Here is a 57671-nt window from a genome sequence, read left to right as displayed (position 1 = left end):
CTCGCTCGACCTGTTGCTGCCGATCATCGACTTCGGCCACGACGGGAAGTGGCAGTTCACGGGCGCGTCGCAGTGGATCTCCGGGCTGCTCGTCGCCGTGGGATGGGTGCTCGCGTCGACCGCGGCGGCGGGTGCTGCTCGGGTGCTGAAGAGAGTCTGATCCCGGGCGGTGTTCACACGATGTAGTTAACCGAGCGCTCAGAGCGTGCATTCAGGGCAGTGGGACTGGCAGAGTCGCCGACGTCGACTTGATCACGTTGATCGTCGGCGAATCCCTTGAGTGCCACCGAGTAGCGAGGTTTCCTGCGTTGTTCTCCGCCGATCTGCGAGCGAAGACGGGAGCGAACGGCATCCGCCGGTTCGCCACCCGAGCGCTGCTCGCTGTCGGCGGTGCGATCGCGGGAACGGCCGTTGCCTGGGCGCTCACCACGTCTGCCGCGAACGCCGCGGAGACGGTGCCTTCCGCGGACGCACAGCAGTTCGACGTCGTCAGCAAGATCGTCGCCAAGTCGGACGAGAAGCTGCCGGTCGTCGTCCCCGCTGCCACCGCGGTGCACAAGATCGACGAAACGTTGCGCGCCGAGCAGGAAAAGGCTCGCGCCGCTCTGCCGGACGTGCAGGTCTCCAAGGCGGTCGAACAGATCGCCGAGCGGATCCTGCCGCAGGTCACCAGGATCGGTCAGTCCCACGCCCCCGCCTCGGCGCGGTCGATGGACGTGACCTTCCCGGAGATCCCGGCCACTCCCGCCGATGCCGGACAGTCGCCGGCACCGGTGGTCTCGCAGTTCGCCGGCCCGTCCGGTGCCACGTGGACGGACCTGTTGGAGCACAACGACTTCGTTGTGCCCTCCGAGCAGCGTCCGTCCCTGCCCAGCAACCCGTTCCCGAAGCTGCCCGTCCCGGCCCCCGCGCCGGTGCAGTGCTCTTCGTGCAACGACGGTTCTGGTTCTGCAAAGGGCAGCACGTTCGCTGCCTTCGCTGCGTCCGGCAACGCTCACGGCATCTCGTCGACGCGCGCTCTCGCGCCGTCCACTGACGAGGTCACCGTGACGCCGGGCAAGCAGCCCGGTATCAACCCCGACTGATTCCAGCGCGCGGTCCGCGGCAGCCACCTCCCCAGGCTGTCCGGAAGTCGACCGTCGCGCTTTTTTCTTGCGCTCATTCAGGTCGATCACCGCGTGCGATTCCCCCGGTGATGACGCGCCTTCCCCTGCGCGTTTCGGCCCCACCCCCTTGAGCCCCCGTCGCTTGGACGGGAAATCGATGAAGGAGATCTAATGCAGACCTGGGCAAAGCGCGGACTTCAGACCGCGTTTGTCACTGGTGGTTTGCTGATGCTCGGTACGGGCATCGCTTCTGCCCAGGAGAACGTGGACCCCGACGCCGCGCCTCCGGCCGTCGACGTCGCCGCGTCCGTTCCGGTGAAGGCCGACCAGAACAAGCTGGCCACCCCGGTCAAGGAACTGACCGTTCCCAAGATCGACCGCACGATCAGCACGGACCGCGTCACCAGCGCGGTGCCCACCCGCACGGCCGCTCCGGTCGCGAACCCGCTGATCCGCCAGGCAGGCGAGCGCCTGCAGGGCACCGCGTTGCAGAACGTGGTGCGCGGCAACACGATCCAGGCGCACGTCGATGTGCCGATCAACATCTGCGGCAACGCGATCGCGGTGCTCGCCAACGGCGAGGCGACCGCCGACTGCACGCAGGAGACGCACCGCGACGGCACCATCGTCACGGACGGCGCGGGCCAGGCCCTCGCCGGCAACGTCGTGGCCGTCAACCACATCCTCCCGGTCCAGATCACCGGCAACGCGATCGCAGCGGGTGGCAACGCCGCCACGCAGACCGACGCGGCGCAGGTGTCCACGACCGGCGGCGACATCACCACCAACGGTGACAAGGGCGCTGTCTCCGGCAACGTCGTCGCCGAGCAGGGTGCGACCCCGGTCCAGATCACCGGCAACGGTGTGGGTGCGGCGGGCATCGCCGAGGCCAACTCGACCGCCGACACGTTCGCCTCCTCCGAGGGCGACGTCCTCACCAGCGGCAAGAGCAGCTCGATCTCGGGCAACGCCGTGCCGGTTCCGCTGGCCCCGCTGTTCGAGGTGAACGGCAACTCGGTCGCCGGTGCGGCCAACACCACCACCGACTCGGTGCAGACCGGTGCCGCCTACGCCGGTGGCAAGACCGACACCAACGGCGACCCGGCCACGCTGGCCGGCAACGTCGTCGCGCCCGCGCTCTCGGGCCCGATCACGGTTGACGACAACGCCGCGGCCGGTGCGGGCAACGCCACCGCCGTCAGCGACACGACCAACGACTCGACCGCCGGTGGGATCATCCACTCCGACGGCCGCGGTTCCACGGCGTCGGGCAACATCGCCGGCGTCCCCGTCGCGCTCCCCGTTTCCGCGGGTGGCAACGGCGCGTCCATCATCGGCAACGCGCTGACCGACCACTCGAACGACTCGACGTCGAAGTCCGGCGGCGAGGTCTACACGCTGGGCGACAAGTCGGTTCTGTCCGGCAACATCGCCGACGTCCCGCCGGCCACGGCCGTGGACGCGTGCGGCAACGGTGCCACCCTCGCGGGCCAGGCAGCCGGCACGTGCGAGAACGACGTCGACTCGGTGACCGGCGGCTACCAGGGCACGACCGGAAACGACTCGGTCCTCTCCGGCAACCTGGCGCAGACGCCGGTCGCCGCTCCGGCTGAGGTCTACGGCCTCGCTGGCGCGCTCGGTGGCCAGGCCTCCGGTTCGGCGCACGAGACCAAGGACGTTCGCTCCAGCGGCCAGCCGAACACGCAGGACGACAACGGCACGGTCGCGAGCAACGTCGTGACCGCTCCCACCGCCGTCGCGCCCCAGGTCTTCGCCGTCACGGCCGGCCTGGTGGGCAACACCACGTCGGACACCTCGAACGACACCTCGGTCATCGCGGGCGACGCCCCGAAGGCGTACGGCAAGAAGAGCTCGGCGTCCGGCAACATCGTCCAGGTCCCGACCTCGACGCCGGCCCAGGTCTTCGCCGACGGTGCGACCCTGGTCGGCAACAACGCCACCACGGCCGACAACGCCACCGACATGAAGGCGGGCGGCGACGCTCTCACCACCGGTGAGAAGGGCTCCATCGCCGGCAACGTCATCTCGGCTCCGGTCGCCACCGGCACCCAGGTGCTCGGCTGGTCGGTCGGCGGCGGCAGCAACGTCGACTCGGCTGCCACGAACGACCTCGACTCGGTCGCCGGCGGCGACGTCAACAGCAACGGCGACAACGGCTCGGTCTCGGGCAACCTGATCGGCGTGCAGCCGGCCGTGCTCCCGGCCGTTCCGGGCAACACCGTCTCTGCGGCGGGCATCACCACCTCCGACGTCGTGACCGACACCAACGTGGTGTCCGGTGGCGACAGCTACTCCAAGGCCGACGACGCCTCGGTGTCCGGCAACCTGATCCACGTCCCCGCCACCGCCGTCGCCGGCGTGTACGCGGACGCGGTCGCGGCTGCGGGCAACGCCACCACCTCCACCGACAAGGTCTCGAACACCGAGGCCGGCGGCGAGATGCTGACCGAGGGCAGCGGCCCGCTGTCCGCTCGCGAGATGACCGTTCCGGTCGAGGCTGTGGCCAACCTCCGCCGCATCCCCGTCGAGGTCGTCGGCCAGGCGACCACGCTGGGCACGAGCGACGACACCCAGCTGACCGGCGAGGACGCTGGCACGCTGCGCGCCGCGCAGCTCAAGGGCCTGGAGCTCCCCAAGGGCGTCGACAGCCTGCTGAAGGCCAACGAGGTCCCGGCGTTCCACGGTCTCGACAGCAAGCTGCCCGTCAACCAGCTGCCGAACCCGGCTGACCTGGCCGCGCTGACCGGCCAGCTGCCCACCCCGGCGCTGCCCGGTGTGGCGCAGGAGCGCTCGGCTCTGCCGCTGAACGGTGGCACGGCCGGCCTCACGCCGAACGTCCAGGGCCTGCCCCTGGGCCAGGTGCTGGAGGCCGCTCAGGGCCTGCTCCCCGCGGGTGCCACCGCGCGGTCGCTGCCTGCCGTCCCGTCCCTCCCGGTCACCGCCCCGGCCCTGCCGGTGCCGGTGCAGCTGCCGGCCCTGCCGACCGAGCGCTCGCTGCCCGCGCTGCCGCTCGACGGCCCGGCCTCCCTCTCGGGTCTGAACCTGAACCCGACCCAGGGCCTGGCCCCCGCTGCCGGCGAGCGTTCGCTGCCGCAGCTCCCGGTCGCCGCTCCGGCGATGACCCTGATCGACCCGGCGCACCTGTTCGAGACGGTGTCCGGCTCGCTGTAACACCCGCTAACTGCAACACCCTCCTCCGGTAAGAAGCTGAGCCCCGAAGACGCGACGGTGTCTTCGGGGCTCAGTGCCGTTTGCCGTGCTGTTTCCCGTGCCGCTGACCTGCTGCTGGTCAGCGGTTTTCTGCTGTCGCGAGCACGTCGTCCGGCGCGGTGTCGCCGTCGCTCGTCACCCAGTGGATCTGCGGACTCTCCCCGACCAGCTGCCTGATCAGCTCCGCGATGGGCGACCCGTCCCCGAAGTCGTGTTCGGCGAGAACGGCCAGAGCGCTGTCGCTGTGGCGGGCGACGGTGAAGTCCGGGCGCAGTCCCGCGCGCAGGACTTTGGCCGCGTCCAGCACCGAGTCGGGTGCCGTGATCAGGACCAGCGTCACGAGGGTGCCGCGCGTGCGGGCGCGAATCAGCGACTGTTCCAGGCGATCGAGCAGCAGTGCGTGTCCGGGCAGGCCTGTGAGCGGGTCGTGCAGCACAGTCCGTGTCTAGCCGAGGCGTGGCCCGTTGACCAGCACCGCCGCGTCGAACAGCCCCGCACGGGTGAGCCGCACGTCAGTCGAGAGGTTTGCTCAGCAGGATTCCGCGCGGTCCGAAGCCCGCCGCGGAGTAGAACGCGACGGCGTCCTCGTTGGTCGCGAAGATGGTGGCGTGCAGGGCGGAGACGCCATAACGCGCGGCCACCTGCTCCGCCGCTTTCGCCAGCGCGCCTCCGACACCGCGGCCGCGATGTCCGTCCAGGACCACGGTGTGGATGTCGGCACTTCGGCGCGGCACCAGGATCTGGTGCGCGGGCGGCTCGGCCAGCAGGACCACCTCCGCCATGCCCACCACCTCGCCGTCCAGCTCGGCGACCGCGATCAGCGCGTGCCCGACGATCTCCTCGAAGTGCCGCCGCACCACCTCGGCATCGGGAATGCGGAACAACTCCGGCGCCAGCTGGACGTGCCGTTCGGCGTTGGCCAGGCGCAGGCGGACGAGAGCGGGAACGTCCCGGCGCTCGGCCGGCCTGATCACCGGCTGGGTCTTGTCGTGCCTCACACGTAGATCTTGCACGCTAGGCCGGCGGCGCGAAGAAGTTGATCAGGTTGCCGTCGGGGTCGCGGAACAGCAGCGAGCGGTTTCCCCACGGCATCGTGGCCGGCTTCTGCACGATCTCGGGAACCACGTCCAGGCCGGTCAGCCGTTCGTACTCCCCGTCGACGTCCTCGACGCGGAACTCGATGATCGCGGTTCGGTTCGCCTCGGGCACCGCGGCCCCGGCCCCGAACCGCGTCATCGTCTCGGCACTGCCGATCGCCAGCGTGCACGACGGCCCCACCAGCTCGGCGAACTGGTCGGCGAGCCGCCACCGCGCTTCAAGGCGGGTCGCCCGTTCGTAGAACTCGACGAGGCGGGCGACGTCGTGGGTGATGACACGGACTGAAACGAGCTGCATGGCGGTCCCTTTCTGCACCAGTTGGTTCAAGGGACACGCTAAAAGCAATAGTGGACAGGATCCGCCCGGTATCGGCACGATCTTTCCGTGACTCGACCGATCGCTCGCGTCCTGGCCCTGCTGGAGATCCTGCAGAGCGGCGGCACCCGAACCGTGGCCGAGCTGGCCGAGCGACTCGACGTGGACGAACGCACGGTCCGCCGCTACGTGGACCGCCTGCTGGACCTCGACATCCCGGTCCGCTCGGTCCGCGGCCGCTACGGCGGCTACCGCCTGGCGCCGGGCTACCGGATGCCACCGCTGATGCTCAGCAACGAGGAAGCCCTGGCTGTCCTGCTCGGCCTGGTCGCGGGCCGGCGCTCCGGACTGATCACCACCTCGGTCGCGGCGGTGGAGAGCGCAATCGCAAAAGTCCGGCGCGTGCTCCCAGAAGCACTGGGATCCCGCCTGGACGCGGTGCTGGAGATCGCCGACTTCACCGCTCCCGCCCGGCCGGCCCTCACCGCGGACGCCGAGGTGCTGCTCACCGTCGCGGAAGCAGCACGCGAACGCCGGCCGATCGACCTCGCCTACCTGGCCGGCCACGGCGGCGCCAGCCAGCGCGTCGTCCACCCCTACGGAGTCGTGTCGCATTCCGGTCGGTGGTACCTGACCGGCCAGGACTCGGCCAGCGGGCAGGTGCGCACCTTCCGAGTCGATCGGATCACCACCGTCGAGCCGCGTGACGGAACGTTCGACGTGCCGGCCAGCTTCAACGCCGGCGAGCACGTGCTGACCTCGCTCGCCGAGGCGCCGCACCAGCACGAGGTGATCGTGCGGCTGCGATCAACGCCCGACGAGATCCGTTCCGTCTTCCCACCGGCCGTCGCGCTGCTGGAGGAGATCGACGCCGACCCGCCGTGGACTCGGATCCGGATCCGGGCAGAGCGCCTGGACTGGATACCGCCACTGCTCGCCGCGCTCGACCGGCCGTTCGTCGTCGAGCAGCCCGACGCGCTGCGCGACCTGATCAAGGCGCTGGCCGGCCTGCTCGCCGCGCACGCCGACGCTGAGGATCTCGACGCGACGTAGGGGGTGTGACGAGACGTCCGCACGGCGGTGCATGGCTTGACCGTCGACGAGGCACTGGAGCGCTTCGACGGTTTTCCCGACTGGGCGGTCGCTGACGTGGCCGAGTTGGGGCAGCGAGCTGTCGCCGTCTAGCCGGACGAACTGGACGGCTGGGTGCTGCTGGCCGAGAGCAACGGCTGGCACGGTCGTCGCGTCAGCGGATTGACCTTCGCGGACCCGTACCGCATGACCGCGGAGGCACTCGCGTTCGTGGAACGGGTTTCCGGCGTGCGGTTCACCGCAGAGTGGATGGCCGCCAGGCACCCCGTGTCGGTCATCGGCGACCTCTGGCGATTCCAGCCGTCCGATCCCGTGAGCTGGCTCGGCGTCAACGCGCCGGAGGTGCTGGCGGCGCTGCTTGGAGTGCACGCGGGCGACGTTCGATCAGCCGCGGAGCTGGTGGTTTCCCGCGCGTGCGAGGGTGTGGAGACGGTTGGCGTCGCGTTGCCGCAGGCGTATCGGCGGGTGCTGGAGCTGCGGTGGGAACGAAGCCGGCCGCTCGACGCCGCGATGGATCCCGTCGCACAGCTCCACGCGTCCGTCGCTCGCCGCGACGCCGTGCCGGTGGAGGAACGCGTGGCCGATCGGGAGCGATGGCCCGTGGTTCTGGCGGGGGTGCGGGCGTGCCTGTCCTAGTGCGATGCCTGCTAGTTCTGGGCCAGGTCGGTGAAGCGGCTGTAGTGCAGCTGGTGGGCCACGACGATGGTCGCGGTCGGGCCGGCGCGGTGCTTGGCGATGATCAGGTCGGCCTCGCCGGCGCGCGGGTCGTCGCGTTCCCAGGCGTCCGGGCGGTTGACCAGGATGACCATGTCGGCGTCCTGCTCGAGGGAGCCCGACTCACGGAGGTCGGAGAGCATCGGGCGCTTGTCGGTTCGCTGTTCCGGACCGCGGTTCAGCTGGGAGATCGCGATGACCGGGACGTGGAGTTCCTTGGCGATCAGCTTCAGGTTTCGGGAGAACTCCGAGACTTCCTGCTGCCGCGACTCGGTCTTCTTGCCCGACGACATCAGCTGGAGGTAGTCGACGACCACCAGCTTGAGGTCGTGGCGCTGTTTGAGGCGACGGGCCTTGGCGCGGATCTCCATCATCGTGAGGTTCGGGCTGTCGTCGACGAAGAGCGGCGCCTCGCTGATCTCGCTCATCCGGCGGGCCAGGCGGGTCCAGTCGTCGTCGCTCATCGTGCCGCCTCGCATGTCGCTGAGGCGGATGCGCGCCTCGGCGGAGAGCATGCGCATGACGATCTCGGTGCGGCTCATTTCCAGACTGAAGATGGCGCTGGTCATGCCGTGCTTCACGGAGCACGACCTGGCGAAGTCGAGGCCCAGCGTCGAGTTGTGGGTCGGGATCATCGTCTCGCCCGCGAGGTACAGGTGGTCGTGGTTGTCGACCTCCACGCAGCGCACCGGCACGGACGCGACCGGGCGGACCGCGACGACCTCCACCTGGTCGAGCTTGCCGAGGCCGGCGATCAGTTCGTCGATGTCGCGGCGCAGGCGGGCGAAGCGGCCGTCCACCTGGAGGGCGGCGAGCAGCTCCTCGCGTTGCTTGCGGGACGCGCGCAGGTACGCGGCGGGGATGTGCGGGTCGTCGGCCAGGTCGAGGTCCTTGGCGACGCGCAGTTCGTCGTCCGTCAGCTCCATGTCACCGAGGCCCGACAGGAACAGGCCCAGTGCGCGGGGCGTGAGCGGGAGCGCCGCGGTCGGCAGGTCCCAGGCGGCGGACATGCGCACGAACATGCGGCACACGCCGACGCGCTCGAACAGCTGCGCGGTGGTGCGGATCGCCCAGAAGCCGCCGGTTTCGCTGCACGACTCCGTGAGCCACTGGTGCTCGGCGTCGGCCACGATCACCGTGCCGTCGGAGAACTGGACCTCGAAGCACGGGCGGCCCGTCATCACCTCGGTCGCGGCGACCACACGGGTCGGGCGGCCGTCGGCACCGATCAGGAACTCCCCGACGGAGACCGCGCCCATCGTGGTCCAGCCGGACGGGGTGGGCAGCGGGGTGTTCAGGGCCAGCGCCTTGCCGACACCGGGACGGGCGGCGACGATGATCATCTGGCCGCCGTGCAGGCCGTTCGTCAGCGCGTCGAGGTCGGCGAAGCCGGTGGGGATGCCCTGCGACATGCCGCCTCGGGACGCGATCGCGTCGATCTCGTCCATGGTCGGCTGGAGCAGGTCCTCGAGGGCGACGTAGTCCTCGGTGGTGCGGCGGTCGGTGACCTCGTAGATCGCGGCCTGCGCGCGGTCGACCACCTCGTCGACGTCCGCGCCCTCGGCACCGTTGTAGCCGAGCTGCACGATCCGCGTGCCCGCCTCCACCAGACGGCGCAGCACCGCCTTCTCGGCCACGATCTCGGCGTAGTAGCCGGCGTTCGCGGCCGTGGGCACCGTCGCGATGAGCGTGTGCAGGTACGGAGCGCCGCCCACGCGCAGCAGTTCGCCGCGCCGTTCGAGCTCGGCCGAGATGGTGATCGGGTCGGCCGGCTCGCCGCGGCCGTACAGGTCGAGGATGCAGTCGTAGATCGCCTGGTGCGCCGGGCGGTAGAAGTCGTTCGGCGCGAGGGCCTCGATGACGTCCGCGATGGCGTCCTTGGACAGCAGCATGCCGCCGAGAACCGACTGTTCCGCGGCGAGGTCCTGGGGCGGCTGACGCTCGAATGCGGGCTCCGCCATGCCCCGGTCGTCCACGAGCGCCACTGCCTGATCACCCCTGCGAAGAGTCGAGAGCCGGTGCCTGAGTCCCCTAGTTGTACCGCGCGGCACCGACAATTTCGGGCGGCCACGCTGTGCGATGGCGGCGCCCTGGTGGCGACGCTAGAGGGACCCGTCCGGAGCAAGCAAACCAGCGTGTGGATCGCCCTGTGGACAACTGGGGGACAACCTGTGGATGGCTGCTCACAGGGATCGAAGCGCTGGGGACAACCTGTTGACAACCAGTGGAGTGACGGAAGTAACCGCAGCTCAGAGGCTGTGCACAAGTTGTGGAAAAAGTTGTGCGCCACACCCTCGGCGTGTCGCGAAAAACACCCTCTTCGGCGTGTCGCGACACTGCTGGTTGCAGGGTTTATCCACAGGACGTGGACAGGGTCGCACTGGTCCATACGAGCGAAAGCGCCACCCACCTGGAGCATTCCGGGTGGGCAGCGCTTCAGCAATCGCAACCCTCGTGAAGTGCCCCCGAGGAGGTCACATCACGAGGTTCGCGTTGCGGGACTTACTCGCCGGCGGTAACCACGAGCGGCAGTGCCACGGTGACCTCGGGGTGGAGGCGAACCGTGATCGAGTGCTTGCCGGTCGTCTTGATGTGACCCGGCAGCTCGATGGCGCGCTTGTCCAGGACCGGACCACCGGCGGACTTGACGGCAGCCGCCACGTCCGACGCGGTGACCGAGCCGAACAGCTTGGTGCTGCCGGCGGCGGCCTTGGCCTTGAGCGTCACGGAGAGACCCTCGAGCGCGGTCTTGATCTCCTTGGCGTGGTCCAGGTCGCGCACGCGCCGGGTGTCCTGCGCGCGGGTGATGACCTGGATCTGCTTCTGCGCGCCGCGGGTCGCCACGATCGCGAGACCGCGCGGGAGCAGGTAGTTGCGGCCGTAGCCGTCCTTGACCTCGACGATGTCGCCGGGCGCGCCAAGGCCGGAAACGTCAGCGGTGAGGATGAGCTTCATCGCAAAAGTTCCCTTCTCTTAGCGAGCGGTCGAGGTGTAGGGCAGCAGCGCCATTTCACGGGCGTTCTTCACGGCAACAGCGACGTCGCGCTGGTGCTGCGAGCAGTTGCCGGTGACGCGGCGGGCACGGATCTTGCCGCGGTCGGAGATGAACTTCCGAAGCAGCGTCGTGTCCTTGTAGTCGATCAGGCTCGCGCTCTTGTCCTTGCAGAAGGCGCAGACCTTCTTCTTGGGCTTGCGCACAGGCGGCTTGGCCATGTGTCTCTAACTCCTGGATACGCAGTGAATGAAGTACTGGATGACCGGTGCAGCGGTCTAGAAGGGGGGCTCGTCGGCGAAGCCACCCGAGCCGGCCGGCGGGGCAGAACCCCACGGGTCGTCGGCAGGTGCGCCACCGCCGCCACGAGACTGCTGACCGCCGCCGCCGCCGAAGCCGCCGCCACCGCCGCCGTCTCCACGGCTGACCTTGTTGACCTTCGCGGTCGCGTAGCGCAGCGAGGGGCCGATCTCGTCGACCTCAAGCTCCACGACAGTGCGCTTCTCGCCTTCCTTCGTTTCGAAGGAACGCTGGCGCAACCGTCCGGAGACGAGCACTCGCGAACCACGCGTGAGCGACTCGGCCACGTTCTCCGCGACCTGACGCCACACGTTGCACCGCAGGAACAGCGCTTCGCCGTCCTTCCACTCGCCCGACTGCTTGTCGAACGTGCGGGGGGTCGAGGCGACCGTGAAACTGGCCACCGCCGCCCCGGACTGGGTGAAGCGGAGTTCGGGGTCGGCGGTCAGGTTTCCGACCACCGTGATCGTCGTCTCGCCAGCCATGTCTTGGGAGCTCCCCTAGATCGAGGTTCGTCAGGCCCTGGCGGCGGCCCTGGCCGCCGACTTGACCGACTTGGCGTCCGCCTTGGCCGCGGCCTTGGCGGCCAACTTGGCAGCCTTGGCGGGCTCCCGGCGCAGGACCTTCGTCCGGAGCACCGTCTCCTGCAGACCGAGCTGGCGGTCCAGTTCCTTCACTGCTTCAGGCGTCGAGGTCAGGTCGAGCACCGCGTAGATACCTTCGGCGTTCTTGTTGATCTCGAAGCTGAGGCGGCGCTTGCCCCAAACTTCAACCTTCTCGACGTTGCCGCCCGACGTCTTGATGACGTTGAGGAACGTGTCGAGAGACGGCGCGATCGTGCGCTCGTCGAGACTGGGGTCGAGGATGACCATCACTTCGTAATGACGCATGAGGACCACTCACCTCCTGTGGACTCGCGGCCACGGGCTTTCCGTGGCAGGAGGGTCGTCGCGTCAGCAACTGACAAAGGTTAACAGAGCGCGTTCGGCGACTACGCAGGGGTGCGGCGGAGCACCCAGGTCCGCACCAGCGCGCCCGTCACCAGGGCCAGCATCAGCACCGCGACCAGCACCGGAGCGCCGACGCCACCTGGGCCGCCGAGCCTGGGCAGTGCCGTCGCGCGACCGGCTGCCTGCACCTGGTCGGTCTCGACGCCGTTGCCGTTGGACGCGCGCGGGACCTGCGAGCCGTAGCGCACGCCGGGTGACGGCGAGTAGAGGCCGGGCATCGCGAACGGCAGTGAGCCGTAGCTGAACAGCGGCACCCGGCCGAAGTTCGTGCCGAGCGGGTAGAGCGAGAAGTCGCGGTTGCTCGGCGAGCCCGCCGGCAGACCTGGCGTGGCGCCGGGGTTCGCTCCGGGCTGCTGACCGGGCGGCGTGCCCGGCTGCGGCTGCTGGCCGGGCGGCTTCGGCGCGCCGGGAAGCGCCCCGACGGCCTGCTGCGACGCGTCCGCGATGGCCTTGGAGCCGTCCTGGACGGGTGCGACGGCCTGGTTCACGCCGGTCACGGTGACCTGGCAGCCGCTGGTCAGCGTCGCGCGGACGGTCTTGTCGAGGGTGCCGAGGATCGGCCCGAGCAGCGGGATCTTCTGCACTTCCGCCATCACGGCGTTCGCGATCGTGGCGCCACTGATGGTCGTCGTGCCGACCTGGACCACGCCGATCGGCATGGGCTTGGCCTGCGCGAACGCCTGCTTGAACGGTTCCGCGAGGGGCGGTCCGAGGATGGGGACCGCGCGCACCAGGTCCGTGATGGGCTGGGTGACGGCGGCGGGGCTCAGTGAGACTGGAGTGCCTGGCGCGCCCTGTACCGATGTCGCGCAACTCCCCACGACGATCGGTTCCGCGGCCGTGGCGGAAGTGACGCCCACAGCGGCGGAGGCCAGCGTCAGAAGCGTCGCGGCGGTGACGCTCAGCAGTCGCATGTGAACCCCTTTCCTACTCTCAAGTAACGACCGTAGGTCCTGGTCGTGACGCGAACCACCCCCAGTTTTCGCAATTACTCCTATCGGCGGCGGCTGCGATGGCGTTATGGACGCCGTCTACCCTCCTTGTTCATGCGCATCGGGGCCCATGTACGCGACGACGACCCGGTCGGCGCCGCGGCCGAACGCGGCGCGGAGGTCGTCCAGTTCTTCCTGTCCGATCCACAGGGCTGGAAGAAGCCGAAGCCGCACCCGCAGACGGAGGCGCTGCTCGCCTCCGACCTCGAGGTGTTCGTCCACGCCCCGTACCTGATCAACATCGCGTCGCTGAACAACAAGATCCGGATTCCGTCCAGGAAGAACGTGATCCAGCACGCGGAGGCCGCCGCCACGGTGGGCGCGAAGGGCCTGATCGTGCACGGCGGGCACGTCACGAAGGGCGAAGACCCCGCCGAGGGCTTTGCGAACTGGCGCAAGTTCTTCGAACGGCAGGTCGCCGAGGGCGGCTTCGCGGTCCCGGTCCTGATCGAGAACACCGCGGGTGGCGACAACGCCATGGCGCGCTCGTTCGACAACCTCAAGCGCCTCTGGGACGCGGTCGGCGAGTTCGGTTCCGGCTTCTGCCTCGACACCTGCCACGCGTTCGCCGCCGGTGAGGACCTCGTCGGCATCGTCGACCGGGTGAAGGCCATCACCGGCCGGATCGACCTCGTGCACCTCAACAGCTCGCGCGACGAGTTCAACTCCGCGCGCGATCGGCACGACAACATCAAGACTGGCACCATCGACGCCGACCAGCTGGTGGCCGTGGTCGCCAGCGCCGGATGCCCCGTCGTGGTGGAGACACCGGACGAGGGCCAGGCCGACGACATCGCCTTCCTGCGCGACCACGCCGGCCGGTGAACACCGTGCACGAGGTGGTGAGCGTGACGCCCGAGCGAGGCGACGGCGGGCGTTTCGTCAACCGCTTCGGAAGCGCTGCCCTCGTCGTGCTCGTGCTGCTGTGCGGGCTCACGTTGCTGCTGGGCTTCATCAACAAGGACCGCTGCACCGGTCCCTCGTTCGACCAGTGGGGCCGCACGCAGCCCGACTACGACGAGCGCAACAAAGAAGACGTCTGCTACTCCGACATCCAGCACCTCTGGATCGGACGCGACATCGACCGGCACGTCTTCCCGTACGTCGACGGCGGCATCAACGACAAGGGCGTCCTCGTCGGCGGTTCCGTCGAGTACCCGGTGCTCTCCGGCCTGATCATCTGGGCGGGCGCGATCTTCGCGCACAACGACGCCGAGTACCTGCTCTACTCCTCGCTGCTGATGGCGCCGTTCGGCCTGCTCACGGGCTGGATGCTGGGCAAGCTCGCCCGGTGGCGCGCGTTGCTGTGGGCGATCGGCCCACCGCTGATCCTGTACGCGTTCCACAACTGGGACCTGCCGGTCGTGCTGTGCTCGGTGGCCGCGGTCTTCGTCGTGCACCGCTGGAACAGACCACTCGTCGAACGGGCGACGGTCGCGTCCGTGCTGCTCGGGCTCGGGTTCGCGTTCAAGGTGTACCCGGCGGCCTTCGTGCTGCCGCTGATGCTCTTCGTCGCCACCGGTGGCTGGCGCGGCCAGGAGATGCCGGGGGGCAAGAAGGCCGACATCGCCGGCGCGGTGAAGGTCGGGCTCGCCTCGATCATCACGGTCGTGCTGGTCAACCTGCCGTTCGCGATCGCGGGCAGCAAGGGCTGGCTCGCGTCGTTCGAGTTCCAGCAGCTGCGCAGGGTCGACATCACCACGAACTCGATCTGGTACTGGGGCCTGCGGCCGTTCATCGGTGACGACGAGATGCAGTCGCTGGTCGGGGTCATCTCGCCGATCACGATCCTGCTCTCGTTCGCGATCGCCGCCGGCTACGGCTGGTGGCGCTACACGCGCGAGGGCAGCTACCCGTGGATCGCGGTGTCCGGGGCGATGCTGTGCGGCTTCATGCTGCTGCACAAGGTCCACTCGCCGCAGTACACGCTGTGGCTGGTGCCGTTCCTGGTGCTCCTGCGCGTGCGGCTGATGTGGGCGTTCGCCTACTTCGTGGTCGACCTGGCGATGGGGATCGGCATCTTCCGCTGGTTCTGGGCGATCGAGTTCGGTCAGCCCGCCGGGATCTACGACAGCTTCTCCGCACAGGCCGTGATGATCGGCGTGTGGGGTCGTGCGGCGTTGCTCGTCGCGCTGTTCGTGGCGTTCCTGAAGGCCAGGGACGTGACCGAGGACGACCACGAAGATCTGAAATTCATCCGCGGGGCTGTAGCAGCGAAGGGCTGATCCACCGCACACTCCACCTGTGAGGGTGATCATCGCGCTGGCGTTGCTGCTGGTCTGCGGTGCCTCCGGCGTGCCAGAGCGGTCGGAGGCGATCCGCTGGCTGCCCGTGTGGCAGGCCGTGCCGACCCTGTCGGCCGGGGTGCCGGACCACGTCGTGCGCACGACGGTCGACCTCACCGCGGGCGGCACGTCGGTCCGGGTGCGCCTGTCGAACCTGATGGGCATCAAGCCGGTCCGCGTCGAGCAGGTCACCGTCAAGGCGAACGGCGAGTCGCGCGAGCTGACGTTCAACAGGTCCCGCTCCGTGACGATCCGGGCCCGCGACGAGGTCTACAGCGATGCCGTGCAGCTACCGGTGACCAAGACGCTGGAAATCAGCACGCACACCCCGAACGGCACACCGTGTCAGGCACGCGCGTGGCACACCATCACGTCGGCGCGCGCGTACACCTGTCTCGTCTCAGCGGTCGAGGTCGCGGGCTTCACCGCACCGGGCGCCGTGGTGATGCTCGGCGACTCGATCACCGAGGGGTACGCGGAGGGCAGCTGGCCGGCGCTGGTCGAGACCGACCACGCGGTGCTGAACGCGGGCATCGGCGGCAACGGCGTGGTGTTCGGCGACGCGCCGATGATCACCCGCCTCTACCGGGACGTCCTCTACAGCGGCGAAGTGCGCAAGGTCGTGATGCTCGGCGGCATCAACGACATCCAGAACGGGGTCAGCGCGGAGAACGTCATCGCCGGCATCCGCACGGTCCAGCTGCGGTGCCAGAACGAAGGCGTGCAGTTCACCGTCGGCACCATCACGCCGTGGCGCGGCTGGGTGAACTGGACGGACCTCAGGGAACAGCAGCGCCAGAAGGTGAACGCGTGGATCCGCGCCACCTTCCCCGGCCACCTCGACTTCGACGCGGCCGTGCAGGACCCCGCCGATCCGCTCAGACTGCGTCCGGAGTTCGACTCCGGTGATCACCTGCATCCGAACGCGTCCGCATTCGGTGCGATGGCTCGCCTCGTGCGGGTGTGATGATCCGCCGGTCCGGTGCGTCGGCCAGGACGCCGGCCAACGGGTCGTCGCCGGCCATCCGCACCAGGTCGCGCTCCGGGTGGTAGATCTCCTTGAGGATCACCACGCACAACATGACGACGGCCGCGTCCCGCAGCAACACGGCGCCGAGGAACCAGTCGATCGGCAGGCCCTTGTTGTCCGTGCCGAGGTAGAAGTACATCCGCGGCACCCACACGAGCGCGTCGACCGCCATCCACGCCAGCAGCAACTTCCAGCGTGGCAACGCGAGCACCGCCAGCGGCACCAGCCACAGCGAGTACTGCGGGCTCCACACCTTGTTCGTCAGCAGGAACGCCGCCACGACCAGGAACCCGAGCTGCGCGAGCCGCGGCCTGGTCGGCGCGCTCAGCGTCACGTAGGCGATGCCGGCGCAACAGACCAGGAACAGCACCATGCTGACCGTGTTGAGCACCGTCGGCGGCTGCCCCTGCGTCAGCCCGGGATCGAAGCCCTGCCACCCGGTCCACTGCACGAGCACGTTGTAGATCGTGTCCGGGTCCGCGTTGCGTTCGGTGTTGAGGCGGAAGAACTCCCGCCACCCCGTGTGCGAGGCGGGGTTCAACGCGAGCGGCGCGTTGACCAGCGCCCACGCCCCGATGGTCGCCGCGGTGGTGGTGAGACCCGCCTTGATCCTGTTGGACCGCCAGCACAACAACAGCAACGGCCCGAGCAGGAACAACGGGTAGAGCTTCGCCGCGCCACCGAGTCCCAGCAACACACCGGCGAGCACAGGTTTCTTCCGCGCCCAGGCCAGCAGGCCGGCCGTCGCGAACGCCGTCGCGATCGTGTCGAAGTTCGTGAACGCGTGGACGATGACCAACGGCGACACAGCGACGATCGCCGCGTCCCACGTCCTGCGGCGCGCGATCCTGGCGACCGAGAACACCGTCACCAGCCATGCCACCGCCAGCCAGAACGCCGTGACGTTGAAGAACACGATCACCGTCATCGGCAGCCCTGGCACGAGCGCCACGAGCCCCTGCGCCACCCGCGCGTTGAGCCACATGAACACCCCGGTGACCACCGGGTACTCCATGTACCGGATGTGCTCGGTCGGCTTGCCCTCGTCGTCCTTCCACGAGGTGATGTACGGGAAGGACCCGCGCTGGTCGAGCCGCTCCGCCGTGTACAGCGGCACGGTGTCCGAGTAGCAGAGCGCGGTGAACTGCTTGCTCCCCCGCCAGTCCAGCTGCACGACACCCTTGTCGTCCGTGTACTGCTGGATGCACGGCGACTTCTGCACCCACCCGGCGAGCAACGTCAGCACGGCGAGCAACAGGATCACCCGCAGCGCCGTCCAGAAGTAGTTCCGTCCGATCAGTGCGTGCTCGCCCAGCGGACCGCCGAACGGTCTGCTCAGGGCGCGGGCGAGCGACTCGGTCCACGTGGGCGTGACGCGCTCTTCGTGAGTGAGCGAGTCCGTGTCCTCGGCGAGGTCCGAGGCGGGGGCCTCGGCGGGAAGCTCGGCAGGGCTGCTGGGCACGTCGCGGATGTTACGGCCAAGACCGTTTCGCCGTGGTCAACATCCCTCGACCGAGCTCCTCGCCGTCGAGAGTCAGTTGCAGGGCGGGACGTTCGGGTTCGGGTCGTGACCGGTGTTCAGGTCGAAGCCGCGCATCCAGCCGTCGCGCCAGCCCGGCTTGAGTCCGTAGTAGGTGCCGTTCCAGGCGTGGCACACGAGCATCACCGTCTCGCCCTTCTGGACGTAGTAGTAGATGGTCGGACTACCGACGTAGAGCTCGTAGACGCCGGTCGTGTTCACGACCGTCGTGCACCAATGGCCATCGCACGGCCAGACGTCCGCGGCCGCAGGACCAGCGGTGGCCGTGAGAGCTGCTGCGCTGACTGCAGCTGCTGCGGCAATTCTTGTGAGCACGCGTTTGAACGACATCTGTCCCCCATTTTTCCGGTTGACCCGGACCAGGTCGTCAGAGCGACTACTTGTCGCTGACCAGCGAGTCGCAGGAAGCGAGTTCCTTGGCTGTGACGACGCTCGACGACGTGAGTGGTTTGGTGATCGTGAAGAGTTCGAGCTGCCTTTCCGGATCTGCCGATCTGTGGAATGCGAGTCGGTCATCCTCCGTAGTTCATCTCGCGGAGCTTGTTCTCGAACAGCCTTCCGTAGCTGTAGGAGCCCGCGGTGTTCGGATGAAACGCCTCGCGGCTGAGGCAGGCGCCTTCGAACACGAGGCAGGCGCCGAACTTGTCGCCGGGGTGGGAATCGCCGTCGCCGCGCGGGGTGCGCACCAGGTCGTGGATCAGCGGTTCCTGGTCACAGGCGTTGTGCCCGCGGAAATGACTGACCGCGTCCGCGAAGCTGACCTGTGCTCCGAGTCTGCTGACCATTTCCTTCGACTTGTCGTTCAGGTACTGCGCCAGCGAGTTCAGGACCGCGGACTCCCTGGTGCCGATGCCCGGCATGCAGGAGTTCGTCTGGCTGAAGAGTTCGGGATATCCCATCAGCACGACTTTGGCGTTGAACGCCTTGTCCTTCACCCGCCTGACCACGCGCTCCACCTTGACCAGCGATCTGTCGATGGCTGCCTTGTACCGAGGGATGTAGGTGGGCTGATCCGCACAACCGATGAACGGGGGAAGGCATTCGATGACCGCGTCCGTGAACCCGGCGTCGTTGCCCCCGATCGACAATGTGACCAGGGTGGTGTTCGTGTCGAGCACACCGCTGTCCACCTGTCTCATCTCGTGATACTGCCCGTTGCCCAGCTCGTAGTTCTCCGGTTGGGACCACGACCAGGGGACTTCGGTTCTGGAATCACCTCCGTCGACGTTCCACGTCTGCGCTCCCGAACACGCGACGAATCCCAGCTCGACGTCCTTGGAGAAACTGTCGGAGGCGTTTCCGACGTAACCGTTGATCCCGGGCAGGGTGAACTTCCGCGGCCAGGCGTCATCGCTGCGCCTGCACGCGTTCCACTCCGGCTTGCCGTGGTTGTTGTCGGTCTCCCGGAAATAGCGGCCCGCGCCCTCACCGGACGTGTAGGAGTCTCCGAGCGCCGCGATGATGTGCTTGGGTTTCTGCGCCAGCGGCTGGAACGCGATCGCATCCCAGGCGATGTCGTCGAGGCCGAGCCCGTCCTGCGTCACCGAGCTCAGGCGAACGATCGGGGCCCCCGCGAACTTGTGGACACCCAGCGAGACCCACTTGTTCCGCTCGGTCCTCTGGTTGATGTACCTCTCCTTCACCGCGCTGCCGTCACGCAGGTCGATCTCGTATTTCGCCTGCTGGGTGTGCGCGCCGTGGTCCGGTATGTGCACCATCACGCGAGCCCAGCCGAGCGCCTGGTTCAGCGTCCACGTGCCGGTGACCTTGGCGAACCCGCCTGTCTGGTCGTTCTGGCGGGTGTGCGCGAACCAGAAGTGGTTGTCGAAGCCCGCGCCGATCTGGTGGAAGTCGATCTTCGCGCTCGGTGAGGTGAAGTCGAGTCGGAACGTGCCCTGGTTCGCCCAGCCGTTGCCGCTCCTCGAGCAGTTCCGGCCGGGATTGGCCCACTTCGCGGGTAGTGCGGCGGGCGTGGTGTTCAGGTCGTCGACGATCAGCGCGCCGTCGGGGAGACCGGTCTTCGCGCACTGCGGCGGGTAGTTGGTGCCCCAGCCGGGGGAGGCGTCCGTGTCGTCGTAGGCGAAGTTCCAGTTGCCGCAGGACACCTCGCAGTCCGACTTCCACGTCGACGGCGAGTGCCACCAGCACTTCAGATCCCGCTTGCCGGTCGCGGGATTCTTGTGATCACACGGGCCGGGTGGTTCTGGGTCGTCGCCGGGCTTCGGCAGCACGGACGGGTCGTCGGGCGTCCACTTCTCACCGGGGTAGCAGTTGTTCTCCGGCTTGCAGAACTGGTCGATCGGCGGCTTCACCTTGACCCGGTAGTCCACCGTGTTCCACCACGCCGGTGCGAAACCGGGACCGGACAGCGTGCCGATCGAGTGCGCGGCCCATCCCATGATCTTCTCCGGGTACGGCCAGTTCTGCGGGTTCTTCGCGTCGGACTGGTAGTACTCGAGGAACGGCAGCCGGTTCTCCGGATACCGCGGGTTGATGGGGTTGTTCGTCCATCCCACGCCCCACGGCTGACCGTCGTGGTTGTTCATGTTGAAGCCGGAGTTGTAGGCCCACACCGCGAAGAACCAGTTCTCGATCTTGCGCGGGTTGCCGTTGTTGACGATCAGGCCGGCGGCCTTCGTCTGGTTCCACTTCGCCTGCAGCAACTGGAGGCCGGCCGCGATGTTGGTCTTGTGATCGAGTGCGATCGCGGTCTGCTGGTCCGGCGGCAGCGTCGGCTTGCCGTCCGACCTGCCCTGCATCCGCATGCCGTCGGTCATCTGCGTGATGCCGTAGCCGCAGTCGGCGTCCTTCCAGGAGATCTCCCAGTCGTCGCTGCCGTCCTTGTTGTAGATCTTCAGACCGAAGTAGTTGCCGATCAACGGGTTGGCAGACACTCCCGGCAGGGCGAACCTGGCCGCCTGCCACAGGTTCGACTCCTGCGCCATGATCCCGAGCAGGATCTGCGGCGGTACCCGATGCCCAGGCTGCGCGTCGATCAGTCCGACGGGCGGGAACATCCGCTGTGCGCCGTCGGTCTCCTCCAGCTTGCCGAGCACGGCCCGGTCCGCTGCCCACTCGGCCTGCTGCGGTGTGGGTTGCGTCGGCATCTGACCGGCGTGACCACGAGGCATCGAACAGGTGCGCTCCGCGTCCACCGGATCGGTGAGATCAGTCGCGGACGCCTGGACTCCGGTTCCGTTGGAGAGCGAGGGGTGCGTCGTCCGGCCAGAAGCCGACTGCTTGCTGATCACGGCGGCCGGGTCGATGGTGAACCCGACGCTCTTGCCGGTGCTGATGACCTTCATCTGCACCTTGGCCCGCTGCACCGCGGTGGGGTCCGACTTCAACTCCGGCGTTTCGCCGCGTTCGGACTTCTCGATCGCGGCGAAGCCCTCGGTGGACAGGGTGGAGTCCCGTGCCACGTCGACCTTCTTGACAGAGCCCGGAAGTGCGGCCACCGAGTCGGCCTTGCCGGTGAGGAAGACCTTGCCCGCCTTGCCGGAGGTCACGCCGAGGTCCTTGAGCGCACCGGTGGCGAGCGTGGTCACCTTCGCGGTGGGGTCGGCAGGAAGTGCCCGCCGTGCCCTGACCTGCTCTCCGAGCCGTTCGAGGTAGACCACGCCGCCGTCGGCGTCGGCCCGGACGCTGAACGGGGTTCCGGTCGTCACGGCGACCTGCGTGCGCGCGCCTTTGTCATCGATCTTCACGAGCGACCTGCCGGCCGCGGCCACGATGCCCGCGGTGGTGGGCACGGCGGAGGTGACCTGCCCCGTCACCTCGACCTGCTGCCCGAGCTCGGCGGCCCCCGCGTCGACCTTCGTCAGCTTGGTCCTGCCGAGATCCTCCCCTTCCTGCGTCACCACGGCGGTCTCACCCGTGCCGCAGCCGGGGTTGAAGTAGGCGAGGCTGGACCGGATCGGCAGCTTGGTCACCGCGCCGGTGCGCAGGTCGACGAGCGCGGTGAACGCGCCTCGCCCGGCGAAGTTCTCCTTGTTGGTGAAGATGCGCGGGGCGTAGACCACGACCGCGCGGTGACCGGACTCGGTCACGCAGGCGTTGCCGATCCACTGGTCCGAGTCGAAGCCCGCCTCGGACAACGTCGCCGCGGTGCGCCAGGTGTAGCCGCTGGCCGCATCGGCGACCAGCACGTGGAAGCCGTCTCCGTCCCCGCTGGTGGTCCAGGCCAGGTCCTTCGACTGCTGCCACCCGGCGCCGAGTACCTCGCCCCGCTTGGCCGGGTCGATCGTCTGCGACGGCGCCTGGTCCTGCTTGACGTCCTTCGCGGACGGCTGTTCAGGTGCGGCCGTGGCCGGCTGTGCGGTGGTGATCAGCAATGTCGCGATCGCTGCGGTGACCGCGACTTTCGACTTTCCGCGCAGGGCACGGCCCCGCGCTCTTGCTCTTGGCAGGCGCATTCACTTCCCCCAGGACGTGGTTACGGCTTCCGAACGGTGCGGTTCTTCCTGCGGTGAAGGAGGGCCGCCAACGCTCCGGCGAGGCCGAGCACGCCGACGACCAACCACCACACGAAGCCGATTCCCGCGTGGTGCGCGGGTGCTGTCGTCACGGCTCGTGCCGGATCGACGATTCCGTGCCCGTACTGCGGATCCCGGCCCGGCGGGCCGGCGTCAGCGGCCGTGGAGGTGAGGAGTTCGACCACCTCGGGCGCGGACAGATCGGGATGGGCGGCCCTGACCAGCGCCGCGCTGCCCGACACGATCGCGGCGGCGAAGCTCGTCCCCGAACGACCTCCCGGCGTCACCTTCACGCCCGGTGCGGCCAGCGCCACCTCCGGACCTTCGACGCTGACGTCGGGCCGAAACTTGCCCTCTCCGTCCACTGCGGACACTGCCAGCACGCCGAAACCGTTGGCGGGAGCCGTGACCGCCTTGTCGGTTCCGGCGTTGCCGGCGGCGGCCACCACGACCACGTCGTGCTCGGCCGCGTAGCGAAGGCTTTCGTCGAACGTGCCGGTCGCGGAGCTGCCGAGCGACAGGTTCAGCACGCGAGCACCGTGGTCGACCGCCCATCTGATCGCGGCGTTCGCCTCGACGCTGTTGCCGCTGAGCTTGACCGGCAGGATCTTCGCTTGCGGGGCAACACCTACCACCAGCTCGGCCACGTCGGTGCCGTGGCCGAGCTGGTCGCGCGTGCCGGTGCCGAGTTCAGGGAACTCGGCACCGGGCAGCACGGCACCGGCGAGCGCGGGGCGGCCGTCGTCGACGCCGGTGTCGACGACTCCGACGACCACCCCGTTGCCCTTGGACACCTGCCAGGCGTGCTCCAGATCGAGCTGCCCGGAAAGGTCCGCGAGCATCACCAGTGCGAGTAGGAGCTTCATCGCTGGATCAGTAGTCCCACATCAGGAAACCGCTCTGCGGGTTGGTGTTCACGTCGACCTTCTCCTGCCTCAGGATGGTCATGTCCCCGCTGCTGTTGTCCTGTGGACGGAGCCCCATTCCCGGCTTGGAGAACAGGTAGCCGTTGTCCACAAAGGAGTCGAGCAGCTTCTCGTTCCACCAGTACATGTAGGTCGTGTCGTCGCATGGGCGTGCTTCGAGCAAGGCGCCCGGGTCGTAGGTGTTGCCGCGGATCGCCATGCACAATCCGGTGCTGCGGTGGATGATCCGGTACTTCCACCACGTGCGCGGAGAGGTGCCCACCGGTGCATCCTCGGTCAGCCCTCCCGTCTTGGCGACCAGCCAGTGATCGGTGATCGAGCCCGCGCAGGTCGTCTGCACCACCTGGCCCGGCCCGCCGGTCTGGTCGCTCACGGTCAGGCACTTCCCGGTCTGGTTGTTGACGATCGGGGTGGACCTGGACGTCTCCGGACCCGGCTGCGTCGGCAGGGTGAACGCGAGCGCGTCGAACACCATGATCTCGTTGTTGGAAGGCCCGCCGTTGGGCGTGATCGAGCTCAGGCTCACCTTGGGCGTGTTGTTGAACACGAACGTGCCGAGCGGGGCCCAGGTGTTGCCGCTCCACGCCGACTGGTCGACCGTGACGGTCTGCACTCCGCCGTTCGCGGTCTCGATCTTGTACTGGGCCTGTTTGGCCTTGCCGCTGCCGTGCTTGGGGATGAACGCCCAGACGGCGACCTTGCCCTTCAGCAACTTGTTCAGCTGCCACTCTGCGGTGATGGCGGCCTTCTGGTCGACCGGGCTGTTGCTCTTGACCGTGGTCTGCCACATGTGGCCGCCCAGTCCGCTGCCGATCTGGTGCAGATCGACCATGGCGGCGGGTCTGCCGTCAGTGCGGAAGGACAGGGCACCTGACGATGCCGGCCGCGCGCAGTTCGGGTCCCGCTGACTCGGTGCGGGGTGCTCGACGATGTGACTGGTGGAGGGGTTGATCAGGTTCGACAGGTTGCAGGTGGACGGGTAGCTGATCCCGTCCACCGGTTCGGCCGCGAAGTCGGGGTAGTCGTAGCGGATGAACTCGAAACCGCAGGTGCGGTTGCAGTTGTCTTCCTTCCACGACACCGACGTGTGCCACCAGCACCGCAGGTCGTAGTAACCGGAGCCGTCCTGGTGCGCACAGGGGCCGGTGGGCTCGCCGATCGTGCTTTCGTCCTCAGGGGTGTTGGGGTTGTCGGGCTTGTTCGGCGTGTACTGCCCGTCCTTCACGCAGTTGTTGCTGGCGTTGCAGAACGTCCACCTGTCGGGCTTCACGTTGCGGCGGTTGTTCGCGGCGGTGCCGGGGATCCCCGCAGGACCGTCGAGGCCGTTCCACGACGCGGGGCGGAAGAACGGGACCTCGGTGTTCTCGTCCTCGAAGCCCGACGGCGGGTTCGCCGCGAAGCCCATCACCTTCTCCGGGTACGGCCAGTTCTGCGGAGTGGCGAAGTCCCGCGGGTCCTCGCCGAACGAACCGCGGTTGGGGTTGTACTTCGGGTTGGCGGGGTTGTTGGCCCAGCCGAGTCCCCACGCGTTCGGGTCCCTCTCACCGGCTGCGTAGAAGCCGGAGTTGTAGGCCCACACCGCGAGGAACCAGTTCTCGATGTTCGAGAAGTCGTTGTCGTGGACCCGCATGCCCGCGTTCTGGACCTGGTTCCACTTCTCCTGGACCTTCTGCAACCCCGCCGCGATGTTGACCGCGTAGTCGGTGGCCGCCGCCTTCTTCGAGTACGGCAGGGGGTCCGGGTCCGTCCTGCGCATGCCGTCCGTGATCTGCGTGATGCCGTAACCGCAGTCCGCCTTGGCGAAGTCGACGTCCCAGTCGTTGCCGGTGTTCCCGTCGTAGATCGGCAGTCCGTAGTAGTTGCCGATCAACGGGTTGCCGTACTCACCGGGCAGCGCGTGCCGGGACGCCTGCCACATGTTCGACTCCTGGCCCATGATGCCGAGCAGGATCTGCGCGGGCACCTTGCCGTTGCCGTTGGTGTTCACCAACGTCAGTGGCGAGAACACGCCCTGCGGCGTGTACGAGGGCATGCCCAGCCCGTGCCAGTTCGCCGGACGCTGGATGTACAGGTGGTTCTTGACCGCCATGTTCGCGGCCCACTCCGCCTGCTTGGGCTTCGGCTGGTACGTCTGGATCGAGGTGTCGTTGCGCGGAATCGCGCAGGTGTAGCCGGGTTCGACCTCGCGCGGCTTGAGCGCGGCGGTGGCGTCGACGGTGAAGCCGACCTCCTTGCCCGTCTTGAGGCTCTTCGCCTTCAGGTGCCACGCCTGGGGCTCGCCCTGCACCGCCGAACCGGTCGGCCGCTGCTGGGTGATCGCCGTCTCGCCGTTGGTCGACACCTCGGCGAGGACTCCGACGTCGAGCTTGCGGACGAACTGCGGCAGCGCCTCGACCTTGCCCGCCTTGCCGGTGATGAACACCTTGCCCGCGGTCCCTGGCGCGACGCCGAGTTCGCCGGCCTTGCCGGTCGCGAGCGTGGTGACCTTCGCGCCGACACCGGCCGTGGCGCGCTGGATGCTCACCTTGGTGGTGTCCTCCGGCGCGACGAACACCACGCCGTTCTCGGCATCGGGACGCAGGAACGACGGCGTGCCCTTGGTCTGGGCGAGCCGCTTCTTCTGGCCGTCCCTGCCGACCTTGAGCACTCCGCCGATGCTCGCGACCGCGAACCCGTCGCCGAACGGAACGGCGGAGGTCAGCTGACCGTCGAGGTCGGTGGGGCTGCTGAGCTGGGCGGTCTTCGTGTCGACGGTGAGCAGCCGCGTCTTGCCGCGGTCCTCCTCGCCGCCCTGGGTGAGCGCGACCGTCTCACCGGTGCCGCAGCCGGGATTGAAGTACGCCAGCGTCGTCTTCACCGGCAGGTGCTTCACCTCGCCGGAGACCAGGTCGACGACAGCGGTGAGGCCGCCGCGCGCGAACAGCTGGTCCTTGTTCGTGAACGTGCGCGGTGCGTAGACCACCACGGCCTTGTTGCCGTCACCGGTGACGCAGGCGTTGCCGATCCACTTGTCGGTCTCGACCGACTTGGTGCCCAGCGTGGCGACGGTCCGCCACGAATAACCGGTCCTGGCCTCCGCCACCAGCAGGTGGAACCCGTTGCCGTCACCGGAGGTGGTCCAGAGCCGGTCACCGGACTGCTGCCAGCCCTGGCCGAGCAGCTCCTGGCGCTTCTCCACCGGTACGACGGGAGGTTCGACGGGTGGCTTGGCCTTCATGACTCCCGGTGCGTCGGGATTTCCCGACGGAACGACCGGAACAGGTTTCGCGTCGGCTTGACCTAACGACGCGAGCATCAGTGCCGCGGTGCTCAACGCGACAAGAGCTCTTTTTCTCAATGTTCGATTTGCGGACAAGTCACATCCCCCAGATGTTTTGCGTATACCGAACAGACCTGTGGTCGCACGAACACGTGCGTCGACAGGCTGGCTACAGGGTGTTTGGCGCCGCGTTTACCTGATCAGCGCTTGGAGGTGACCCAGAATCCCTCGATGATGTCGTTCCAGTCCGAGCCGACCCACTTGACGTCGCCGTCGGTGCGCATCGAAGGGCCGGAAGGCCAGTACGCGACGTCATAGGAGAAAGTCGTCCAGCAGGCGCCGTGCACCGTCCAGGACGAGATCCGGTTGCGCCAGCTCGGGAAGTTGTTGTCGTCCATGTTGATCCGGTAGCCGGACAGGTCGCAGGAGCCCGCGCGGCCGTACCACGTGATGATGCCGGAGCTGGCATCCCAGTTGGCGTTGTCGTACCAGCTCATCAGGGGTGAGTCTGCCGCGGCGCCCGCCGTTGCGGCCTGGAGCTTGGCCGTGCCCGGCTTGGTGTCGCACGTCTTCTCGGCGGGCCGCCCGCCGGGCTTGTCGACCATCACGACGCAGAAGTTCTCGGCGGGCGCCGCGGTGGCCGGCAGCGCGGATCCGACCATCAGCGCACTTCCGAGCAAAGCGAGAAGAGCTGAACGCACGTGTCCCCCCAGATTGTGAATGTCCCGGCTGAATCTGCGCGTCCGCCATTTTGGGCAGGACGAACCGGCCCGCGGCTTGGCGCGGGCATGGCGATGAAAGTAGACGCAGACACGTTGCCGAAAATCCGCAACGAAACCCGACATGTGCTCGGCTTGATGCTCTCCGAGACGCCCCCAGTGGGCCCTAAGGCCCCGTGCGCTGAGTGCCTCCCCAGGGACTCAGACAGAATGGATTCAACCGGTTACCCGCGGCGACGTCAAGGCTGCCTTTTGTAGCAACGCGGAAGCTCGTAAAACACGAAACGGGGCTGACGCGTGTGCGTCAGCCCCGTTTCATGATCTTTTCAGTTTGTCCGGCCGGTCCCGTTTGTCACGTGTCGCCTGGACTGCGGCCACTACCCGGGTCGCCGGGGTTCGGCCTGCCCGACGTGCTCGGGTTCGTCGGAGGCGTCGGGCACAGCAGACCCTGGCACGGCTCGCCCGAAGGCTTCGTCGGCTTGGTGGGCTCCGTCGAAGGGGTGTTCGAAGGCGTGTTGGACGGGGTGTTCGACGGGGTGTTCGACGGCGTGTTGGACGGCTTCGGCGGGTTGAAGTTGCCGAGCGGCTTGGGCTTGGGGAACTTCTCGGCCTGGGTGCCCTGGAGCGCCCCGTCCATGAACTTCTTCCACATCTGCCCGGGGAGGCCGGAGCCGAAGATCGGCTTGCCCTCCTTGTTCTTGATGGCGACGTTGCCGGCGTCCTTGCCGACCCAGACCGAGGCGGAGAGCTGCGGCGTGTAGCCGACCATCCACGCCTTCGAGTTCTGGTCGGTGCTGCCGTCGAGTTCGTGCGTACCGGTCTTGCCTGCGCACTCGCGGTTGTTCGCACACGGGATCTTCGAGTAGCCCGGGATGTCCTTGAGCGTCTCGGTGACGTTGTCCGCGATGTCGCGGCTCTTCTCCTCCACCGGGTCGAAGGCGGGCACCGCCTTGTCCGCGTGCTGGTAGAGGATGTCTCCGCTGGGCCCCTGGACCTTGGTGATGAAGAACGGCTCGCGGTAAATGCCGCGCGCGGCGAACGTCGCGAACGCCGACGCCATGTCGAACGGCCGCACCTGCGCGTTGTCCGCGCCGATGGCGATACCGGCGTTGGGCTGACCGCCGCCTTCACCGACCAGCAAGTCCTGCATCTTGCCGTTGACCGGGACGCTCTTCGGGATGCCGGCCTCGTGAGCGGCCTTCGCCACGGCCACGGTGCCGGTGCCGTTGTTGCTCGCCACCATGTCGTAGAACACGGTGTTGAGCGACTCCTTCATCGCCTGTTTGATGGGGCACTGCTTGCCGCAGGTGGTGGGACCGGCGTTGCGGATCGGCACCCCGGCGATCGTGCGTGGCGTGGCGTCGTAGGTGTCGCCGATTCCCTTGCCCGACTTGAGGGCGGCGACCAGGTCGAACGGCTTGAACGACGAGCCGGCTTCCTGGATCGTGCCCTTGGCGTAGTCGATGCCCTTCAGGCCGTCAGCGCCGGGGTAGTAGGCGCGAACCGCGCCGGACTGCGGGTCGATCCCGGTGAGCGACGTGCGCAGTTCCGGGTCCTGGCCCGCCATGACGGAGTTCACCGCGTCGTACGCCGCCTGCTGCATCTTCGGGTCGATGGTCGTGTGGATGGTGACGCCGACCTTCTGCGCCTTCTCCATCGTGATGCCGACCATCTCGCTGTCGATCTCGTTCTGGACCTGCTGGCTCACCCGAGCGAGCGGTCCGTCGAGGCCGGCGGGCTGGGTCTCCTCGAACGCGAGCGGCTTCGGGAACTTCCGCGCGTCGTAGTCCTCCTGGCTGATCCACTTCTTCTGGACCATCTGGCCCATCACGAATTCCCAGCGCTTCTGGGCGTACTCCTGGTCCTCGGACCAGGAAGGCGTCTGGATCATGCCCGCGATCAGCGCCGCCTCGGACGGCGACAGCTCCTTCATGTCCTTCTTGTAGTAGACCTGCGACGCGGCCTTGAAGCCGTTCGCACCACGACCGAAGTACACGGTGTTGAGGTACGCCGTGAGGATCGTGTTGTGGTCCGACTCGTTGCTCATCTTGAAGGCCTTGACGAGCTCGGTGAACTTACGAGTCAGCGTCGGGTCCTCGTTGCGGGTCGCCTTCTTGATGTACTGCTGGGTCAGACCGGAACCACCACTGCTGCCGCCGGTCGCCTGGATCCAGACGGCGCGGACGATGGCCTTGGCGTCGAAGCCGGGGTTGTCGTAGAAGTCGGCGTCCTCCGCGGCCATGACCGCGTTCTTGACGTTGTCCGGAATCTCCTCGTACGTGAGCATCGTGCGGTTCTGACCAGGCGAGGTGATCTTGCCCATCTCGGAGCCGTCCGAGTAGAGCAGGGTGATCGTCTTGTCCTGCTGGTCCGCGATCTCGTTCGGCTTGGGCCAGTCGACCAGCGGGTACGCGACGGCGACGGCGATCACCGGGCCGAGGATCATCATGCCGATCGCGACGAAGGCACCGATCCGGACGCGCTTCCAGATCTTCTTCTTGCGCAGGCGGCGCTCCTCCTCTTCGGTGAGCTCCGGCTCGTCGTCGTAGTACTCGTCGTCGTCATCGTCCGCGATGCCGGCCATGAGGAACTCGTCGTCCGGCTCGCGGTGCGTGATCAGCTCGGGTTCGCGCTGCGTCGGCCGGTTGACCGGCGGCAGCTGCGTGGTCCGGTCCTCACCGGGCTTGCGCGGGGGCATGCCAGGTCGGCCGGGGCCGCCCGCGGGGCCACCGGGACCGCCCGGCCCGCCAGGACGACGGCCGCCGGGAGGCGGGGTCATCGGCATGCCGCCGGGAGGCGTCGGGGGACGGCCACCAGGACCGCCGGGGCCGCCAGGGCCACCGGGACCGCCCTGAGGGCCGCCGGGACCCTGCGGTGGTCGCCCTGGGCCGCCCTGAGGCATGCCAGGCCCACCGGGCGCACCCTGCGGACCGCCTGGTCCGTTCGGGCGGCGTGGGGGCTGCTGCTGTGGGAAACCACCGGGTGGCGTGCCACCCTGAGGAGGGCGCGCGAAACCACCGGGTGGGGTGCCCGGTCGTGGCTGATTCGGGACATCACGCCTCGTGCCACCGCCGTCCGGGTCGTCCCCGGTCGGCCACTGTGGCTCGCCTCCGCGCTGTCGGTCATCACCATGTTGGTCGTTCACGTGAAAAGGCCTCCCAGACCGGCGTGCATCAGCACACGGTTCGGTGGTCGTACTTCATTCGGAGCAGTGTCACCTGTGGGTCATTCCGCCGCAGTCCTCCTGCGTGGCTTTTCCAGCCCACGCTTCCCCAGGACGTATGACTGCACCAGGTGGTTCCAACTGCACGTGCGACAAACTTCAACTAGGTACACGGAGAACTCGTCGAAGAGGTTCGCCATCTTCACCAGTTCTTCAGGTGTCCGCGCCGAGCCGGCCGCGTGCTTGAGCTCGTCACCGTAGACCCACGACACGTGCGTGAGCGGTTCCTTGCGGCACACCGGGCAGGGCACTTCGGTCGCCGTTCCGTGGAACTTCGCAGCTCGCAGCAGGTACGGGTTCGCGTCGCAGACCTCCATGGTGCCCGTCCGGCCCGCGTAGACCTCCGCCAGCAGCGCACGCCGCTGCAGCGAGTAGTCCACCACCTGCCGTTGGGTCAACACGTCACCAGAGTACGTGCCGCCCGCTTTCCGATGATGGGCCGTTCAGGGCAGCGGAGGCCGGCGCGGTATCACCGTGTGCCACATCCCACAGTTGAGAGGACCCATCGATGTATCGCGGCGATATAATCACCTCACCTATCGGTGCAGGTGCGGGGAGGTGACTCGTGTTCGAGTTCGCGCTGCTCGGCCTGCTGCACGAGGCGCCCATGCACGGCTACGAGCTGCGCAAGCGCTTGCATGACCTGCTCGGAGCGTTTCGCGCGTTCTCGTACGGATCGCTGTACCCAACTTTGCGGCGACTCCAACGTGCGGGCCTGATCGTGGAGGAGGGGCCGGAGGAATCGGCTCTTTCTTGGGGACGTCGGGCTCGCAAGGTCTACAAGCTGACCCCGGACGGCAAGGAGCGGTTCGCCGATCTCCTGGCCAACGCGGGGCCGCAGACCTGGGACGACGACTCGTTCGGGGTCCACCTGGCGTTCTTCTCGCGCACGCCGGCCGACGTCAGGATGCGAATCCTGGAAGGCCGCCGGCGGTGTGTCGAAGAACGCAGGGAGGGACTCCGCGAGCGGCTTACGCGCACGGGCGAGCAGATCGACCGCTACACCCGTGAGCTGCACAGCCAGGGCCTGGAAAGCACGGAGCGCGAGGTGCGGTGGCTCAACGAGCTCATCGCGCACGAAAAGTCCGAGCAGGACGAGTAGTACTCATCGTTGATCAAGGAGGACTCGGCAATGGGCGGAAACCGCCGCACCGTTCGAGTGGCCATCGTCGGGGTTGGCAACTGCGCGGCGTCGCTGGTGCAGGGCGTTCACTACTACGCGGACGCCGACCCGAGTGCCCGCGTGCCCGGCCTGATGCACGTGCAGTTCGGTGATTACCACGTGCGCGACGTCGAGTTCGTGGCCGCGTTCGACGTGGACGCCAAGAAGGTCGGTGTCGACCTCGCCGAGGCGATCTTGGCCAGCGAGAACAACACGATCAAGATCGCGGACGTGCCGCCGCTGGGCGTCGTCGTGCAGCGCGGGCACACCTACGACGGTCTCGGGAAGTTCTACCGCGAGACGATCGAGGAGTCCGACTTCGAGCCGGTCGACGTCGTCGCGGCGTTGCGCGAGGCCGAGGTCGACGTGCTCGTGTCCTACCTGCCGGTGGGCTCCGAGGACGCGGACCGCTTCTACGCCCAGTGCGCCATCGACGCCGGTGTGGCGTTCGTCAACGCCCTGCCGGTCTTCATCGCGTCGGACCCGGAGTGGGCGGAGAAGTTCCGCGCGGCCGGTGTGCCGATCGTCGGTGACGACATCAAGTCCCAGGTCGGCGCCACCATCACGCACCGCGTGCTGGCGAAGCTCTTCGAGGACCGCGGCGTCCAGCTCGACCGCACCATGCAGCTGAACGTCGGCGGCAACATGGACTTCCTGAACATGAAGGAGCTGGAGCGACTGGAGTCCAAGAAGGTCTCCAAGACCCAGGCCGTCACGTCCCAGGTGGACCGCGAGATGGGCAAGCGCAACGTCCACATCGGCCCGTCGGACTACGTGGCGTGGCTCGACGACCGCAAGTGGGCCTACGTGCGCCTCGAGGGTCGTGCGTTCGGTGACGTGCCGCTGAACCTCGAGTACAAGCTCGAGGTGTGGGACTCCCCGAACTCCGCGGGCATCATCATCGACGCGGTCCGCGCGGCGAAGATCGCCCTGGACCGGGGCATCGGCGGCCCGATCCTCTCGGCGTCGTCGTACTTCATGAAGTCCCCGCCCGTGCAGTACTCGGACTCCGAGGCCCACGAGGCCGTCGAGAAGTTCATCCGCGGCGAGGTCTGACGCGCTGAAGGGCCGCCCTCTCGGTGAGGGCGGCCCTTTTCGTTCAGCGCTTCGAGAGCCGCAGCTTCTGCCAGCTGCCGTCCGCGGTCCATCCGCCGTCGACGGGCAGCGCGACACCGTTGATGTACCGCGCGTTGTCGCTCGCCAGGAACCGCACGGCCTGCGCGATGTCGTCCGGCGCAGCGAACCTGTTCATCGGCACGTGGTCCGTGATGTCCTCGTCGACGTAGTAACCGCCGGCCTGCGACTCGACGTCCATCTCGGTCTTGACCCAGCCGGGGCACACGGCGTTGACCCTGATCCCTCGCCCGCCCCACTCGACGGCGAGCGTGCGGGTCAACCCGATCAGCCCGTGCTTCGTCGTGTTGTAGGCGGCCCGGTCCGCCACGCCCTGCAGCCCGGCGACCGACGCGATGTTGACGACACTGCCGCTGCCCTGCGCGAGCATGATCTTGCCCAGCGCCTGGGTGAGCAGGAACGGCCCGGTCAGGTTGACCGACATGATCCGCTCCCACTGCTGGAGCGTCGTGTCCTCGAACGGCACGATGCCGGCGATCCCCGCGTTGTTGACCAGCACGTCGACCCGGCCGTGAGTGCTGGCCACGTGATCGGTCAGCCGCTGGACGTCCTCGGCGCTGGCGACGTTGCCGACGATCCCGTCCTTGCTCTCCTGCAGGTCGAACCCGACGACGGCGAACCCGTCCTCGCGCAGCACGTCCGCGATCCGCAGCCCCATGCCCTGCGCCGTGCCGGTGACCACAGCAACTCGTTGCGTCATGAGCGCGACGCTAGAGAGCGGCGCTGGTCAGCAACAGGGACCGCAGGGTGTTCGTGGTCTCAGCCCCAGAATCAGTCGGGCCGGGCCCCCTCCCCGGCCAGCAACAACCCGCTGAACTGACCGGCGCGTCCCACTGAGACCGGCCGATCACCGCTAGCGTCGGGGAGTGCGCACGCTTCTCGTCGCCCTCCCCGGCCTGATCCTCGCCGGCATCGGCCTCACCCACCCGCACCACCTCGACGCGTCGACCGCCGAGTGGTGGCAGAACATGCACATCATCCTGGCGGTGATCTTCCCGCTTCTCGGTGCCGCGCAATGGGTTCTGCTCGAGGACAGCCCGAAGTACGTGCGCTACCCGGCGCGGGTCGTCGCGTTCGGCTTCGTCGTCTTCTACGGCGCGCTGGACGCGTTGGCGGGCATCGGCGGTGGCGCCATGACGCTGGCGAACGGCGGCAGGTCGCCCGCCGACGAACCGCTGTTCAAGATCGGCAACCAGCTCGGGACCGTTGGCGCGTGGTGCTTCTTCGCGGCCAGCATCGCCATCGCCGTGTGTGCGCTGCTCCAGCACAAGCTCAAGGCGATTCCGGGAGCCGCGTTCCTGCTGGCCGGCAGCTTCCTGTTCCTCGACAGCCACATCTACTGGCCCAAGGGCGTCATCGCCTGCACGTGCATCGCGATCGGCATGGCCGCGATCAGTTTCGTCAGCCCACGCCCGGCGCAATAGCCGTGTAGCCGCCGTCGACCGCGAGAACCGCGCCGGTCACGAACGACGCGCGGTCCGACAGCAGCCACAGCGCCGCTTCGGCGACCTCGACCGGTTCCGCCAGGCGCTTCAACGCGTTCCACGACGCGGCGCGCTCGCGTTCGCCGGGCATCGAGAGCCACGGGCCGGTCTGCGGGGTGTCGATCACGCCCGGATTCACCGCGTTGACGCGGACTCCGGACCGGCCGTACTCGGAGGCGGCCGTCTTGGTCAGGCCGATCACGCCGTGCTTCGCGGCCGAGTACGCGGAGGCGAACGCCGTGCCGAAGAACGCGGCCGTGCTGGCGTTGTTGACGATCGCGCCGCCGCCCGTGAGGAGCATCGCGCGGATCTCGTGCCGCATGCACTGGGCGACGCCGGTCAGGTTCACCGCCAGCGTCGAGTCCCACGCGGTGCTGTCGGCCAGCACCACGCCGTCCGGGCCAACACCGGCGTTGTTGAAGGCCACGTCCAGGCGCCCGAACCGTTCCACCGCAACGGACACGGCCTGTTCGCAGTCAGCGTCCACGGACACGTCCGCGGTCACCGCCACACCACCGATCTCGGCGGCCAGTGCGGTGATCCTGTCCTCGGACCTGGCGGCCAGCACGACCGAGGCCCCTTCCGCGGCGAACAACCTGGCGGCGGCCGCACCGATTCCCGTCGACGCGCCCGTGATCAGGGCGACTTTTCCCCGCAGCAGCATGTGCGGAAGTTACGTCAGTGCGCCCGGCAGATCCGCGATAGAAGACAGAACCGTCACTTTCGTCAGCACCTCCGCGGCAGGCGGGAAGTGCGGGTTCGGCACGGCGAGCACGGTCATCCCTGCCGCCAGCGCTGCGCGCAGCCCGTTGGTCGAGTCCTCGACGGCATAGCAGGACGCCGGGGACACCTGCAGCCGTGACGCCGCCAGCAGGTAGACGTCCGGCGACGGCTTGCCCGCGGCGCACTCCTCCGACGACACCGCGACGGGCACCGGCAGCCCGGTCACGTCCAGGAACACCTTGATCAGCACGGCCGGAGCCGACGACGCGATCGCGACGGGGAACCGTGACGCGACGGACCGGACCGTCTCGACAGCGCCCGGGATCAGCGGCAGATGCGCCGCGTAGGCCTTCTCCATCTCGGCGATCACACCGCCGGATGCTTCCTCGGGCGTCAGCTGAACACCGACGGCATCGACGAGGTAGGCGCCCCACTCGGGCGTCGACATCCCCTGCATGTCACGGGTGGCGGTGGGAGTCCACACACCGCCGTGCGACGCAGCGAACGCCTGGCGCACCTCGTCCCACACCTGCTCGGAGTCGATCAGCACGCCGTCGAGGTCGAAGATCACCGCATCCACACCCGAACCGTACCCTGTGGCGCGGAATACTTCGCCATGCTAATCACAATCGGTTAGGCTGGCTAAGTGAATTTCAAGGCTCAGCCCAAGCAGGTGTGGATCACGGCGTTCGCCGCGGTCATCGCCTTCATGGGGATCGGGCTCGTGGACCCGATCCTGTTGTCCATCGCGGAGGGTCTGCACGCAACACCCGCGCAGGTCACCCTCCTCTTCTCGTCCTACCTCGGTGTTCAGGTCGTGGCGATGCTCTTCACGGGCGCCGCGACGGCGAGGTTCGGGGCCAAGCGCACGCTCGTCGGCGGGCTCGCGCTGATCGTCATCGCCACGCTGGCGTGCTCGGCGGCAGGGAGCATTGGCCAGCTCGTGGGGCTGCGGGCCGTCTGGGGGCTCGGCAACGCGTTCTTCATCGCGACCGCGCTCAGCGTCATCGTCGGCGCGGCCAGCGGCGGGCAGAAGGCCGCGATCCTGCTCTACGAGGCCGCCCTCGGTCTCGGTCTGAGCGTCGGGCCGCTGCTCGGCGCCCTGCTCGGCAGCATCTCGTGGCGCGGGCCGTTCCTCGGCACCGCGATCCTGATGGCCGTCGCGTTGATCCTTTGTGCAACGTTCCTGGCCAGGGACTCGCACGAAGAGCGCCAGAAGATCAGCGTGCTCGATCCGCTGAAGGCGCTGCGCAACCCCGTCCTGCTGCGCACCTCGATCGGTGCCGCGCTCTACACGGCCGCGTTCTTCACGGTGCTGGCCTGGTCGCCGTTCGTGTTGCGGTGGGGTGCCGTCGAGATCGGACTGATCTTCTTCGGCTGGGGCGTGTGCGTCGCGGTCTCCAGCGTCTTCCTCGCGCCGCGGCTCGCGGACCGCATCGGCGAGAAGCGCGCGATCATCGGATCGGTCCTCGCGTTCGCGCTGCTCATGCTCGTGATGGCGGTGCCGGACAAGTCGCTGCTGGTGGTCGCCGTCATCGTGAGCGGCCTGGTCAGCGGCCTGCTGAACACGCTGTTCACCGGTACCGCGATGAGTGTCGGCGACGCGCCGCGGCCGGTGGCGAGCGCCGGGTACAACTTCCTGCGCTGGCTAGGCGGTGCGCTGGCGGCGACGTTCGTGAGCCACCTCGCGCAGCCGTTCGTCGTGGCAGCGGTTCTCTGCGCGATCGCCGCCGTGCTGCTGGCGTTCAACCGAACTGATACGCGCGAGGTACCTACGGAAGTCGTGATCGCGAGCGAGCAGCTAGTGGGTTAACAAAGGGTGAACTACGGTCGGTTCCGGTTCCCGCACCGACCGTAGGAGGCCACCACCATGATCCCTCTGCCACTCGTCAACCATCGCGTCGGCAGAGCAGCGGTGACATGCGAATACCGCTGCGGCGATGCCTGCTTCCACGAGGTTCCGAACACCTCGGACAACCCCTACTTCGGTGATCTGGTCAGCCGCCGCACCGCGCTCAAGGCCGGCGCGGTCGTCGCTGCCGCCGCCACCGTCTCGCTGCCGGCGACCGCCGCCGCCGCACCCGAGTCCCAGGGCCGCCCACCCAGAGGACTCGACTTCAAGCCCGTCGAGGTCAACACCAAGGACGAGGTCGTCGTCCCCGAGGGGTACGAGCAGGGGATCGTGATCCGCTGGGGCGACCCGCTGTTCCCCGGCGTGCCCGAGTTCGACTTCTACAACCAGACCGCCGCGAAGCAGGAGAAGCAGTTCGGCTTCAACTGCGACTTCGCCGCGATCCTGCCGCTGGATCCGTTGGAACTGACCGGAATCATGGTCACCAACCACGAGTACACCAGCGAGCCGTTCATGTTCAGCGGCTACAACGCCGCGAACCCCACCGAGGAACAGGTCAAGATCGCCTGGGCCGCGCACGGCCTCTCGGTGTTCATGATCAAGCGCTCGCTGTTCTCCGGCCACTACAAGCCGCGCTTCAGCAAGTACAACCGCCGCATCACCCTGAACACGGCGTTCGAGGTGCGCGGTCCGGCCGCGGGCAGCGACCTGCTGAAGACCTCCGTCGACCCGACCGGCAAGAAGGTCTTCGGCACGATCAACAACTGTTCCGGTGGCGTCACGCCGTGGGGCACGATCCTGTCCGGCGAGGAGAACTTCAACCAGTACTTCGCGAACGCCGCCGGCCGCAACGACCCGAAGCTGACCCGCTACGGCGTCACCGGCACGGCGACCACGCGCAAGTGGGAGCGGTTCGACAAGCGCTGGGACCTCGCGCAGGAACCCAACGAGGTCAACAGGTTCGGCTGGGTCATCGAACTCGACCCCAACGACCCGGACTCGACCCCGATCAAGCACACGCACCTCGGCCGGTTCAAGCACGAGACCGCGAACATCCGCGTCGCGAACGACGGCCGCGTGGTCGCGTACTCCGGTGACGACGAGCGGTTCGAGTACATCTACAAGTTCATCTCCAACGGCAAGATGAAGCGCGGCAACAGCAAGGCCGCGCGCCGCCACAACATGACGCTGCTCGACGACGGCACGCTGTACGTCGCGCGGTTCAAGGGCGACAGCCCGGTGAGCGAGATCGACGGCACCGGAAAGCTGCCCAGCGATGGGAAGTTCGACGGCTCCGGTGAGTGGATCCCGTTGGCCGCAGGCAAGAAGTCCTTCGTGCCCGGTATGACCGCCGAAGAGGTCTACGTCTTCACGCGCATCGCGGCGGACAAGGTCGGCGCGACGAAGATGGACCGTCCCGAGGACATCGAGTGCCACCCGCGCACCGGCACGATCTACTGCGCGCTCAGCAACAACGTCGAACGCGGCGTCACGGCGGGCAAGGAAGGCCCGACCGAGCCGAACCCGCGCATCAACAACCGCCACGGCCAGGTCCTGGAGGTCGTCGAACGCCGTGGTGACGCGCTCTCGCTGACGTTCAACTGGGGCCTGTTCCTGGTGTGCGGCTTCCCGGAGGACCCGAACACCTACTTCGGCGGCTACGACAAGTCGCAGGTCAGCCCGATCTCCAGTCCGGACAACGTGGCGTTCGACCGGCACGGCAACCTGTGGATCTCCACGGACGCCGACGGCAAGCTCGACGGGCTGAACGACGGCCTCTACGGCGTGCCGCTGGAAGGGCCGGAGCGCGGGCATCTCAAGCTGTTCCTCACGGTGCCGCGCGGCGGGGAGACGTGCGGTCCGGTGATCGGCGAGCGGGTGATCACCGTGTGCGTCCAGCACCCCGGCGAGGTGGACGGCGCGAGCGCCGACAAGCCCGTCTCCAACTGGCCGGACCGGGGCACCTCGCGGCCTCGTCCGTCGGTCGTCGCGGTGTGGCGCAAGGGCCGCCGTCAGCTGGGTGAAATCGGTTGATCACGCTGCGTGCCGTGATCGTTCGGGAGTAGTACGAGTTCGCCTGCCGTTCACCTTCTGGACGGCAGGCGATCTCGTTGGGCTCTTAGGTTCGGCCAGTTCCCACACTGACCGATCTCGGAGGCCTGCGTGTCCTCACCCACCGATCGGGGCCGCCGCATGCTGCCCCTCCTGCCGACGAACCACCCGCTCGGCCGTCAGGCCGTCACCTGCGAGTTCCGCTGCGGCAACGCCTGCGCGCACGAGGCGCCCAACTCGTCCGCGAACGCGTACTTCGGCGACGTCGTCAAGGAGGTCGTGAGCCGCCGCGGCATGCTCAAGGCCGGTGCTGTCGTCGCGGTCGCCGGCGCCGGTGCGCTCGCGATGTCCGGCGCGGCCTCCGCCGCTCCGGTGAACGTCGACGTCGACCTGAACCTCGGGTTCGGCCACAACAACGACGGACTCAACTTCGAGCCGGTGCAGCCCAACACCCTCGACCAGATCTCCGTGCCCACGGGGTTCCAGCAGGACGTCGTGATCCGCTGGGGCGACGGGGTGCTGGACGACGCGCCGAAGTTCGACTTCGACAACCAGACGCCTGAGGCGCAGGCCAAGCAGTTCGGTTTCAACAACGACTTCTGCGGTCTCGTCCCGGTGCCCGGCTACCACGACAGCTGGCTCATGGTGAGCAACCACGAGTACACGAGCGAGTCGTACATGTTCAAGGACTGGACGCCGACCACCATCACCGAGAAGCACGCCAAGATCGCGTGGGCCGCGCACGGCCTGTCGGTCGTGATGGTCGACCGTGACCCTCGCACGGGCAAGCTCTTCGTCTGTCCGGACGACAAGAAGAAGTACAACCGCCGGATCACGCTCACCACGCCGTTCGAGGTGCGTGGCCCCGCCGCCGGTTCGAAGTTCCTCAAGACCTCCGCCGACCCGACGGGCAAGAAGGTCCTGGGCACGCAGAACAACTGCTCCGGTGGCGTCACGCCGTGGGGCACGATCCTGTCCGGCGAGGAGAACTTCAACCAGTACTTCGCCAACGGTGGCCTGGTCACCGACCCGGACACGAAGGCCAAGTTCGCCCGCTACGGCATCAGCGGCGGCGCGTCGCTGCGCCAGTGGGAGAAGTTCGACAAGCGCTTCGACCTGGCCCAGGAGCCCAACGAGGCCAACCGCTTCGGCTGGATCGTCGAGATCGACCCGCTCGACAAGACGTCGACGCCGGTCAAGCACACCGCGCTCGGCCGTTTCAAGCACGAGGGCGCGAACGTCATCGTCGCCAAGGACGGCCGTGTGGTCGCGTACATGGGTGACGACGAGCGCTTCGACTACATGTACAAGTTCGTCACGGACGAGCGCATGCAGAAGGGCGACTCGAAGCGCGCCCGCGAGCACAACAAGAAGCTGCTGGACTCCGGCACGCTCTACGTCGCCAAGTTCACCGGTGACAGCCCGGCCGCGGAGATCGACGGCACCGGCAAGCTGCCCGCGGACGGCGAGTTCGACGGCTCTGGCGAGTGGATCGCGCTGGCGCACAACGACAAGTCGTTCGTGCCGGGCTTCACCGCGGAAGAGGTCTACGTCTTCACCCGTCTCGCCGCGGACAAGGTGGGCGCCACGAAGATGGACCGCCCGGAGGACGTCGAGCCTTCGAAGCACAACCGCCGGATCTACGCCGCGCTGACGAACAACACCGACCGCGGCAAGGCGGGCAAGGAAGGCCCGACCGAGATCAACCCGCGCAACGGCAACAGGCACGGCCACATCCTCGAGATCGAGGAGCGCCGCAGCGACAACACGGCGCTGACGTTCTCGTGGAAGCTGCTGCTGGTCTGCGGTGACCCGAAGGACCCCGGCACGTACTTCGGCGGATACGACAAGTCGCAGGTCAGCCCGATCTCGTGCCCGGACAACGTCGCGTTCGACACGCACGGCAACCTGTGGATCTCCACCGACGGCAACGCGCTGGCGTCCAACGACGGCCTGTTCGCGGTGCCCGTCGAGGGCAAGCGCCGCGGGTTCGTGAAGCAGTTCCTCACGGTGCCCAAGGGTGCGGAGACCTGCGGCCCGGTCGTCACCGAGGACTTCGTGCTGGTGTCCGTGCAGCACCCCGGTGAGATCGACGGCGCTTCGGCGAACAACCCGCTCTCGCACTGGCCGGACGGTGGCACCTCGCAGCCGCGTCCGTCCGTCGCGGTGGTGTGGCGCAAGGACCGTCGCAAGATCTGCGACTGATCCTTCCGCGCTGAAGATCGCTGTGCGCTGGCTCACTCAGCTGGAATGAACTGGTGCAGCCACCCGTCCGTGTGATGGGTGGCTGCACCGCGGACAGCCGACGGGAACGTCCACATCGGCTGTCTACTGTGGACGGCAGTGCGGTCGAGGCTGCTCCGGTCGACGGTGCGAAGAACGACGTCAAGGGTGCGGTCCCCGAGCTCCTGCTGAAGACCAAGACCGTTCGTGGCGACGGCCTGTTCGGCAAGGTCAGCTACGTGCAGCGGCTCGCGACCGAGGGTGGCGTCGCCCCGTCCGGTGGCTGCAAGGCCGGCGGCCAGATCTCGGTCCCGTACCAGGCCCTCTACACCTTCTTCGCTCCCGCCAACTGAGACGGTACTGAACCGGTCCGCAAATGGGTCCGTACGACGTGAAGTGATGAAACGTGCTGGCTTAGTCCTGGTCTCATCAACTCTTCTGGGCATCCTCGCGGGTGGTGTCGGCTCCACGGCCGCGCCGACCCCGGAAGCCATGAGCGGATCTGACGCGAGGGTCGCACCCGCGGTTCAGGTCCCGTCCGGCAACAAGCTCGTCGCCAAGTTCTACGCAAAGGGTGTGCAGACCTACACCTGCACCGCGGGCGCCTGGAAGGGCCTGGAACCCGCCGCCACCCTGGCGGACCGGCTCGGTCGCGCGGTCGCCCTGCACTCGCGCGGTCCGATCTGGGTGTCGACCGTCGACGGCAGCGCGGTCGAGGCCGCACCGGTCGACGGCGCCCGCAACGACGTACCAGGAGCTGTTCCCGAGCTCCTGCTGAAGGCCAAGTCCACCAGGGGCGCGGGCGTGTTCGCCGGCGTCAGCTACGTGCAGCGCCTCGCGACCAAGGGCGGCGTCGCACCCGCCGGCGGTTGCCAGGAAGGCGCCCAGACCTCCGTCCACTACGAAGCGCTCTACACCTTCTCCGCGCCCGCCCTCTGAACCAGCGCCACCACCGCAGCGGTGACCATCGTGATGCCGACGACCCAGAGGCCGGTCTTCTGAGTCCCGGTGATGTCCCGCAACCACCCGGTGACGTAGGGCGCCACGAACCCGCTCACGTTGCCCAATGAGTTGATCAACGCAATCCCGCCCGCCGCAGCCGTGCCGCCCAGAAAGCTCGTGGGAAGCGCCCAGAACGTGGGCAGGGCAGCACAAACACCGATCGCGCACACGCTCACCGCGACCATCGCCGCAACGGGGTTGTCGAGATAGAGCGCGACGGGAATGGCCGCTCCACCAAGCAACATCGGCGCGGCAACGTGCCACTTCCGTTCACCGGTGCGGTCGCCGTGCCTGGCCCACAGGATCATGGCGACCGCGCCGAGGACGTACGGAATCGCGTTGATCAACCCGCGCTCGACGATGTTCGCACCGGGTGCGAGCCCCTTGATGATCGTCGGCAGGAAGAACCCCAGCGTGTACAACCCGTACACGATCCCGAAGTACACGAAGCTCAACGCCAGGATCCGCGGGTGCGTGAGCGCTTTCCTGAGCGGCCAGTGCTCCTTGGCGGGTTCCTCGATCGCTTCCTTCGGCTTGTCCGGCAACCAGAACCACGTGACGAACGCCAGCGCGATCGCCGGCAGCCCTTCGATCAGGAACATCGTGCGCCAGCCGGTCCACTCGATCAGCAACCCGCTGAACGTGGCCCCGAGCGCCGTCGAGATCGGCACCGCCACCATGAACAGCGCGACGATCCGCGCCCGCTCCTTCTCCGGGTACCAGTACGTCAGGTACAGGATGATCCCGGGAAAGAACCCCGCCTCCGCCACCCCGAGCAGGAACCGCAACGCCACCAGCACGGTCCCGTTGGGCACGAACGCCATCGCCGTGGTGACGATCCCCCAGCTGACCATGATCCGGGCGATCCACCTCCGCGCCCCGAACCGGTGCAACGCCAGATTGCTCGGCACCTCGAGCAGCAGATAGCCGATGAAGAACACCCCGGACGCGAACCCGAACACCGTCGCCGAGAGCTTCAACTCCTCCGACATCCCGTTGGGCCCGGCAAAGCCGATGTTGACCCGATCGAGGTAGTTGATGAAGTACAGCAGGCACAGATACGGGAGGATGAGCTTCTTCGGCACGTTACGGTTCCCCCATGAGTGATCGTCCGGTCGCCCTGGTCACCGGGGCATCCAGCGGAATCGGCGCGGCCATCGCCCGCAGTCTGGCCCCAACTCACGATCTCCTGCTAGGCGGCCGTGACGAGACATCCCTGTCCGTGCTGGCCGCCGAACTCCCCGGCGCCCAAGCCTGGCAGTTCGACCTCACGAACCTGGCCAGCGCCGACCTGACCAGCGTCCCGCGCCTGGACGCGATCGTCCACAGCGCCGGCATCGCCCTCCTCGGCCCACTGGCCGAAGCCTCCGTAAACGCGTGGCGCCAGACCCTCGAAGTGAACGTCATCGCCGTAGCCGAACTGACCAGGCTGCTGCTCCCCCAACTCCGCGCCGCCTCAGGCCACGTAATCCTGATCAACTCAGGCGCCGGCCTGCGCGCCAACCCAGGATGGGGCGTCTACGCAGCCTCGAAGTTCGCCCTCCGCGCCTACGCCGACGCCCTGCGCGCCGACGAACCCTCGCTGCGCGTGACCTCGGTGTTCCCCGGACGAACCGACACGCCGATGCAGCGCGACGTGCGACGCCAGGAGGGCGGCGACTACGACGCCACCCAGTACCTGGACCCGGCCTCGGTGGGCCGCGCCGTGGCGTCAGCCGTGCTGGCCACGCCGGACGCGCACATCACCGAACTCGTCGTCCGCCCCCGACCGCGCTGAGTTGTCCACAGGTCCATCAACAGCCTGTGGTTAGCCCGTAACGCACGGTAAAATTGAAATTGGGGGAACCCGGCGCGCACCTGCTGCTGCGCGCCGCCAACGACGCCTATGCACTCGGCATGCGGGTGCCTGCTGACAGAGCGGCTTGAGCGTCGGAGCGGTTCTCGAGCGGGCTGTCCGTGCGGACGATGCCGACCAAACGTTCGTGGAACGGCGCGACAGACCGGATGCCGGCCTCGGTACGTCCTGAGGGCCGGCACCCCGGCGCCAGTCGGTACCGCCGTGCCGTCCGAGCGCCGAGCGGGCCGGCGCGCACCTGCTGCTGCGCGCCGCCAACGACGCCAACGCGGCCAACGGCCCTATGCGCTCCGCAGTCGCCGAGCCACCGCCGTCACGCCTGCCTGGGCCTCAACCCGGTCCACCCGCGTGGACTCCCCGCCGGCCACAACGTGGTCCCCGCCCACCCACACATCGCTGACCCGCCGAGCCCCGGAAGCCCACACCAGGTTCGCCAGCAACTGTGAATCCGGCGCCTCCAACCCGGTGGCAAACGCGGGGTCATCAGCATCGATGTGCACGACATCGGCCCAGCGCCCAACCTCCAACGCCCCGATGTCCGAACGCCCGAGCGCAGCAGCCCCACCCCGAGTGGCCATCAACAACGCCTGCGCCGCCCCGAGCACCGTCGCGTCCATCGCCGAAACCCGCGCGAACATCGCCGCGAGCCGAGCCTCCTCGAACAGGTCCAGGTCGTCGTTGGACGCCGGCCCGTCGGTTCCCAGTCCGACCGACACCCCGGCGGCCAGCATCTCCGGCACCCGCGCGATGCCCGAGGCCAGCTTCGCGTTCGACCCGGGACAGTGCGCCACGCCAACGCCGAATGATGCGTACAGAGCGATGTCGTCGTCGGACAAGTGCACGGAGTGTGCGGACAAAACGCGCCCACCCAGCACGTCCGAAGCCTTCAGCAACGCTGGTACCGATCCGAACTCGGCCCGCTGCGCCTCGTCCTCGAAAGGCGACTCGGCGACGTGCACCATCAGCAGCGCCCCGCGCGCACGAGCCTCAACGGCCACCGCGGTCAACTGCGAGGGAGACAGCGTGTAGGCGGAGTGCGGCCCATAGGCCAGCTCGACCCGTCCGTCCGCGGAGACCAAGCCGTCGGCGTCGATCCACGAAGAGACCTCGTCCGTCATCGACCGCCACGACATGCCCGGCACGTCGAGGATCGCGGAGCCGAACACCACGCGCGAGCCGGCGGCCAGCGTCGAAGACACCAGTTCGGGGCCGTGGAAGTACATCTCGGCGGAGGTGGTCACGCCGTGTCGCAGCATCTCGACGGCGCCCAGCAGCATGCCCGCGCCGACGTCGGCCGCCGTCATCCGTGCCTCGTTCGGCCACATGTGTTCCTGCAGCCACCGCAGCAGCGGCAGGTCCGAACCCAGGCCGCGCAGCACCGTCATCGGGCTGTGCGCGTGGGTGTTCACCAGACCTGGCAGCAGGATTCCGGACAGCGCACGGGTCTCGCCGTCGAAAGCGGGCGCGTCGGAGCGTGCGCCCACGTAGGTGATCCGGCCGTCGACGACGTCCACGACCGCGTCTCGCAACACGGAGCAGGACGGATCGCAGGGCAGGACCACCGGGGCGTGCAGGCGCAGTGACATGCGGGGAATCCTGCCACTGTGATGCCAGTCACAAGCATGCATACATCCGCAAGCCGGGGGAATCCTCGCTCTGTCGGGCGCGGGCCGACCCCCAGGGTCCGCCCCGGCCTAAAACTTCCCCCCAACCAAAGGGCTCGTCGATCAACACCGGCGGGCCCTTTGTGCTTTCCGCGAGCAACCACGACGAGGCCAGGGACGTCACTTGATCATGTCGAAGAAGCCGTGCACTTCCAGTGGGTCCTTCCGGCGCGCGCAGAAGCCCGCCACCCCCAAGCCGCCGACTCGCCGCTGAGTTGGCATGATCACACTCGCACGGGTACGGGCGTGATCATGCGGAGGCATCAGTGGCCGACATCGACCCTCAGAACGACGACCAGTTCAGCGATGCCGAGATGACGCAGGAGTTCGACGTCATTCGCGACTAGCACGGAGCGAGCGCTAGGCGAGCGGCAGTTCGGCGCGGACCGTCCATCCAGTCGGTTCGCGTCGGCCTGCGGAGAACGTCCCGCCCAGCAGTTCCACGCGCTCGCGCATGCCCACGATCCCGTAACCCCCAGAGCCGCCAACGGGAACGCCCGAGGCGATGCCGTCGTCCAGCACGGCCAGTCGCAGCACACCCTCGCTCGAGGACAGCGAAACGTCCACTGAGGACACCGCGGAAGCGTGTTTCTGGGTGTTGGTCAACGATTCCTGCACCAGCCGCAGCACCGAGCGGGCCAGCTCCTGCGGCACCGCGTCCTCCAGGTCGAACGAAAGCCGCACGGGCAGCCCGGATTCGTCGGCCAGCGCCCGCACGTCGTCCATCAACGACGACGAAGCCGCCGGGCCACTGGAAGTTCCGTCGCGCATGGTTCCGACGAGCCGTCGCATCGCGGTCAGCGCCTCCGTGCCGGAAGCCGCGATCGCAGGCAGCACATCGACTTCCCGGTTCAACTGACCTGCCTGCGCGTGCACCACGATCGCCGTGACGTAGTGCGCGACGACGTCGTGGAGTTCCCGCGCCAACGCCATCCGCTCCGCGTTCTGAGCCGCCGCAACGGAAGCAGCCAACTGAGACGTGCGTTCGTTGTCGCGGGCCCGGAAGTACAGTCCACTGCCCACCGCCAGCACGAGCAGGACGCACGCGGCGGTCCCGAAGTTGGTGGCGTCCGGGCTCCACTCGCGGTACTCGACCGCCGACACGATCGGCCAGCCCAGGATCTCGACGGTCGTCATCGCCGCGAGCACCAGCCCGGTTCCCGCTGTCGAACGAGCGCGAGACTCCTCCCGCACGAGGGTCGCGATGGTGGCCATCGCGGCGCCCGTCATCGAGATGTTCGCGCCGCTCCAGAAGAGGTGCGGCTCGATCGCCACACCGAGAAACCGCATGTAGACGCCCACGCAAGCGATTGCGAACGCCAGCGCGAGTGCCGCGTCGAACGGTCGGCGGGGTGCGAGCACGGCGATCACGCAGACCACCACGACGCCCGGCACCTGCCACCAGCCGAGACCGGTCGAGATCGAACCGGTCTCCAGCACGGCTATCCCGGTGAGCGAGAGCGCCAGCGGCCACTGGCGTTTGGCGAGCAACCGCCAGTTCAGTTCCGTGCTCTCCACCCGACACACAGTAAAGCCGAAAGGCCGACCCCGCGTCCGACCGGAGGCTAACCCGGCATCAGCCAGAAGGCTGAGAGGGCGACCTGCGGAAATACCCTCGTGGCGGATGCCGGATTACGTCTCGGTCACGGACTCTGGAGGAGCGAAAGTCGGGGAAACGGAGGACGCCATGTTGTCAGTTGTGTTCACTTGGGCCGCTGCGGTGGTCGGCTTGTTGGTTCTGGCTCTGATGGCGCTCTCGGGCGTCATGATCGACTCCCAGAGGTAGACAGCGCTCAGAACCTTCAGGTGCCAGCGTGTGATGGGGAAGTCAGACGCTGGTCAGGGAATGTTGCTGGCGGAGCAGTTCCGCCAGCCTGCTCGTCGGCTGCGGACGGGTCTCGTCCAAAGCAGCGGTGAACTGTGCGGGCGCACCGGCGCGAGCGCGGTTCGCAGCGGCCGGGTCCAGGCGGAAAGCGGGCCTGGCCGCGGAAGGACGCTGGCGAGAGCGCAGCCACGCGAGACGGTGCAAGGCTTCCGCGTGGTGGTCAGTGATGGTGACAGCCGCTTTGTCGAACGAGTGGAGCACTGCCGCGTTCAGGTGAACGGTGGCCAGGTCCCGCCACAGCGTGCGTTCGGACGAAGTGTCCAAACCCAACGCATCGGCAACCTCACGCGCCACACCGTACGCACCTTCCTCAGCCAGCGAACGCGTGCCGATCTCCGCGCCGACGAACCACGAGTTGAACGGCGCCGCGGGATAGGTCACGCCACCGATCGACAGCCGCATGTTCGCGATGACCGGAACCGCGTGCCAGCGCAGGCCCATCTCGCCGAACCACGGCAAAGTCGGATGCTCCAAAGGAACTTCGTGCACGATCTCGGACGGCAGCGTGAACAACCGCGGTCCCTCGTGCTGGGTCTCCACCACCAACGGCAGCAGGTCGAAGCGCGACCGTCGCGCCGGCGGCCGCCATCCCATGCCCTGCATGGTTTCGGTGAACTGGGTGTACCTGCGGTCCCCCAGCCCATCGGTGTACCCGGCGTACCGGATCAGCTGTTCGTTCCAGATCACCGGTCCCGGCGAACCGGGCGCGTCCGGCGCGAAAACCGTGACCAGCGGCCGAATCTCACCGCCGTTGGTCGCCAGTCGCAGGTGTTCCACGCATTCGCCGGCGACTGCGGCGGCGTTGCGGTAGCCGCGCAGATCGCGGACTTTCAGTCGTCGCCACGGCACACCTGAGGTGCACCAACCGGAATCTCGCAGCGCGATCCGCGCGCCGTACGCGAGTTCGTTGGTGGTGTGGCGGTAGGTTCCGGTCTCGGTGATCTCGGCGCGCACCTGGGCGATGCGGGCGGTCAGCGAGCCTGCGTCGGAGTGCGCCGCGTGGAACATGCGGACGAACTCCTCCGCGACGGGGAGGACGTCGGGGGTCACGGAGCGAGACGCTAAGGCCGGAAGAGCCTCACGCGTCACTGCCACTCGGGGCATTTCGGGTGATCAACACCCGCCACTCCAACGAGTGAACGCTAGACCCACGGTGTTCACCCGATGTGCTTGAGACCTCGATCAGGTGAGGTCGGCGGCAACTTCGTTTCGGCGGAACATCAGGTCGTGCGAGACACGATCTTCGTTCACCGCACGCTGCTCGAACTTCGTGACAGGCCGCCAGTCCGGTCGCGGCGCCCAGCCGTCGTACATGTTGGTCAGCAAACGCTCACCGGAGCACACCTCGAGCATCTGGTCCGCGTAGTGCTCCCAGTCCGTCGCGAGGTGCAGTACACCGCCGGGCTCCAGCCGTGACGCCACCAGCGAGACGAACTCCGGCTGCACGAGCCGGCGCTTGTGGTGCTTCTTCTTCGGCCACGGGTCCGGGAAGAAGATCCGCACGCCGTGCAACGACGCGGGCGCGATGTGGTCGGTCAGCAGGTCGACGGCGTCACCGCGCAGCACGCGCAGGTTGTCCAGCCCGCCGAGGTGCTCGCCGCGCAGCAGCAGCTGGGCGAGTCCGGGCTTGTAGACCTCGACGGCGACGTAGTTCAGCTCGGGCGCGGCCGCCACGAGCTGGGAGGTGGTCTCGCCCATGCCGGACCCGATCTCCAGCAGCACGGGCGCGGAACGGCCGAACCACGAGTCGAAGTCGAGCGGCCCCTCGGGCAGCGACTTCACGTCGTTGCCCATCTTCTCCCAGTACGTGTCCCAGGCGCGCTCCTGTCCCACGGTCATGCGCTCGCCGCGCTGGACGAAGCTGACGATGGAACGGGGGAACTCAGGCCTGGTCACGACCAGAGAGTCTAGGCAATGAGCTCGATGTCCTCGATCTGAGCACGGAGGTCGGCGACCGTGAAGTCGATGGGACGGGCGATACCAGGCCCGTGGTGCGCCGGAACCAGGTGGATCCAGCCGCGGTGGGTGTCGGTGAACTGCACGGTCGTGGGGGTCGCGGGCCCGTAGACGCCGCTCTCGGACGGCACGAACTCCCAGTAGCCGATCTCGCCGAAGTCGGCCCACGGCACGTAGACCCAGCCGGGACGGGACGACAGCAGTTCGGTCACCGCGTCTTCGATCGCGTGACCTTCGGCACGGGACTTCAACTTGCCGCGGTCGAGCGCGCGCAGCCACCACGGCGCGGGCGTGTCACCGACCGCGTTCACCGCGCGGTAGGTCGCGAGGACCTGCGTCTCGTCGGCCTGGTTGACCCAGGAACGACGCACCTCCGCCGGCGCGCTTGCCAGGTCGGGAGAGTTCGGAACTTCGAGCGCATCAGACCACTCGAGGCTGAGCATTGCTTCGACGTGAACCGCCACTGGCCACCTCCGGCACCGGGATAGCCCAATTGAACGCGAATCCAAACGCCGGTGTTGTCCAGAAAGGGGCTTTTCACGGCTTGTTAACAGCACCCTTACGCAACGTGTGACGCCAGGCACGTTGCGCCTTGACCTGGAAACACGATGTACGGGTCGTGCCCATCCTGCCCGCGCTCGCCGTCGTGCTGCCGTTGCTGCTCGCCGCGCAGTCGATCGAGGAGCAGGAGTGGCACCTGGACGCGCTCGACGTCTACTCGGCGCAGGACCAGGCGCGCGGGGACGGCGTGATCGTCGCGGTGATCGATTCCGGTGTCGACGCCCAGCATCCTGACCTGGCCGGGCGGGTCCTGCCCGGCACCGGCTTCGGCAGTTCGAAGGGCACGGACGGCACGACCGACTCCGACGGCCACGGCACCGGGATGGCCGGGATCATCGCCGCGAACGGGAGGAACGGCGGCGCGCTCGGCATCGCGCCTGGCGCCAAGATCCTGCCGATCGCGAGCGCCGACGAGAAGGAGCAGTTCGGGCTCGACGTCGTCGCGGAGAGCATCAGGTGGGCGGCCGACCACGGCGCCAAGGTCATCAACATGTCGCTCGGCTTCTCCAGCACGATGACGCCGACGCTGGTCAAGGCCGTGAACTACGCGATCGAGAAGGACGTCGTCCTCGTCGCCGCCACCGGCAACGAGGGCAAGGAGGTCTCCGCGCCGGCCAACATCGGCGGCGTGATCGCGGTCGCGGGCACGAACCGCGAGGGCAAGCCGTGGAAGTCGTCCAACATCGGCGCGGACACCGTGCTCGCGGCGCCGGCGGAAGGCATCGTCACCGCGGCGCCGGAAAGCGTCTACTCCAGCGGTTATGCCGAGATGGACGGCACGAGCGCGGCGTCGGCGATCGTGTCCGGAGTCGCGGCGCTGGTGCGCGCGAAGCATCCCGAGATGCCCGCGAAGGACGTCGTCAACTCGCTGATCAAGACCGCGAAGGACCTGGCGGATCCCGGCCGCGACGAGACGACCGGGTTCGGCATGGTCAACCCGATGGGCGCGCTGACCGCGCAGTTCCCGCCGGTGGAACGGAACCCGTTGCTGCCTGAGCCGAAGCCGTCGACCACGCAACCGACTCCGACGCTCGTCGCCCAGCGTCCCGAGCAGCCGGCCGCGGAGATGAAGGACCGGCTGCCGTTCGTCGCCGGAGTCGCGGGTGGCACCGCACTGATGACCGGTCTGCTGATCGCCCTGCCCGCCATCAGGTCCAGGCGACGCCAGCCGGTCAATGTGCGTGATACTCCACCGACTCCTTGGTGAGCTGCATGAAGGCTTCTTCCAGCGACCCGCGCTGAGGGCTGAGCTCGTGCAGCACGATCTGGTGCTCCGCCGCGATGTCACCGATCTGCGCGGCCGGAATCCCGTGCACCACAAGGGCTCCGTTCACCGCGTCCTCGGTCACCGTCGCGTGCGCCGCGAGGATCTCGCGCAGCTTCGCGGCGTGCGGTGAGCGCACCCGGACGTGGTCCTGGGTGGCGTCGGCGATGAACTGCTCGGTGGTGGTCTGCGAGATCAGCTGGCCCTTGCCGATCACGATGAGGTCCTGGGCGGTCTGCGCCATCTCCGAGAGCAGGTGGCTCGACACGAACACCGTGCGGCCCTCCTCGGCGAGCCGGTGCATGAACTGCCGGATCCAGAGGATGCCCTCGGGGTCGAGGCCGTTGACCGGTTCGTCGAACAGCAGCACCTCGGGGTCGCCGAGCAACGCGCCCGCGATGCCGAGTCGCTGGGCCATGCCGAGCGAGAAGCCGCCCGCGTTCTTGTGCGCGACCTCGGTGAGGCCGACGATCGCCAGCACCTCGTCGACCCGGCTGACCGGGATCCTGTTGGAGACCGCGAGCCACTTCAGGTGCCCGCGAGCGGAACGGTTGGGGTGCACCCATTTCGCGTCGAGCAACGCGCCGACCTTGCGCAACGGCTGCTTGAGCTCGGCGTAGTGCTGGCCGTCGATCTTGACGTCACCCGCGGTGGGAGTGTCGAGGCCGAGGATCATCCGCATGGTCGTGGACTTGCCGGCGCCGTTCGGTCCGAGGAACCCGGTCACGCGGCCGGGCCGGACGGTGAACGACAGGTCGTCGACGGCCTTGGTCCGGCCGTAGTGCTTGCGCAACCGCACTGCTTCGATCATGGCCTGCTCCCGTTCGTTCGCTCGAAAGACTGATCGGGACGTGGGCCACTCCCCGACGGATGGCCCACGTCCCGCTCCCCCCAACTCAGATCACGCGTCCCGCCGCTTGGCGACGATCAGCGCGACCACCAGCAGTGCGATCGCAATGCCGGCGAAATAGGCCAGCGATCCCCACTGACTCAGCTTGAAGTCGATTCCGGCTCCCGGCTGCTCGGCCGGGTCGCCGCCGGCGAGTTGCAGGAAGTGGTTGGCGTTCTGGAACGGCAGCCACGCCTGGATCTTCACGCCGACCTTCGGGATGATCCCGATCAGGCCTTCGAGCAGCATGTTCCACACCAGCAGGATCGCCACGGCGCCGGCGGTCTGGCGGACCAGGATGCCGACCCCGATCGCGAGGACCGCGCCGATCGCGTAGAGCAGGCCGATGCCCGCGACGTGCCGCCACTCGGAGCCCGTGTTGATCGCGAGGTCGGAAGCGGGCGACATCACCTTGGCGAGGCCCCACGAGCCGAACGCGATGATCTCGCCCAGCACACCGGCGATGAACGCGACCACGACGGTCTTGGCGATCAGCGCGGAGATCCGGTTCGGCACCGCGAGGAACGTGGCGCGGATCGTGCTGAAGCGGTACTCGGTGGTGATCGCGAGCGCCGACATGACCAGCACCACGGCGAGCGCGAGCTGGCTGCTGCCGTACTGCGTCAGGCCGATGGACATCTGGCCGTTGTCGGTGGTGCCCGCGATGATCGCGGTGAGACCGACGCCCAGGATCAGGGCGAGCGCGCTGCACCAGTACGGCGAGCGGGTCGAGAAGAGCTTGATTCTCTCAACTGCCAACAGGGTCATCAGACTCACTTCCCGATCTCTGCGTGGTACTCGACAGCATCGCCGGTCAGCTGCATGAACGCCTCTTCGAGCGAGCCGCGCTGCGGGCTGAGCTCGTGCAGGACAACACCGTTAGCTGCGGCGATGTCACCGATCTGGTCACTCGTCGCACCCGATACGGACAACGCGCCATCCGCGCCGTCACGAACCGTGAACCCCTTGTCCACCAGCAGCGGGCCGAGCTTGAAGAGCTGAGGGCTGCGCACGAGGACGGAGTTACCCGTTGAGCGGTCGATGAACTCCTGCGTGCTGCTCTGGGTGATCAGCTTCCCCTTGCCGATCACGATGAGCTCGCTGGCCGTCAGGGCCATTTCGGACAGCAGGTGGCTCGACACCAGGACCGTGCGGCCCTCGGCGGCGAGATTCTGCATGAACCTGCGGATCCAGAGGATGCCCTCCGGGTCCAGGCCGTTGACCGGCTCGTCGAACAGCAGCACGGACGGCTCGCCGAGCAGTGCCGCGGCGATCCCCAGCCGCTGCGACATGCCGAGCGAGAAGCCACCGGCGTTCTTGTCGGCGACCTGCGTGAGGCCGACCGCCTCCAGCACCGCGTCCACGCGCTTGTTCGGCAGCCCGTTGGACTTGGCGAGCCAGCGCAGGTGAGCGCGGGCAGAGCGGTTCGGGTGCACCCACTTGGCGTCGAGGAGCGCACCGACAGTCCGCAGTGGACGGTCGAGCTCCGCGTAGGGCTTCCCGTCGATCAGCACGCGGCCTGCCGTCGGACGGTCGAGCCCCAGGATCATCCGCATGGTGGTGGACTTGCCGGCGCCGTTCGGACCGAGGAACCCGGTCACCCGTCCAGGTTGGACGGTGAACGACAGGTCGTCGACCGCGACCGTCCTGCCGTATCTCTTGGTGAGGCCGATTGCCTCGATCATTGGCTTTCCCCTCTCGGTGCTGGGACAACTCTCCAACTCCGAGGGGGTCCGCCACATCGCCCTGCGGTCTTCAGCCGCGTCAACTTCAGTCGTCGGGTGCCGCTACCTCCGTCGTAGTTGAATGAGCCACATGGGATACACGGAAGCTCCCGAAGGCTGGTGGCGCGAGTTCGTGCTGGCCAAGCCCGCCCGCACCGGCAAGCTCGCGGTCACCCGTAAGGACGGATCACCGCACGTGGCACCGGTGTGGGTGGACCTCGACGGCCCCGACGTCGTCTTCCTGACCGCACGCGACACCATCAAGGGCAAGTCGATCCTGCGCGACGGCCGAGTGGCCCTGTGCTTCGACGACGAGACGCCACCGTTCAACTTCGTGACGATCACCGGCCAGGCTGTCACCGACGAGGACCCCGAACAGCTCAAGTACTGGGCAGGCCGCACGGCCGCGCGCTACATGGGCGCCGACCAGGCCGACACCTACGCCGATCGCAACGGCGTGCCCGGCGAGATGGTCGTCCGGGTGAAGGTCGACAAGATCGTCGCCAAGATGAACGTGTCCGACTAGGCCGGGAAGAACCGCGACAACGCCTGCACCGCACCGTCTTCCAGCACGGTGCCGGTGACCTCGTCGGCCACCGCCTGCACGGTGGCCGGCGCCTGGCCCATCGCGATCCCGAGCGCCGCCCACCGCAGCATCTCGACGTCGTTGCCGCCGTCGCCGATCGCCAGCGTGTCGTCGGCGGAGATTCCCAGCTCCTGGCGGAGTTCCTCCAGTGCCGAGCCCTTCGAGACGTTCAGCGGCACCGCGGTCAGCCACGCCTCGGTGTGGTCGACGGACCACTCGACGCCGGGCAGCTCCAGCTCGCGAACGGCGAACGACAGCTCGGCCGGCGTGTGGTCGAGCCAGCGCATGACCATCCGCGGGGTCGGGGTGGCCGCGATCTCGTCGAACGTCGTCTCGGTCGTCACGCCCCACAGGTCGTTCGGCAGGAACTGGCCGAGCGAGAGGTTGCCGACGCCGGTCTGCTCGACCGCGAACACGGTGTTCGGCAGCAGTGCCTGCAGCGCCTTGATCGTCGGGCCGGGGTCGAACGTCGTGCGCTTCGTGACCTCTGAGCGCGCCGGATCCCACCACACGGCGCCGTTCGAGCAGATGGCGAACGACGCGGGCAGCTGCGCGGCGATCGGGGTGGTGCCGATGAGGCTGCGGCCGGTGCAGAGCACGACTAGAGCGCCGTGTTCCGTCGCGCGCGTGATGGCTGCTTTCACCGCCGGAGCGATGTGGTTCGAGCCGACAGGGGTCAGGGTTCCGTCGATGTCCAGCGCCACCAGACGCGGTCTCCAGGTCACGTGACGCCACCCTATGCGATGGTCAGTGAACTGTGCGGCGCCGCAAGTGATCTGGGGAAGGTGCGGAATGACGAAGCCGGATGGGTGGGAGTGGCTGAACGAGCTGCCCGAGGAGTGGAAGCCGCCGCAGGAGTTGGAGGTGCCTACGAGTGATCCTGGCGCGAACCTGGCGATCAGGTTGCTGTCCGACGAGAGGGTCCACCACGACGTTCGAGTGTTGCTCGGGCAGTGGATCACCGAACGTTCCCTGTTGACGTTGTGGTTCATGGGCGATAGCGGCGGAGAGTGGGTGAACCTGCGGCGGGAGGCGGAGTTGGCGATCCTCGACAACACGCATCAACACGCTGTGTACGACGCCTGGACCAGTCGTTCCGGCTTGGCGGAGGCACTACAAGAGGCAGTCAGGGCACTCGCCACGGCCAGGGGCGCGGAACCCCGGTAACTGGTAGGGCCTGTCCCAACGGTAGTTGTGTGCGATGGTTAGTGAATTGTGGTTCACTAATGCGGTGGCACGACCTCGCACCATCACCGACGAGCGGATCCTGAACGCTGTCGCGGCGGTCATCGACCGGCGCGGACCGGAGTTCACGGTCGCGGACGTGGCGGCGGAGGCCGGGGTGTCGGTCGGGGCGGTGGCGAAGCGGTTCGGGTCGAAGAGCGGCCTGCTGCAGGCGCTGACCAGGGCAGGCACCGAAGAGGTGGCCCGGCGGATGCGCGAGGCCGGGACCGTTCGCGACGCGTTGCTGACCTGGTTCGACCGGCTGGCCGACCCGGTGGTGGCGACGAACAACCTCGCACAGCTCGGCGTCGACCTGATCGACCCGGAGCTGCGCGCGCTGCTGGCCAGGCACTACGCGGTGCTGGAGGCCGAACTGGAGATCCTGTGCGCGGCCGAGGGGCTGCCGCCGAACGCGGCCCGCGTCCTCGCCGCGCTGGTGTACGGGATCTCGATGGACTGGTCGGTGCGCCCGCGGGGGGAGTTGCTGACACGCACGGCAGAGGACGTCGATCTGGTGTTGAAAGGGATGCGCTGATGGCTACCTGGGCGGAGTTCGCGGCCGAACAGCCTGACTTGGCCGCGTTCGTGCAGAGCAGGTTCGCTGTGGACCGGCACGCGTTGATCGCGACGCTGCGGAAGGACGGGGCGCCGCGGATCAGTGGGGTGGAACCAGATTTCGCGCGTGGTGAGTTGTGGGTCGGAATGATGCCTGACTCGCTGAAGTCGCTTGATCTGCGTCGTGATCCGCGGTTCTCGTTGCACTGCAACACGACTACGGCGTCGATGACGGAGGGCGGGGACGCGAAGGTCAGCGGGTTTGCCGAGTTCTGGGTCGACAAGAGTGACTATCTGAAGGAGTTGTACGAGCGCACCGGCTGGCAACCGAACCCGGACGAGCTCGACCTCTTCCGGCTGACTGTCAGCGAGGTCGTGTCGCTCACCGTCGAGGGCGACGGGATGGTCGTCCTCTCCTGGCGTGAGGGAAAGGGAACTCGACGTGTCACGAAGAAGTGAGCCTGATCTGAGCGGGAAGGTCGCGGTTGTCACCGGGGCCACGCGAGGGGCCGGGCGGGCGATCGCCGTCGAGCTCGGAGCGGCTGGGGCGACGGTGTTCGTCGGAGGCCGGACGACGCGTGAGCAGCAGTCTGAGGTGGGTCGGTCGGAGACGATCGAGGAGACCGCTGAGCTGGTGGATGCGGCTGGGGGCAAGGGGATTGCCGTTCGGTGCGACTTCACTGATCCGTCCGATGTGGACGCGCTCGCGGCGAGGATTGATCGGCTCGACATCTTCGTGGACAACGCCTGGGGTGGCGAGAACCTCGTCGAGTGGGGGAAGTTCTGGGAGCACGACCTCGACAAGCAGCTGAGGATGTGGCGCAACGGGATTGAGACGCATCTGGTGGCGTTGCACCGGCTGATGCCGATTCTTGTGCGCTCGGATGACGGGCTTGTGGTTGAGGTTACCGATGGTGAGGACGGTGAGGCTTACTTCGTGAACCTCACGTACGACGCGGTCAAGAATTCGGTGCGGCGGTTTGGTGAGGTGCTGGCGAAAGACCTCAAGGACGTCCCGAACGTCACGTCGATCGCGGCCACGCCGGGATTCCTGCGGTCCGAGCAGATGCTGGAGACGTTCGGGGTGACCGAGGCGACCTGGCGCGACGCGATCGAGAAGGTGCCCGACTACGCGATTTCGGAGACACCGCACTACCTCGGGCGCGGGCTGGCGCATGTGGCGGCCGATCTTGAGCGCAAGCGGTTCTCCGGGCAGTGCCTGTCGTCGTGGCGGCTCAAGCGCGAGTACGGGTTCACCGACCTCGACGGCTCGCAGCCTGACTGGGGGCGTTGGTACGACGAGGTGGTCAAGCCTCGGATGGCTGGGGTGGTTGTGGAGGCTGACCCTGGGGATTACCGGTAGGGGGCTGGTTTCCTGGGGCTCCGCCCCAGACCCCGCCAATCTGATCAGGGGGTCCGCGCCACTCGCGGGTTGATGGCACGCCTGTTGCGTTGGGCGGCTGCCGGTTGCGTAGGTGGTGCGGTCCGGGCGGGTCCCCGTCACAAGCCGTACCAGAGCGAGCCACAACCAGGCAGGGGTGTCAACTCGACGAAAAGCGTGTCGAGTTG

53 protein-coding genes (1 of these 53 running past the window's edge) are annotated in these 57671 nt (G+C 67.8%); 23 read left to right on the top strand and 30 right to left on the bottom strand.

The window, feature by feature from the left end; genetic code table 11:
• From ACWGE0_RS08405 to ACWGE0_RS08395, 3 genes are all read left to right on the top strand, one after another.
• A protein-coding gene (locus ACWGE0_RS08405) for a hypothetical protein (RefSeq protein ID WP_452260270.1) crosses the window boundary here: on the top strand, window positions 1-160 show its 3' portion. It extends 2018 nt beyond the left edge of the window; only the last 160 of its 2178 coding nucleotides appear in the window; the start codon falls outside the window, past its left edge; the stop codon is at window positions 158-160.
• A 148-nt stretch (window positions 161-308) separates the two neighbouring features.
• The gene (locus ACWGE0_RS08400; protein ID WP_452260269.1) at window positions 309-1085 is read left to right on the top strand and encodes a hypothetical protein; all 777 of its coding nucleotides are present in this window, start codon (window positions 309-311) and stop codon (window positions 1083-1085) included.
• A gap of 192 nt (window positions 1086-1277) precedes the next feature.
• On the top strand, window positions 1278-4298 hold the full coding sequence (locus ACWGE0_RS08395) for a chaplin family protein (protein WP_452260268.1): 3021 nt from the start codon (window positions 1278-1280) through the stop codon (window positions 4296-4298).
• A 118-nt stretch (window positions 4299-4416) separates the two neighbouring features.
• On the opposite strand, the gene ACWGE0_RS08390 is transcribed toward ACWGE0_RS08395, so the two are convergent.
• The 3 genes from ACWGE0_RS08390 to ACWGE0_RS08380 form a co-directional block, all read right to left on the bottom strand.
• Window positions 4417-4773, bottom strand: coding sequence for a hypothetical protein (locus tag ACWGE0_RS08390; RefSeq protein WP_452260267.1), 357 nt, complete (start codon window positions 4771-4773; stop codon window positions 4417-4419).
• Window positions 4774-4849: 76 nt separating this feature from the next.
• Window positions 4850-5335 (bottom strand): N-acetyltransferase family protein, encoded by a 486-nt coding sequence (locus ACWGE0_RS08385; RefSeq protein WP_452260266.1) that lies wholly within the window; start codon window positions 5333-5335, stop codon window positions 4850-4852.
• Window positions 5336-5351: 16 nt separating this feature from the next.
• The gene (locus tag ACWGE0_RS08380) at window positions 5352-5732 is read right to left on the bottom strand and encodes a VOC family protein (RefSeq protein ID WP_452260265.1); all 381 of its coding nucleotides are present in this window, start codon (window positions 5730-5732) and stop codon (window positions 5352-5354) included.
• 87 nt (window positions 5733-5819) lie between these two features.
• On the opposite strand from ACWGE0_RS08380, the gene ACWGE0_RS08375 reads away from it, so the two are divergent.
• Both ACWGE0_RS08375 and ACWGE0_RS08370 read left to right on the top strand, forming a co-directional pair.
• On the top strand, window positions 5820-6803 hold the full coding sequence (locus ACWGE0_RS08375; protein WP_452260264.1) for a helix-turn-helix transcriptional regulator: 984 nt from the start codon (window positions 5820-5822) through the stop codon (window positions 6801-6803).
• 153 nt (window positions 6804-6956) lie between these two features.
• On the top strand, window positions 6957-7478 hold the full coding sequence (locus ACWGE0_RS08370; RefSeq protein WP_452260263.1) for a hypothetical protein: 522 nt from the start codon (window positions 6957-6959) through the stop codon (window positions 7476-7478).
• Between the two features lie 11 nt (window positions 7479-7489).
• Here the strand turns inward: ACWGE0_RS08370 and dnaB are convergent, their stop codons facing one another.
• The 6 genes from dnaB to ACWGE0_RS08340 form a co-directional block, all read right to left on the bottom strand.
• Window positions 7490-9448, bottom strand: a complete 1959-nt coding sequence (dnaB, locus tag ACWGE0_RS08365) for a replicative DNA helicase (protein ID WP_452260514.1) — start codon at window positions 9446-9448, stop codon at window positions 7490-7492.
• 610 nt (window positions 9449-10058) lie between these two features.
• Window positions 10059-10511, bottom strand: coding sequence for a 50S ribosomal protein L9 (gene rplI / locus ACWGE0_RS08360; RefSeq protein WP_452260262.1), 453 nt, complete (start codon window positions 10509-10511; stop codon window positions 10059-10061).
• A gap of 18 nt (window positions 10512-10529) precedes the next feature.
• Window positions 10530-10769 (bottom strand): 30S ribosomal protein S18, encoded by a 240-nt coding sequence (gene rpsR, locus ACWGE0_RS08355; protein ID WP_030480165.1) that lies wholly within the window; start codon window positions 10767-10769, stop codon window positions 10530-10532.
• Window positions 10770-10826: 57 nt separating this feature from the next.
• Window positions 10827-11333, bottom strand: a complete 507-nt coding sequence (locus ACWGE0_RS08350) for a single-stranded DNA-binding protein (protein ID WP_319964795.1) — start codon at window positions 11331-11333, stop codon at window positions 10827-10829.
• A 30-nt stretch (window positions 11334-11363) separates the two neighbouring features.
• Window positions 11364-11738 (bottom strand): 30S ribosomal protein S6, encoded by a 375-nt coding sequence (gene rpsF, locus ACWGE0_RS08345; RefSeq protein WP_319964796.1) that lies wholly within the window; start codon window positions 11736-11738, stop codon window positions 11364-11366.
• A gap of 101 nt (window positions 11739-11839) precedes the next feature.
• Entirely contained in the window at window positions 11840-12772 is a 933-nt protein-coding gene (locus ACWGE0_RS08340; RefSeq protein ID WP_452260261.1) for a hypothetical protein, read from the bottom strand.
• 132 nt (window positions 12773-12904) lie between these two features.
• Between ACWGE0_RS08340 and ACWGE0_RS08335 the strand changes: the two genes are divergently transcribed.
• The 3 genes from ACWGE0_RS08335 to ACWGE0_RS08325 are packed head-to-tail and all read left to right on the top strand — an operon-like array spanning window position 12905 to window position 16102.
• On the top strand, window positions 12905-13675 hold the full coding sequence (locus tag ACWGE0_RS08335; protein ID WP_452260260.1) for a deoxyribonuclease IV: 771 nt from the start codon (window positions 12905-12907) through the stop codon (window positions 13673-13675).
• 23 nt (window positions 13676-13698) lie between these two features.
• Window positions 13699-15075: a glycosyltransferase family 87 protein gene (locus tag ACWGE0_RS08330; protein ID WP_452260259.1), complete on the top strand. Its 1377-nt coding sequence runs from the start codon at window positions 13699-13701 to the stop codon at window positions 15073-15075.
• 19 nt (window positions 15076-15094) lie between these two features.
• Complete coding sequence (locus ACWGE0_RS08325) at window positions 15095-16102, top strand: GDSL-type esterase/lipase family protein (RefSeq protein WP_452260258.1); 1008 nt, start codon at window positions 15095-15097, stop codon at window positions 16100-16102.
• On the opposite strand, the gene ACWGE0_RS08320 is transcribed toward ACWGE0_RS08325, so the two are convergent.
• The 8 genes from ACWGE0_RS08320 to ACWGE0_RS08285 form a co-directional block, all read right to left on the bottom strand.
• Complete coding sequence (locus tag ACWGE0_RS08320) at window positions 16014-17627, bottom strand: glycosyltransferase family 87 protein (RefSeq protein ID WP_452260257.1); 1614 nt, start codon at window positions 17625-17627, stop codon at window positions 16014-16016. The two genes, ACWGE0_RS08325 and ACWGE0_RS08320, sit on opposite strands and share 89 nt — an antisense overlap.
• 72 nt (window positions 17628-17699) lie before the next feature.
• Entirely contained in the window at window positions 17700-17906 is a 207-nt protein-coding gene (locus ACWGE0_RS08315; RefSeq protein ID WP_452260256.1) for a hypothetical protein, read from the bottom strand.
• 311 nt (window positions 17907-18217) lie between these two features.
• Complete coding sequence (locus ACWGE0_RS08310) at window positions 18218-22120, bottom strand: GDSL-type esterase/lipase family protein (protein WP_452260255.1); 3903 nt, start codon at window positions 22118-22120, stop codon at window positions 18218-18220.
• A gap of 20 nt (window positions 22121-22140) precedes the next feature.
• Window positions 22141-23046 (bottom strand): S8 family serine peptidase, encoded by a 906-nt coding sequence (locus ACWGE0_RS08305; RefSeq protein ID WP_452260254.1) that lies wholly within the window; start codon window positions 23044-23046, stop codon window positions 22141-22143.
• A 7-nt stretch (window positions 23047-23053) separates the two neighbouring features.
• Window positions 23054-26323 carry a hypothetical protein gene (locus tag ACWGE0_RS08300; RefSeq protein WP_452260253.1) on the bottom strand — a complete coding sequence of 1090 codons (3270 nt, stop codon included), beginning with the start codon at window positions 26321-26323 and terminating at the stop codon, window positions 23054-23056.
• Between the two features lie 242 nt (window positions 26324-26565).
• Complete coding sequence (locus ACWGE0_RS08295; RefSeq protein WP_452260252.1) at window positions 26566-27027, bottom strand: hypothetical protein; 462 nt, start codon at window positions 27025-27027, stop codon at window positions 26566-26568.
• Between the two features lie 409 nt (window positions 27028-27436).
• The gene (locus ACWGE0_RS08290) at window positions 27437-29986 is read right to left on the bottom strand and encodes a transglycosylase domain-containing protein (RefSeq protein ID WP_452260251.1); all 2550 of its coding nucleotides are present in this window, start codon (window positions 29984-29986) and stop codon (window positions 27437-27439) included.
• Between the two features lie 323 nt (window positions 29987-30309).
• A complete protein-coding gene (locus ACWGE0_RS08285) occupies window positions 30310-30708 on the bottom strand; it encodes a DUF5318 domain-containing protein (RefSeq protein ID WP_189157467.1) in 399 nt (132 codons plus the stop codon).
• A 164-nt stretch (window positions 30709-30872) separates the two neighbouring features.
• Here ACWGE0_RS08285 and ACWGE0_RS08280 point away from each other — a divergent pair, with 164 nt between their 5' ends.
• Together ACWGE0_RS08280 and ACWGE0_RS08275 are read left to right on the top strand one after the other, a co-directional pair.
• A complete protein-coding gene (locus ACWGE0_RS08280; RefSeq protein ID WP_452260250.1) occupies window positions 30873-31409 on the top strand; it encodes a PadR family transcriptional regulator in 537 nt (178 codons plus the stop codon).
• 30 nt (window positions 31410-31439) lie between these two features.
• Window positions 31440-32525: an inositol-3-phosphate synthase gene (locus ACWGE0_RS08275; protein ID WP_319964810.1), complete on the top strand. Its 1086-nt coding sequence runs from the start codon at window positions 31440-31442 to the stop codon at window positions 32523-32525.
• A 43-nt stretch (window positions 32526-32568) separates the two neighbouring features.
• Here the strand turns inward: ACWGE0_RS08275 and ACWGE0_RS08270 are convergent, their stop codons facing one another.
• Window positions 32569-33303, bottom strand: coding sequence for an SDR family NAD(P)-dependent oxidoreductase (locus ACWGE0_RS08270; protein ID WP_452260249.1), 735 nt, complete (start codon window positions 33301-33303; stop codon window positions 32569-32571).
• A 166-nt stretch (window positions 33304-33469) separates the two neighbouring features.
• On the opposite strand from ACWGE0_RS08270, the gene ACWGE0_RS08265 reads away from it, so the two are divergent.
• Window positions 33470-34027 (top strand): hypothetical protein, encoded by a 558-nt coding sequence (locus ACWGE0_RS08265; protein ID WP_452260248.1) that lies wholly within the window; start codon window positions 33470-33472, stop codon window positions 34025-34027.
• Here ACWGE0_RS08265 and ACWGE0_RS08260 read toward each other — a convergent pair.
• A complete protein-coding gene (locus ACWGE0_RS08260; RefSeq protein WP_452260247.1) occupies window positions 34005-34751 on the bottom strand; it encodes an SDR family NAD(P)-dependent oxidoreductase in 747 nt (248 codons plus the stop codon). The two genes, ACWGE0_RS08265 and ACWGE0_RS08260, sit on opposite strands and share 23 nt — an antisense overlap.
• A 9-nt stretch (window positions 34752-34760) precedes the next feature.
• Window positions 34761-35390, bottom strand: a complete 630-nt coding sequence (locus ACWGE0_RS08255) for an HAD family hydrolase (RefSeq protein ID WP_452260246.1) — start codon at window positions 35388-35390, stop codon at window positions 34761-34763.
• A gap of 66 nt (window positions 35391-35456) precedes the next feature.
• On the opposite strand from ACWGE0_RS08255, the gene ACWGE0_RS08250 reads away from it, so the two are divergent.
• From ACWGE0_RS08250 to ACWGE0_RS08230, 5 genes are all read left to right on the top strand, one after another.
• Window positions 35457-36623, top strand: a complete 1167-nt coding sequence (locus ACWGE0_RS08250) for an MFS transporter (protein ID WP_452260245.1) — start codon at window positions 35457-35459, stop codon at window positions 36621-36623.
• Between the two features lie 57 nt (window positions 36624-36680).
• Window positions 36681-38696 (top strand): PhoX family protein, encoded by a 2016-nt coding sequence (locus ACWGE0_RS08245; RefSeq protein ID WP_452260244.1) that lies wholly within the window; start codon window positions 36681-36683, stop codon window positions 38694-38696.
• A 159-nt stretch (window positions 38697-38855) separates the two neighbouring features.
• Window positions 38856-40919, top strand: a complete 2064-nt coding sequence (locus ACWGE0_RS08240) for a PhoX family protein (RefSeq protein WP_452260513.1) — start codon at window positions 38856-38858, stop codon at window positions 40917-40919.
• 128 nt (window positions 40920-41047) lie between these two features.
• On the top strand, window positions 41048-41290 hold the full coding sequence (locus ACWGE0_RS08235) for a DUF3455 domain-containing protein (protein WP_452260243.1): 243 nt from the start codon (window positions 41048-41050) through the stop codon (window positions 41288-41290).
• A 46-nt stretch (window positions 41291-41336) separates the two neighbouring features.
• Window positions 41337-41876 carry a DUF3455 domain-containing protein gene (locus ACWGE0_RS08230; RefSeq protein WP_452260242.1) on the top strand — a complete coding sequence of 180 codons (540 nt, stop codon included), beginning with the start codon at window positions 41337-41339 and terminating at the stop codon, window positions 41874-41876.
• On the opposite strand, the gene ACWGE0_RS08225 is transcribed toward ACWGE0_RS08230, so the two are convergent.
• Window positions 41849-43024 (bottom strand): MFS transporter, encoded by a 1176-nt coding sequence (locus ACWGE0_RS08225; protein WP_452260241.1) that lies wholly within the window; start codon window positions 43022-43024, stop codon window positions 41849-41851. The two genes, ACWGE0_RS08230 and ACWGE0_RS08225, sit on opposite strands and share 28 nt — an antisense overlap.
• A 14-nt stretch (window positions 43025-43038) precedes the next feature.
• Between ACWGE0_RS08225 and ACWGE0_RS08220 the strand changes: the two genes are divergently transcribed.
• On the top strand, window positions 43039-43716 hold the full coding sequence (locus tag ACWGE0_RS08220) for an SDR family oxidoreductase (protein WP_452260240.1): 678 nt from the start codon (window positions 43039-43041) through the stop codon (window positions 43714-43716).
• 359 nt (window positions 43717-44075) lie between these two features.
• Here ACWGE0_RS08220 and ACWGE0_RS08215 read toward each other — a convergent pair whose 3' ends face one another.
• The 5 genes from ACWGE0_RS08215 to ACWGE0_RS08195 all read right to left on the bottom strand — a co-directional run bounded on the left by ACWGE0_RS08215 (window position 44076) and on the right by ACWGE0_RS08195 (window position 49763).
• Window positions 44076-45380 (bottom strand): amidohydrolase family protein, encoded by a 1305-nt coding sequence (locus tag ACWGE0_RS08215; RefSeq protein WP_452260239.1) that lies wholly within the window; start codon window positions 45378-45380, stop codon window positions 44076-44078.
• Between the two features lie 438 nt (window positions 45381-45818).
• Window positions 45819-46976 (bottom strand): sensor histidine kinase, encoded by a 1158-nt coding sequence (locus tag ACWGE0_RS08210; protein ID WP_452260238.1) that lies wholly within the window; start codon window positions 46974-46976, stop codon window positions 45819-45821.
• Between the two features lie 310 nt (window positions 46977-47286).
• Window positions 47287-48393: a nitric oxide synthase oxygenase gene (locus ACWGE0_RS08205; RefSeq protein ID WP_452260237.1), complete on the bottom strand. Its 1107-nt coding sequence runs from the start codon at window positions 48391-48393 to the stop codon at window positions 47287-47289.
• A 132-nt stretch (window positions 48394-48525) separates the two neighbouring features.
• Window positions 48526-49182: a tRNA (guanosine(46)-N7)-methyltransferase TrmB gene (gene trmB / locus ACWGE0_RS08200; RefSeq protein WP_452260512.1), complete on the bottom strand. Its 657-nt coding sequence runs from the start codon at window positions 49180-49182 to the stop codon at window positions 48526-48528.
• 68 nt (window positions 49183-49250) lie between these two features.
• Window positions 49251-49763 (bottom strand): hypothetical protein, encoded by a 513-nt coding sequence (locus ACWGE0_RS08195; protein ID WP_452260236.1) that lies wholly within the window; start codon window positions 49761-49763, stop codon window positions 49251-49253.
• A gap of 155 nt (window positions 49764-49918) precedes the next feature.
• Between ACWGE0_RS08195 and mycP the strand changes: the two genes are divergently transcribed.
• Window positions 49919-51067, top strand: a complete 1149-nt coding sequence (gene mycP, locus ACWGE0_RS08190) for a type VII secretion-associated serine protease mycosin (protein WP_452260235.1) — start codon at window positions 49919-49921, stop codon at window positions 51065-51067.
• On the opposite strand, the gene ACWGE0_RS08185 is transcribed toward mycP, so the two are convergent.
• The 3 genes from ACWGE0_RS08185 to ACWGE0_RS08175 form a co-directional block, all read right to left on the bottom strand.
• Window positions 51033-51935 carry an ABC transporter ATP-binding protein gene (locus ACWGE0_RS08185; RefSeq protein WP_452260234.1) on the bottom strand — a complete coding sequence of 301 codons (903 nt, stop codon included), beginning with the start codon at window positions 51933-51935 and terminating at the stop codon, window positions 51033-51035. The two genes, mycP and ACWGE0_RS08185, sit on opposite strands and share 35 nt — an antisense overlap.
• Window positions 51936-52025: 90 nt before the next feature.
• Window positions 52026-52781, bottom strand: coding sequence for a hypothetical protein (locus ACWGE0_RS08180; protein ID WP_452260233.1), 756 nt, complete (start codon window positions 52779-52781; stop codon window positions 52026-52028).
• A gap of 5 nt (window positions 52782-52786) precedes the next feature.
• A complete protein-coding gene (locus ACWGE0_RS08175) occupies window positions 52787-53698 on the bottom strand; it encodes an ABC transporter ATP-binding protein (RefSeq protein WP_452260232.1) in 912 nt (303 codons plus the stop codon).
• Window positions 53699-53828: 130 nt separating this feature from the next.
• Between ACWGE0_RS08175 and ACWGE0_RS08170 the strand changes: the two genes are divergently transcribed.
• Window positions 53829-54263 (top strand): PPOX class F420-dependent oxidoreductase, encoded by a 435-nt coding sequence (locus ACWGE0_RS08170; RefSeq protein ID WP_452260231.1) that lies wholly within the window; start codon window positions 53829-53831, stop codon window positions 54261-54263.
• Here ACWGE0_RS08170 and ACWGE0_RS08165 read toward each other — a convergent pair.
• On the bottom strand, window positions 54260-55048 hold the full coding sequence (locus ACWGE0_RS08165) for an HAD family hydrolase (protein ID WP_452260230.1): 789 nt from the start codon (window positions 55046-55048) through the stop codon (window positions 54260-54262). The two genes, ACWGE0_RS08170 and ACWGE0_RS08165, sit on opposite strands and share 4 nt — an antisense overlap.
• A gap of 67 nt (window positions 55049-55115) precedes the next feature.
• On the opposite strand from ACWGE0_RS08165, the gene ACWGE0_RS08160 reads away from it, so the two are divergent.
• From ACWGE0_RS08160 to ACWGE0_RS08145, 4 genes are all read left to right on the top strand, one after another.
• Window positions 55116-55490, top strand: coding sequence for a hypothetical protein (locus ACWGE0_RS08160; protein WP_452260229.1), 375 nt, complete (start codon window positions 55116-55118; stop codon window positions 55488-55490).
• A gap of 64 nt (window positions 55491-55554) precedes the next feature.
• Window positions 55555-56082, top strand: coding sequence for a TetR/AcrR family transcriptional regulator (locus tag ACWGE0_RS08155; RefSeq protein ID WP_452260228.1), 528 nt, complete (start codon window positions 55555-55557; stop codon window positions 56080-56082).
• A complete protein-coding gene (locus ACWGE0_RS08150; protein ID WP_452260227.1) occupies window positions 56082-56561 on the top strand; it encodes a pyridoxamine 5'-phosphate oxidase family protein in 480 nt (159 codons plus the stop codon). Before ACWGE0_RS08155 ends, ACWGE0_RS08150 begins: the two co-directional genes overlap by 1 nt.
• Window positions 56545-57465, top strand: coding sequence for an SDR family oxidoreductase (locus tag ACWGE0_RS08145; protein ID WP_452260226.1), 921 nt, complete (start codon window positions 56545-56547; stop codon window positions 57463-57465). The genes ACWGE0_RS08150 and ACWGE0_RS08145 overlap by 17 nt, the downstream gene beginning before the upstream one ends.
• Window positions 57466-57671 lie beyond the last annotated feature (206 nt).

It is taken from the genome of Lentzea sp. NPDC054927, from assembly GCF_053610285.1.
This window is presented reverse-complemented; position numbering and strand designations above follow the sequence as displayed.

Coding starts and splice junctions, on each gene's coding strand:
- ACWGE0_RS08170 (WP_452260231.1), top strand. CDS start 53,829: ATGGGATACACGGAAGCTCCCGAAGGCTGGTGGCGCGAGTTCGTGCTG.
- ACWGE0_RS08350 (WP_319964795.1), bottom strand. CDS start 11,333: ATGGCTGGCGAGACGACGATCACGGTGGTCGGAAACCTGACCGCCGAC.
- ACWGE0_RS08260 (WP_452260247.1), bottom strand. CDS start 34,751: ATGCTGCTGCGGGGAAAAGTCGCCCTGATCACGGGCGCGTCGACGGGA.
- ACWGE0_RS08275 (WP_319964810.1), top strand. CDS start 31,440: ATGGGCGGAAACCGCCGCACCGTTCGAGTGGCCATCGTCGGGGTTGGC.
- ACWGE0_RS08310 (WP_452260255.1), bottom strand. CDS start 22,120: ATGCGCCTGCCAAGAGCAAGAGCGCGGGGCCGTGCCCTGCGCGGAAAG.
- ACWGE0_RS08160 (WP_452260229.1), top strand. CDS start 55,116: ATGACGAAGCCGGATGGGTGGGAGTGGCTGAACGAGCTGCCCGAGGAG.
- ACWGE0_RS08290 (WP_452260251.1), bottom strand. CDS start 29,986: ATGCCTCAGGGCGGCCCAGGGCGACCACCGCAGGGTCCCGGCGGCCCT.
- ACWGE0_RS08340 (WP_452260261.1), bottom strand. CDS start 12,772: ATGCGACTGCTGAGCGTCACCGCCGCGACGCTTCTGACGCTGGCCTCC.
- ACWGE0_RS08245 (WP_452260244.1), top strand. CDS start 36,681: ATGATCCCTCTGCCACTCGTCAACCATCGCGTCGGCAGAGCAGCGGTG.
- ACWGE0_RS08335 (WP_452260260.1), top strand. CDS start 12,905: ATGCGCATCGGGGCCCATGTACGCGACGACGACCCGGTCGGCGCCGCG.
- ACWGE0_RS08305 (WP_452260254.1), bottom strand. CDS start 23,046: ATGAAGCTCCTACTCGCACTGGTGATGCTCGCGGACCTTTCCGGGCAG.
- ACWGE0_RS08380 (WP_452260265.1), bottom strand. CDS start 5,732: ATGCAGCTCGTTTCAGTCCGTGTCATCACCCACGACGTCGCCCGCCTC.
- ACWGE0_RS08175 (WP_452260232.1), bottom strand. CDS start 53,698: ATGATCGAGGCAATCGGCCTCACCAAGAGATACGGCAGGACGGTCGCG.
- ACWGE0_RS08230 (WP_452260242.1), top strand. CDS start 41,337: ATGAAACGTGCTGGCTTAGTCCTGGTCTCATCAACTCTTCTGGGCATC.
- ACWGE0_RS08220 (WP_452260240.1), top strand. CDS start 43,039: ATGAGTGATCGTCCGGTCGCCCTGGTCACCGGGGCATCCAGCGGAATC.
- ACWGE0_RS08150 (WP_452260227.1), top strand. CDS start 56,082: ATGGCTACCTGGGCGGAGTTCGCGGCCGAACAGCCTGACTTGGCCGCG.
- trmB (WP_452260512.1), bottom strand. CDS start 49,182: ATGACCGTGGGACAGGAGCGCGCCTGGGACACGTACTGGGAGAAGATG.
- ACWGE0_RS08240 (WP_452260513.1), top strand. CDS start 38,856: ATGCTGCCCCTCCTGCCGACGAACCACCCGCTCGGCCGTCAGGCCGTC.
- ACWGE0_RS08295 (WP_452260252.1), bottom strand. CDS start 27,027: ATGGTCGGATCCGCGCTGCCGGCCACCGCGGCGCCCGCCGAGAACTTC.
- ACWGE0_RS08180 (WP_452260233.1), bottom strand. CDS start 52,781: ATGACCCTGTTGGCAGTTGAGAGAATCAAGCTCTTCTCGACCCGCTCG.
- rpsF (WP_319964796.1), bottom strand. CDS start 11,738: ATGCGTCATTACGAAGTGATGGTCATCCTCGACCCCAGTCTCGACGAG.
- ACWGE0_RS08215 (WP_452260239.1), bottom strand. CDS start 45,380: ATGTCACTGCGCCTGCACGCCCCGGTGGTCCTGCCCTGCGATCCGTCC.
- ACWGE0_RS08270 (WP_452260249.1), bottom strand. CDS start 33,303: ATGACGCAACGAGTTGCTGTGGTCACCGGCACGGCGCAGGGCATGGGG.
- ACWGE0_RS08300 (WP_452260253.1), bottom strand. CDS start 26,323: ATGAAGGCCAAGCCACCCGTCGAACCTCCCGTCGTACCGGTGGAGAAG.
- rplI (WP_452260262.1), bottom strand. CDS start 10,511: ATGAAGCTCATCCTCACCGCTGACGTTTCCGGCCTTGGCGCGCCCGGC.
- rpsR (WP_030480165.1), bottom strand. CDS start 10,769: ATGGCCAAGCCGCCTGTGCGCAAGCCCAAGAAGAAGGTCTGCGCCTTC.
- ACWGE0_RS08185 (WP_452260234.1), bottom strand. CDS start 51,935: ATGATCGAAGCAGTGCGGTTGCGCAAGCACTACGGCCGGACCAAGGCC.
- ACWGE0_RS08395 (WP_452260268.1), top strand. CDS start 1,278: ATGCAGACCTGGGCAAAGCGCGGACTTCAGACCGCGTTTGTCACTGGT.
- dnaB (WP_452260514.1), bottom strand. CDS start 9,448: ATGCTGCTGTCCAAGGACGCCATCGCGGACGTCATCGAGGCCCTCGCG.